Raw genomic sequence first — 57,671 nt, forward strand, 5'->3', positions numbered from 1 at the left:
TTTTGTCGATTTTCATGCTACCTCCTCTGATTTTCACTTTAAGCCCATGGACCAGAGGTTCGTCTTCATCTCTTATCCCGTTACCGTTTACATCCAAGAACGGCAAAATGGTCATTGCGGCTTTTCCAACATTCACCTGATTGTTAAATTCGAAATGATGGGTATTGTGATCAAAAAGTATGCTTCCCCGCAACAGTTGGCTTAAGACGAGGTCTTTACTGCTTGCTCTCGTGGTTGTGTTGCCGTTGGCGAATCCCAGGTCATATCTGAACCCGATTCCAAATATGTTGTTTTTGGACATGGCATTATGCTGATAAAACGCATTTAAATGAAACTGCTTTGAAATGGGTTTTTCTATTCTGATTAATGCGTTACTTACCATGTTCTGGTTGTAGTTATATTGAACCTGAGGCATTAAACTTATCCGCTTGGGAAGCCTGTAGGTCTGGGAGAAGGTAGAATAGGTGAAGATATTTCCGTTAAAAATATTGGCGATAGCGGAAATGTTCGTAGGTATTCCCAATATCCTGCTGGATATCATCCACTGGGCGTTTGTGAAGGTACTGAATTCGAATACCGTTTGAGTGACTGACAGGCGGTTGAAAATGGAGGTTTTGCCATTATGAAAAGGGATTGAAAGCGAGGCTTTTCTCTCTTCCAGGTAATTAAAGATAATCGCCTGTTGATTTTTTTCCAGCTTGGTGTATTTCATATCCAAGCTCGCTCCGGATGGAACCCTGTAGTTCAGGGACCCTTTTGTTCTCACGCCCGGCATGAATTCACCGGAGACCAAAAATCCGTCCCACACTTTCAACGAACTGTTTACAAAAGGCATAAAAGGCTGCGAAGTGATGGCGGTAAAGTATTCCATGCCCCCACCGATGGTGGCAAAATTGGTCAGCCCGTAATTTACATCTATCCGACTAAAATAATTCCCAACACCATCATCCACATAACCACCACTGACATTATATATAAACTCTTTGGCTCTAACCAAATTAAAGGGGATATTGATCTGTTGGTCGGTGAAATGTTCTTCACCATGCAAACCATAAAACCTTAACTGGATGGTCGTATTTCCATAATTTAAGGGGACGTCAAAACTGTAAAACCCGGCTGCATCAGCCGTGGTGAAGTCTATCAATACATTGTTGACATACAGTTCCACCGTCCAGTCGGGTTCTGTATGGTTTTCAATTCTGTATGTTCCAAATGATTTTCGCAAAAGAGTAGAGGCGTTGGTAACCTGAACCCCTGATACAGGAGAAAAAATGGTGGATGCGGCATTGGGGATAAGTCTTCCCAAGGTGACCTGGCGCAGGCCTTTGTTGTCGTTGTTTACATGTCGCCATTGGTAATGCAAATTGACATGCCGGAGGGGTGTGCCCTGGAAATGCCGGATCTGTCCGGAAAACTCCCCACCGGCCAGTTCTCCTCCCAGACCGATAAAGGCCCTGTTTTGGTTAAATACATGTATTTGACCCGCCTGCTCACCCCTTCCATTGGTGTACTGGCGGTTGAGTGCCAGGTCATAATCCAGTGAGGTGAGTTTAAAGACCGACCTTTGGGGACTGATGATGGTGTCCGGGTCAATGACCTTGTTCAGCTTGTTGAGGTTTTTCCTGATCATCTCCTGCCGCATTACCTTGATGACGGGCAGGTCGATATCCGTCTCCAGCAGTACGGAAAGGTCTCTGAAATTAAAAGTACAATGAAGGCCAAATACCTCTCCGAAATAGGAGGAGTTAAGGTATATAAAACCATCTTCCTGAATCAATGCCTCTTGGGAAAGATCAATAAGCTGGTTTTTGTAAGAAAGTACCAGGTCAGAAAGATTTAAATGGTAGGTATCCTCTTCATTCCTGATGAATCCCTTAATGTTGTTGTCTTCCGCTATTTCATATTTGATCATTAAATAATCAAAAAGATCGGTAAAGGACAGATAAAGCTGGGTGTCTCTTATGGCTGCCGGAAGCTCTGTACCTCCAAATTTTGATAACTGAACGTAGATCAGGATTTCATCAAATTCCTCCGCCGGGTCATTTTTCGCTGAGGTGGGAAGGGAAATCAGGAATAAAACCAAAAAGGGATATGCATACAGAGCGGATTTGCTCCATATGTCAGATAGACGCATACTGTTTTCCCTTATGGTCCCCCACATCTTGTTTCATTATTCTTGAATAAATGTTACAGACACAGACCCCGCGTAATTACCGGGGGGGGTGATATTTCTTGAGTTGACCGATATTGTGGCCTCGATATAAACCAGGTTTCTGTCAGGTGGGGCCACCGTGCTGACAAAGGAGGTTCCTTTATCCGATGCGCCGAGGCTGACGGTAAGTTCCCCGCCGTTGTCGCCGTACATCTTCATGTCCGGCCCATTCTGTATATGGATCAGGGTCCCAATGGGTGCCTCTATGCCATAGACCAATGGGGAGAAATTCTCTGACTGGTTGATAAGGATGATATCTCCGGTTGCGGTTCTCTCGGCGGAGTACGAAACATGCACCGTACCGCCGGCATCCTTTACGATGAATGACCCGAAGGATAAGGGTTGTTCATTGTAAACCTGAATTTGCCCGGAGAGCCGAAAACTGCAAAAACAAAACATCAATATAAGGATTAGGAAGCCTTTATGGGATATTGTTTTGGCAATGGATAAATGTAAACAGATATTCATTAGGGTTTTGATATTGTTTTCCCTTTTACCGGAGCTTGATCACTTCTCTGGCCAAGACTTCCCGTTTTCCCTCTTGGGCCGTGTATTCAATGGTGATTTCACCATTATACCATTCTGTTTGTGGAAAATCTTTCAATTTCAGTGTGTATTTTCTTGAATCGAGCGGTGTATATACCGCGATGCCTTTCACAAAAGCCACCTCACGGGATACGCCCTCATCGGACAAATGGACCGCCTTGATATCCCCATACATGGATTTGTCGCCTTCCCTTGTCAGCGTTAAGTCAATGACCGGGGTACCGTCTTCCTTTTCATAGGGTAAAGTGGCTGAGACACTGGCTTTCCCCTGTAGATCTCCGGATTCTATGATTATCGGAATGGTGAGGGCAAAATGCATAACCAGTTTTGTGGAAATGCCATCTGAAGATGTTTTTGTTGTTTCTTCACCAAGGACAGCGGCGGGCTTGGCGGCTTTAAACATCATATGGCTTCTGTATTCGCCTTTTTCCAATCTTTGCGGGCGAATGAGCTGTACTTTGATCTTTTGCGCTTCATTTGGCGCGAGGCTGATTGACCGCGGAAAAAACCGGAGCTGGCTGCTAGCGAACAACATTCCCGGATCCGGTTCATCTATTTCTTCAAATTTGCCGGTTTCCGTCATGCGGTAATTGACCCAACTGATATTGTAATTGGCTGAATCGCTGCCTGTATTGACCAAGGTGATGTCCATGGTGCGTTGGCCCGGAGTAAATACCAGCCGTTTGGGGTAGATCATCAAATCGCCTTGCCCCAGGGCTTCCACAGAGATCAGCCAGAGAAGGCAGAGAGAGATGAATAGTGATATTCGCGTTTTCATGCGGGAAATATTGAAATCTCATGCGGGCGACCTGATCTTAGGGATAAGGACTTTTCCAGTTGAAGCCCCCCCGATTTAAATGATGTGTGACAATGCCAGGAGTTCCCGCTCCTGGTATTATCACACATCGCTCAGGTTACCATGTAATGATGTAAACTGATAAAGTGCTGTTATTGATAGTTTACACTTACGGTAAAGCCGGTAGCATTTGTATATTCCCCAGCAGCTTGGTCTGCACCCACACTGAGGGTGGCACCCACGGTGAATGAATCCGCTCCTGTTCCATCTAAAGTCCCTTCCTCATTAGTAAGACTTGAAGTAAACGTGTCCACTGTCATTTCAGCGGTCCCACCCACGGTTTCTGTAATGGTATGCGTGGTAGGCAGCGTCACGATGTAAGCGTAATCGCCAGCACCTGAAACATCAAAGGCGGCTGCCGTGACTGTCCCTGTAGTGGCGGGCAACTGCACTCCATTTGCCGTCCTTACTGCTCCGGGGGAAAGTTCCACTGTTCCTCCAGCCGCAGTAGCTGTAATGTTCCCGAAGTTCATGTCTCCGGTTTTTGTTAAGGTCAAAGGGGTGATGATTGTCGCCGTAGCGGTAGCCTCTGCCTCTACCGGATCACCAGTTTGCGCCTGCGCACTGAGCCCGCATCCCAATACCATCAGGAATGCGATTGAAAGTTTTGTTAAGTTTTTCATAATGTTTTTTTATTAATTAAAATAAGTAATTGGATACCAAATTGTTCATGGCTCACAGCGTGCCTTTTTCTGACATCCAACGTAAATTTAGGTCCTCCGGAAGATCAATTGCAAATTAAATTATAAATTTCTCGAAATAACAAGACTAATTCATTGTAAATAGATTAAAATATGATTATAATAATTTATAATTATAATTTACAAATATAGAAATTTAGATTAAATACGGATTTCTGTTTTTTGCCTCCTAAAAAAACACCAAACGGGATAAATTCCGTTCATGCGTATAAGTTGAGGTTTTAAGGGTTTGAATGTAGTCAAATCAGCAAAATTTGTATTTGAAATCGTTTATTGGTGCTTTTATCAAAAAGAAAAAAATTTCCAATCAATAACCTATCAAAAAAATCCCATTCATACCTGAAGCCGATCCTTTTATTAGCGAAAAATGCATTCATCTTCTAGGATATTGTCGTTTGTAGCCGGATTTATCGCCTAAAAAAAAGGAGGGACCACGGATCCACGGATTTAGCACAGATTTATTTTCGGAAAACTGAGCAGAAAGCCAGCGACAATTTAATCTGTAGGAATCTGGACGATCTGTGGTTTTAAAAAAAGGAGGGACCACTGATTCCACGGATTTAGCACAGATTTATTTTCGGAAAACTGAGCAGAAAGCCAGCGACAATTTAATCTGTGTGAATCTGGATGATCTGTGGTTTTAAAAAAAGGAGGGACCACGGATTCCACGGATTTAGCACAGATTTATTTTCGGAAAACTGAGCAGAAAGCCAGCGACAATTTAATCTGTAGGAATCTGGACGATCTGTGGTTTTAAAAAAAGGAGGGACCACTGATTCCACGGATTTAGCACAGATTTATTTATAGAAAATTGACCGGAAGCTCTCCGGCAATTAAGCAGTGTGGATCCGGGTAATCTGTGGTTAAAAAAAATGTGCTTTCCCATCTTTCCCCTGCTGTTTGACATCATGTAGGACAGGCAGTCTCGGGCTGACCATATTTTCTTTATTCTCTCTAGGTTTGGAAACCTTTAAATGATTGTCAATTTGTTTTTTTCCGCAGCGATATATTAGTTTTGTTATTCAAAAAAACATCTTCTATATTTGCCACTCAAAAATTAAAATGATGGCGAAGCAAAAAACTAGAAAGGGGAAAGCAGTACAGGATACCTCCAGTGAGCTTCTGGAAAGCCCGGAAGCAATAGCTGACCGCCTGGGAAGGGGCGAGGCATTTCTTAAACAGAATACAAGAGTGGTGGCGGGAGCCATTGTATTACTGATTCTGATCATTGCGGGGATTTTGTTTTTCCAGATACACAAAGCCAATCAAAATAAAAAAGCGCAGGAAGAAATGTTCCAGGCAGTTTATTATTTTGAACAGGACAGCGTGGAACTGGCGCTGAGTGGGGACGGGGTCCATCCGGGGTTTTTGAGCATCATCGATAATTATAGCGGTACCGACGCTTCCAATCTCGCCCATTTCTATGTGGGCTCTATTTATCTGTCCCAAGGTGAGTTCCAATCTGCTGCGGACCACTTAAGGAAATTTTCGTCCAGCGATTATTTTATGCAGGCCCATGCCTATTCGCTGGCGGGAGATGCTTACCTCGAATTGGGCAATACCAATGAAGCCATCAACTTTTACAGAAGGGCGGCTGAATATAAGCCCAACAAGTACTTTACACCCAAATACCTCAATAAATTGGCAATTGCCTATGAAGAAGCAGGTGATTTACGACGGGCAATAGAAACCTATGAAAAAATAGAAAACCAGTATGTGGATTCCTATGAATTTACTACCGCACGAAAGCACAAAGCCAGACTCGAAGGCCTGGCTTCTAATTAATATGAGTTTGACCTATTAATGAGAAGAGTAAGGCCTTGCGGTTTTACTCTTTTTTATTACCCCTTATTGGAACAAAGATATGGCCACTACCCTTAAAAACCTCAGCCAACATACCCAGTCCAACATCACCGATATCAGCCAGAAGAAATTTGCTATTGTGGTGTCAGAATGGAACGATGAAATTACCGAATCGCTCTACAATGGTGCCGTGGAGACGCTCTTAAAATACGGGGCAAAAAAAGAAAATATCTTCCGCAAAAACGTGCCGGGTTCTTTCGAACTGCCTTTGGGCGCGCAATGGCTGGCCAAGTTGGACGAGATCGATGCTGTCATCTGCCTGGGCTGCGTGATACAGGGCGAGACCCGCCATTTTGATTTCATCTGCGATGCCGTGGCCCACGGCATTACAGAAGTAGGCCTGAAATATGACAAGCCCGTTGTTTTTGGGGTGCTGACGCCCAATAACCAACAGCAGGCGCTGGATCGGGCAGGAGGCCAGCATGGCAACAAGGGGGATGAGGCCGCCATTACCGCCATCAAAATGCTCGGTTTCTGAACGGGCCCTCAATGTCAAATTTGCAAATCTATGGAAACATTTAATCCGGTTGTAGAATGAAAATCATGAAATTTGGCGGGACTTCTGTAGGAAAGCCCGAGAGAATGCATCAGGTAAAGGACCTCATCTTAAGAGATAGAGAAAAAAAGATTGTGGTGTTGTCAGCTTTGTCGGGAACTACCAATGCGCTTGTGAGCATCGGGGATGCACTTGCGGATGGCAAGAAAGATGAGGCCAAAGAAAAAATTGATGCGCTGCATGAGCATTATCAGAAATTTCATCTGGAGCTGCTGTCCTCAAAGGCAAGCAGGTCCAAGGCTGCCAATATCATCAAGGAACATTTTGAGTTTCTGAATATCATTCTTAAAATATCTTTTAATGAAGCCATTAATAAAGATATCCTGGCACAGGGGGAACTGCTTTCCACAAAGCTGTTCTACACCCTGCTGCAGGAACTGGATATACAGGCGGTGTTTTTACCCGCGCTGGAATTCATGAGCATTGATGAAAACAATGAACCGGAACTCAGGAAAATCAAGGAAAGACTTGAAGCCATATTGGCAAGGTATCCTGAGGATACCATTTTCATCACGCAGGGATATATTTGTAAAAACCACAGAAATGAAGTGGACAATTTGAAGCGGGGAGGAAGTGATTATACGGCTTCTTTGATAGGAGCAGCCTTGTCAGCTTCCGTGGTGGAAATATGGACGGATATTGATGGCATGCACAACAATGACCCCAGAATAGTGGACCAGACCAGGCCGATTGCCCATCTTTCTTTTGATGAGGCGGCGGAGCTGGCGTATTTCGGGGCAAAGATACTCCATCCGGCTTCGATATGGCCTGCACAGATGCACAATGTCCCCGTGAAATTGCTGAACACCATGGAGCCTGATGCTCCCGGCACCACCATCACCGGACAGCAGGAAGCCGTGGGGGTCAAAGCCATCGCTGCAAAGGATGGCATCACCGCCATTAAAATCAAGTCCAGCAGAATGCTTTTGGCTTACGGTTTTTTACGCAGGGTATTTGAGATATTTGAAAAATACAGGACTTCCATCGACATGATCACCACCTCTGAGGTGGCCATATCCCTGACCATCGACGATACCTCCCATCTGAAGGAAGTCACGGCTGAATTGCAGCGGCTGGGCAAAGTAGAGGTGGACCATAATCTTTCCATTATCTGTATCGTGGGCAATGGTATTGTAGAACAGAAAGGTGTGCTGAAAAAGACAATGGAAACTTTGGAAGATTTTCCGGTCCGGATGGTGTCCTATGGTGGCAGCCGGCACAATGTATCGGTATTGGTGGATGCAAAGCACAAAAACAATGCGCTTAAAAGCCTGAATTCCGGCTTGTTCCATTTCGGATAAGCCCTGCCAAATCAAAATGATGGAAGAAAACAAGGAAAACAATCAAAACTGGCTCAGGAAACTCCAGAACAAATGGCAATTAAAAAGCCTTTGGCAGGTAATTCTGGTATTGGTGGTTTTCGCCTGTACGGGATTCACAGTTTTGTTTATCAAACAGCCCATTTTTGATTTATTGGGTGTTGATATGGAAAGAGGAGGGTTTTGGAAAACCCTCCTCTATTTATTATTGGTATTGCCTCTTTACCAACTCTTCTTATTGGTTTACGGCTTTATATTTGGCCAGTTCGGCTTTTTCTGGAAAAAAGAAAAACAATTCGTTCAGCGTATAGGCATGGCTTTTACCAAGAGTGGTAAAGAGAGCAGAAAGCAAAAAATGAAAAAAAAATAAGTATTTATGGCTAAAATGAGAGGGATGCCTTTGGAGGAAGGAGAAAAAAGAAAACTTAACAAGAAAAACCTGGACAAGTTAGCGGGCATCTTTAGGTTTGCCTTTCCCTATAAGGGGCCTTTTGCTTTAGGGATGTTTTTCCTGCTGTTTTCCAGTCTGCTTCTGCTGACTTTCCCTTATGTTGCAGGCAAGCTCATTGACGCCGCCACGGGAGAAAGCTGGTGGATCAACGACATCAATATCATTGCTTTTATCCTGTTGGGAATACTGTTGGTACAGAGCGGATTTTCTTTTTTCCGGGTCTGGCTGTTTGCCCAGGTCAGTGAAAAATCCATGCGGGACATAAGAGTGGCACTTTATGAGAAACTGGTAAGGCTTCCCATGACCTTTTTCGATAACCGTAGAACAGGCGAACTGGTGAGCAGGATTACTTCCGATGTGACGCTGCTGCAGGATACCTTTTCCATAACACTGGCTGAGCTTTTAAGACAATTGATTACACTGGCCGCTGGGACCGTATTTTTGTTTTACACGACGCCGAGACTTACCCTGTTTATGCTGGCAACCATCCCGGTTTTGGTGGTGATTGCCATGGTCTTCGGCAGGTTTATCAGGAAGCTTTCCAAGCAAACCCAGGATGAACTGGCTGCAGCCAATGTGGTGGTGGAAGAGACATTACAGTCCATAGTCACCGTAAAATCCTTTACGGGGGAAGAATACGAATCTGAAAGATACAGAAGCCGCTTGAACCGCGTGGTACGCGTGGCCCTCAAGGCGGCAGGCTTTAGGGGAGCGTTTATATCATTTATCATTTTTGCATTATTCGGCGGGATCGTCGCCGTGATATGGTACGGGGCCACCTTGGTCAGTGCTGGCGAAATGAGCATTGGGGACCTGGTTTCATTCGTGTTGTATACCACTTTTATCGGAGGTTCCATTGCGGGTTTAGGAGATATCTATGGACAGGTCCAAAAGGCCATTGGCTCTTCAGAAAGGGTATTGGAAATCCTGGAAGAGGAGCCGGAAGCGGCTGAGTCTTCCGAAGCGGCTCCGAAAATCAACGGGAAGATCGTCTTTGATAAAGTTTCTTTTCGCTACCCCACAAGACCCGAGGTGGAAGTGTTGAAAGGCATTGATTTTAAGATCAATCCGGGAGAAAAAGTCGCGTTGGCGGGACACAGTGGAGCAGGTAAATCCACCATTATCCAGCTTCTCCTTAAATTCTATGAGGTGGGCAAAGGAGATATTCTCATTGATGATTTATCCGTCCGAAAGCGAGAAGCCAGGCAGTTGCGCTCCCAAATAGGCATCGTGCCACAGGAGGTATTGCTGTTTGGCGGGAGTATCCGCGAAAACATACTGTATGCCCGACCCGGCGCAAGTGAACAGGAAATCATTGAAGCCGCAAAAAAGGCCAACGCATGGCAATTTATAAATAATTTTCCTGAAGGTCTGGATACCATGGTGGGGGAGCGGGGCATAAAACTGTCCGGAGGGCAAAGACAGCGGATAGCCATAGCCAGGGCCATACTCAAAGACCCCGCTATCCTGGTGTTGGATGAAGCCACCTCTTCCTTGGATGCGGAGTCAGAATATTTGGTTCAGGAAGCCCTGGACGAACTGATGAAAGACCGGACCACGATTGTGATCGCCCACCGGCTGGCAACCATCAGAAAAGTGGACCGTATTTTTGTGATCAAGGAAGGGGAGATCATAGAAGAGGGGAATCATGAAACCCTGGCCCTGCAGAAAGACGGCTACTACGCCAACCTGGTCAGGCTTCAGTTTGCTGATGATGCTTTACGGCCTTTAAACTGATGTCCATGCTTTTGACGTGGTGGGTGAGCGCGCCCACAGAAATGTAATCCACGCCACATTCAGCGACGGTTTTGATCGAGGCCTCGGTGATCCCTCCGGAGGCCTCGGTTTTGTATTTTCCGGCGATTAACCGGACGGCGGCGCGCATGGTGGATTCATCCATGTTGTCCAACATGATGATGTCCACTCCGCCTACTTCCAGTACCTCTTTTACTTCTTCAAGGTTCCTGGTTTCCACTTCTATTTTGAGGTCCAGCCGGTTTTTTTTCAGGTATTCCCTGGTGGAATTGACCGCATTGGAAATGCCTCCCGCAAAATCGATGTGGTTGTCTTTGAGCATGACCATGTCATAAAGGGCAAAACGGTGGTTTTTTCCGCCCCCTATGGCTACAGCCCATTTTTCCATCACCCTGAAATTCGGCGTTGTTTTCCGGGTATCCAGCAGTTGGGCGGAAGTATGTTGTATGAGTTTGTTCAGCCGGTTGGTTTTGGTGGCAATGGCACTCATCCGTTGCAGACAGTTGAGAACCAACCTTTCCGTCGTGAGAATTGAAGCCGCTTTTCCGGAAACCGTGAGGCCGATATCCCCCTTTTTTACTTCTTGGCCGTCTTTTAATTTTAACATTACTTTCAGGTCCTTATCGAAATGATGAAAAATCATTTTGGCAAGTGCCAGCCCAGCAATGATCCCGTCCTCTTTAATGATAAGTTCAGCAGACCCTTCAAGTCCGGGAGGAACAGCAGCCAATGTGGAGTGGTCTCCATCCCCTACATCTTCTGAAAAAGCGGCTTGAATAAATTCCGTTAATTTCTCTTTTGTTACGTACTGATCCATAGCCTCCAAAAATACTAAATATATTCAAAAGCAGCAGGCGTATTTTAGGAGTTAACGTATGGGGGCGGTTCATTCTTTAATGAAATCCATCCTGTATACCATCAAATGGCCCTCATCATCGATTTTGCCCCGGATGAGTACCCGGAACTTGTCATCTTTGGCACAATAGATTCCGATGATATATAGGAGGTTCTCTGAAGTCCGGCCTTCCTGTACGGTCTCAAAGCCGGTGGCTGGATAGGTTTTGAAAAAATCCCGGAGAACCATTTCAGCCTGGCTTTTGGAAAAATCCTTTTTGTTATTGTTCAAGCTGATTTCCACCATCTCATCAAAATATTTTGCCAAAGCTTTGCTGGATCCCTCATTGAGCGCAACCGATACGCCACCCGCTTCATTGGGGAGCTGGGCGTGGGATACCTCTGACAGGCATAGGTTAACCAGACCGGTGGTAATGATCAGGATGAGCACACTTGGAATTTTCATATTTTTTCTTCATTCAAAATCCAAGCCAAAAATAAAATCTCCGACATATTAAAACAAATTGGCCGGTCTGCCCAATCGGGAACTGAAAAAATAGATAATTTGCCTTTATGAAGAGCCATTGTTTTTAAAGTCTTATATTTGCCTTTTATAAATCAAAAGTACCGGCAATTCCTGAAATGAACTTGGGACAAGGAAATACAGTTGTGTCATCTGACATGATTTGTTTTTTTTGACAATCGGAATAAAGAATTATAAATATGAACAAAAAAGTTTTATTGATGATATTGGATGGTTGGGGTCTGGCTCCCAATCCTGACGTCTCCGCAATTGACAAAGCCAAAACACCTTTTATTGACAGTTTATACGAAAAATACCCGCATTCCAAACTGGATGCATCCGGTCTTTCTGTAGGTTTGCCTGAGGGGCAAATGGGTAATTCTGAGGTGGGGCATATGAATATCGGTGCCGGCAGAGTGGTTTACCAGGACCTGGTGAAAATCAATAAAGCTGTGGAATCCGGCGACCTGAACCATAACCCCGTATTAAAAGAGGCTTTTGAGAAAGCAAAGAAGGCGGGAAAAAAAGTGCATTTTATAGGCTTGGTCTCGGATGGCGGCGTACATGCCCATATCAATCACCTAAAAGGTCTTTGTGACGCGGCAAAAGCCCATGACATGGAAAATGTATTTATCCACGCCTTTACGGACGGAAGGGATACCGATCCAAAAAGCGGGCTGCGTTTTCTGGATGAAGTCAACCGCCACTGTGCGGAAACCACCGGAAAAGTGGCTTCCATCATAGGCCGGTATTATGCCATGGACAGGGACAACAGGTGGGAAAGGGTGAAACTTGCCTACGACGCCATGGTCCATGGGGAAGGTGAAAAATCCAAAGACCTCTTGTCAGCGATCAGGAAATCTTATTCCAACGGGGTGACCGATGAGTTTATACGCCCCATTATCCAGGTAGATCAGGACGGGAAGCCTATTGGGCTTGTCGAAGAGGGGGATACGGTGGTTTGCTTTAATTTCCGGACGGACCGCGGAAGGGAAATCACAGAGGTGCTCACGCAAAAGGATTTTCCTGATTACAATATGAAGAAACTGCCGCTGAACTATATAACCTTTACCCAATATGATGAGACATTCCAAGGGGTTTCCGTGATTTTTGAGAAAGATAACCTCAGCAATACCCTGGGTGAGATTCTTGCCAAAAACGGGAAAAAACAGATCAGGATAGCGGAAACCGAAAAATATCCCCACGTTACCTTCTTTTTCTCCGGAGGCAGGGAGCGGGTGTTTGAAGGTGAGACCAGAATACTCTGCAATTCGCCTAAAGTGGCCACATACGATCTTCAGCCCGAAATGAGCGCTTTTGAGATCGCCAAAAAAATCAACCAGGAACTGCCCAAAAAAGAAGCGGATTTTATTTGTCTCAATTTTGCCAATGCGGACATGGTGGGGCATACCGGTGTCTTTGAGGCTGCTGTCAAAGCCTGCGAAGCCGTGGATAAATGTGCTGAATTGGTAATTGATACAGCGCTGGAAAATGATTATGCCATCATCGTGATCGCCGACCATGGCAACAGCGACTGTATGGTCAATGAGGACGGTACCCCCAATACTGCCCATACCACCAACCTGGTGCCATGCATCATGGTGGATAGACACGACCGATTGGAGGTAAAAGGCGGAAAACTGGGAGATCTTGCCCCCACCATTCTCACAATGATAGGTTTGGATATCCCGTCTGAAATGACCGGAGAGATATTGTTGAAATAATAATTGGGAACAGGCAAACTTATGTTCCGACTTGATGAACTGAAAGCCACATTGATGTGGTGCCTCATAGGGCTGTTGTTCTCCTGTAGCAGGGAAGAAGAGCAGCCCTTTGCCAATCCTACCCAGATCGATGAGTATTTTTCCATCATCGCTTTCCTGGAAGAAGAAATCCCCAAGTTGGAGGAGGCAGAGGTGACCAAGGTGATTGAAATCAACGGCAGGAATGAGCGGATGGTTTCGGATTTTACAGAAGAGGGCTGGTGGGAGGAACTGGATGTTTTTTATCAGGCCGATATCAATAAAGCCGCGCTTTCTGCCGCTTATACCACAGAAGATGATGGAGACAGGATTATCCACAGGTTAAAGGAAGGCGAAAAAGCCCCGGTAAGGGAGCTGGCCGTAGATAAGCGTGATGGAAAAGTATCCCGCGTCTATTTTTTGTCAAAAAAAGAAAACTTGTTTTATACTTCCGAGACTTCCGGAACCATTCAGATGGATCCAAATGCCAACCGGATAGCCGCTTACCATATCCGTGGAAAGCAGAAGGTCTGGTTTATTCCTTACAATGAAATGGAGGTTGCTGCCGAGGTTAGGCGGTAAAAGCCCGTTTTTTCAGTTTTATCCAATGTATGCTTCGTGAACCGGTCATGGGGATGGACGCCTTAGGGTTACCCGTACGGTATAGACAGGCCTTGGCCTTGCTCATCGGCTTCTGCCCAACATGCCCCTGCACAGTAAATAATAGAATTTTCGGGAAAGTGCTTTTGAGGGAACCTAAAAAGTAATATATGTGTATTACAAATTGAATAAAAAGAAATCTACCATGTTTACCATAAGGTTAGATCCGGAATTGAAGGCCAAGCTTTATGCCCTTAGCCGTGAAAAGGGGATATCACAGTCAGCGGTGGTGAAAGAGGCGTTGGCGATGTATTTTAAGCGGGAAACGGCTTCTGCTTCTCCCTATGAGCTGGGCGAAGACCTGTTTGGCCAGGTTTCCGGCGGTTCGGCAGATGGTTCCCGGACCTACAAAAAAGTCCTAAAAGACAGGCTGCATGGAAAGCATTCTCATTGATGCCGGGCCTTTAATTGCGCTTTTTAATAAAAGAGACCGTTTTCACCCCCAATCCATTGCATTTTTAAAGGGCTTTCAGGGCCGTTTATACACCACCTGGCCCGTGATCACCGAGGCTTTCCGCATGCTTGACTTCAATGTCAACGCCCAGATCAATCTGCTGCAATGGATACACCGGGGAGGACTTACGCTGTTTCCTCTTGGGGAAAGCCATATCCAACGCCTCATCGGGCTTTGTGAAAAATATGATGATGTGCCTATGGATCTGGCGGATGCTTCCCTGATTGTGGCAGCCGAAAATAAAGGCATCACAAAAATTGCCAGCATAGACAGCGACTTTTGTATCTACAGGGATGTCAGAAACCGGTATTTGACCAATGTTTTTTATGGAGAACATTAGCTTGGATGATAGCCGTCTTACCATCAATAAGTTTGTTATCTAAGCAGATATTCCGTATTATTAGACGAGTATGTTGATCATTCATCATTAAACCATATGAGAAAATTGTTACTTCATGTTTATGCCCTTTTTTTATTGGTTTTATTGACCTCTCTTTCCGATCCTGATGGCAATGTCATAGCAACGGGAAAGCAGCCACAGCTGAGTATAGACAGTAAAGGCGTGGTGAGAACTGTTTTTGGTAGAAACGACAGTATATTTTGTGCTACTTCAAAAGATGCCGGAACTACTTTTTCAAAACCTGTATGGGTGGGTGAGGTATCCCAAATGCATTTGGGGATGGGCAGAGGCCCGCAGCTTGCCAGCTCAGAGGATTTTTCCGTCATTACCGCCATGGATAAATCGGGGGATATCCATTATTTTCAATTAGACCACGCTAATGGCAAATGGAGCCGTAAAGGCCTTGTAAATGACATTCCTGCTTCTGCACCCGAAGGGCTGATGGGCATTGCAGCGGATAAACAAAATAATTTTTATGCGGTATGGCTGGACCTGCGGAATGACAGAAAAAATAAAATAGGCTTTTCTTCCTTATCTGCAAGGGAAGGCAAGTGGAAAAAAAATGTCATCGTTTATACTTCCCCGGATGAAACCGTCTGTGAATGTTGTAAGCCAAACATTGCAGTAGAGGGTTCCCGGGTCGTGGTCATGTTTAGAAACTGGCTCGACGGATCCAGGGATCTCTATTTTGTTCAGTCCGCAGATAGAGGTAAGACCTTTGGGGCAGCTCAAAAATTGGGGAATGGCACCTGGAAACTCAAGGGTTGTCCGATGGATGGAGGTGCTGTAACCTTAGACACCAACGCGGGGATCCATACGGTCTGGCAGCGGGAGGGAAAGGTCTTTTACGCACAACCCGGAAAGAGCGAGGTGCAGATTGGAAAAGGCCGCGCCTGCTATATCACGGGGAACAATCATCCAGTGATGACATGGCAGGAGGGCAAGCAACTGAATGTACAGGAACTGGGTTCTGCAAATCCCATTACAATCGGCGAGGGAAGTTTTTTAGTGGCCATCAGAACAGCGGACCACAAAATGGTTTACGCGTGGGAAAAGGAGGATACCATCGTTTTTAAAAAAAGCCAGGGAAATATTTGAGGCGGATGCTCGGTTCCCCGCAAAAAACCACGCCAAAATCCTGTAAAGTCCGCCCACAGGATCCGGGATTTTAGAATAATTCGCTATTGATTAAAATCTTCAACAATTAGATTCGGATCAAAGTCGGGATCAAGCTGAATTTATTTGGACGCTTTGAGATGAAACCTCCAAGGCCGGCACCCCAAAGGTTGTGGTATTCATATCCGTTTCCAAGCTTCGTTTTCCAATTGCTTGTTGTTGTGGAAACCGGAACTTACATATATTTTTTTAGCCGGACCTGAACGCTTTTTCTGATACCTTTTCTGTGGCCTTCCGGGAGAAATAGGGGGTTGAATCATAAGAGAATAAATTAAAAAAAATCAAAAACTAAATAAAAAGTTAGAATCGGAATATTATTTTGATAGTTTGAACTAATCTCATCTTAAATCACAGATTGAATATATATTTAGAAGGGTTTTTAAAATATAATATTGTTTTTTAACTTCATATAATTGCATAAAATATTACACAAGTACAAATTAATTGATGGTTTATTTGGATACATTCATTTTTTTTTTAGCTTTATTCAAAACTATTTTCAACTTAAAATCTTTTTGTTATGAAAAAGTTCTTTAAAAAATCAGTTTTTTCATTGGCTCATCGGCAGCGGTGGTGGAGCCGGGAGAACCGTTTTTAGACATCTCTTTTCTATATTTCACATAGACCATTAGGGAAGACGGCGTTATCGCGATCCAGTTACTTGCGAGGAGCGGGATTTCATGATACCAAGCGTAACAAAAACGGAGCAGAGCGGGATAATTATAACATGATTGGTTCTCCCGAAGCAAGTTCCCCGAAACAAGTTCGGGGCAGGCTGGGACAAGCTGTTTGGCCGCACCCGAATCATTGGGATAGAACGGACAAAATACAACATTGGGAATAAATTTCGTCTCAAAATTCTTTAAAACCTATTTCACTGTTTTACCGGATAACTTTTTTTATATGGAAAAATCTTATTACACACCAGTTAAACACTCTTTTCGGAGTGCGGCATCGTGGTCGAATAGATTGATTTGGGCTTTGCCTGTGATTACGGTCATCGTCTTCCTGCCCACTTTCTTTAATGGCTTCCAACTCGGATGGGATGATACTTGGCAGGTACTGAGGAATCCGTTGGTTCAGGATGCCTCTTGGGAGAATATCGTCTTTCACTTTACCCATTTTTGGGAGCGGCAGTACTCCCCGGTCAACTCCCTGTTTTATGCGGCTGTGGCCGATCCTTTCGGGTTCAACGCCACCGCTTTCCACACGGCCTGCCTCTTTGTCCATCTATGTAGTACATTTCTGGTATACGGTGTAATAAGGCAAGTACTGGATAAACTGCTTCCCCAAACGGAAATCTCCAAAAGCCATATTTATGCCTTATTTACGGCTTTGGTCTTTGCCATTCATCCGTTACAGGTAGAATCAGTGGCCTGGATCAGTGCCTCTAAAATCCTGCTATACGCATTTTTTACCCTGCTTGCCTTGTGGTGCTACATCCGGTATGTGCAATCCTCCCACTTGCTATGGCTCATTGCCACCGCATTCGCCTATGCGTTAGGCTTTGCGTCCAAAGAACAGGCCATTATCCTTCCCCTGAATTTACTGCTGGTCGATTATGCATTGGGACGTTTTTCCTTGTTGACATGGAAGAGAATTCTCTTATCAAGGGGCATACTGGAAAAAATCCCTTTCTTTCTGCTGGCTATTGCGTTTTGGTATTTTTCATGGGTCAATGACACCGGAAGCATAACGCAGGCCGGCGGGTATCCTTTTCACCAGCGGCTGTTCTTCACTATGTACAGCCTTACCGAGTATATCTTCCGCTTTCTGGCCCCCGTAAAACTTTACTTTTTCCATCCCTTTCCGGTCTCTCCTGGAGAGTCCCTCCCATTATATTATTGGGGATATATCCCTTTAGTGGGCATTATCGGCTATTACGTCTGGGACCATTACAGGAAGGGAAACCGGTTGGTGGTAGTTGGATTTTTGTTTTTCCTGGTCAACCTTCTGTTGGTGCTACACATTATTCCCCTGCCCCGAACGGTCATCACCGCAGACCGCTACATGTACCTGAGTACGGCTGGTCTGGCCCTGATACTGGTCTGGCAGATGGATCAATGGCTATCCCGGCAGCCCCGGTCCTATAAAGCATCCCTGATAATGGGAAGCATGATTTGGTTTCTCTTTTTGGGAACGCACACCTATGTAAGAACAATGGACTGGAAAGACAGTGAAACAGCCAAGGCCAGTGTGAACGACCTCATAGAAAAGAAACAAAAAGCACGGGAAATCGAATCCTCATTTAACCTGATTGAAAATGAATGACTTTTTAGTATCCATAGTAGTTCCCTGTTACAATGAAGCGGAAAATATACCTTCGCTCCTGAAACGTATAGGTGCTGCCCTCCAGGCGTACGGCTACGAAATCATCCTGGTCAACGATGGGAGCCAGGACCTTACCCAATCGGTGATTGAATTGGCAGCATCGGAAAATGAGAAGATCAAATTTCTTCATTTTTCAAGAAACTTTGGACATCAGGCCGCGCTGAAAGCCGGAATTGACCATGCAAAGGGAGACTGTGTCGTTACCATAGACGCGGATCTTCAAAAACCTCCGGAGGCTATCCCTGGAATGATTGTCCACTGGCAAGAGGGACATGATATCGTCACGGCCGTTTGCAAAAATGAAGGACAACCTTCGGTATTCAAAAGACTGACCTCGGCCGCCTACTACAGGTTGTTGTCCTGGCTAGCCGATCATAAAATGGTACGCAACGGGGCGGATTTCCGGCTTATCGACCGAAAAGTAGCCGATACCATCAGAGACATTCAAAGCCAAAACCTATACCTGAGAGGGATATTTTCCTGGATGGGTTATAAGCAGGCTATCGTTTACTACCGGGAAGAAAAAAGAAGGGCCGGCAAGACCAAATACAATCTTCCGAAAATGCTGAATCTGGCCAGCAATGGCATTACCTCTTTCAGCATCAAGCCCTTGCGGCTCGCTCTGGGCATGGGTATATTTTTTGCCATGCTGGCATTTGGCTATGGACTGTATGCGGTGACCATGGTCTGGCTGGGAAAGACAGTCACCGGGTGGGCAAGCTTGGTGGCCAGTGTAGTATTTCTGTCGGGGGTGCAGTTGATTGTCCTGGGAGTAATAGGAGAATATGTGGGGAAAATATACCAAGAGCTTTCCCAACGTCCCAATTATCTGATTTTCAAATCAAATATCTCCCCGCCTGTCCCTAGGCAGGGAAATAAAACCATTAAAGAAAGGAGGCCTGCCATTATTTGATCAATAGCTATTTTTTCAGCTCTCCTGGAAGGATGGCGAAAAAACGTCTGTGGTTACGAAAAGCCATTAAATCAAAAGACAATTTATTAAAAAAAATTGAAAAAAAATGAAACCAAATCTAAGTAAAATCGCAAAAAAAATGGCCTTAGGGATATTCTTTATGGCCTTATTCTTAAATGTGAAAGTTACATTGGAGGATCCCTTTGTTCATTTAAGTAATAAAGTAATTGCGCAGACTACTTCCTCGAGTAGTAGTTCTACTGATTATTGCTTTACTTGTATCGACTCGAATGAAACATGTTACACCGTAAATGGAAATCCAGGACCTAAAGGAACTATGAAGGCTCCTCCTAAACCCTGTGATTAACTCATTTTAATTTGGAGTAGGAACAATTCAATTCCTACTCCATTTTCCATTTTTGTCATTCACCTCCTTTTATCTATGAGATATACATATACTTGCTTTAGATTATCCGCCTGTTTGGTCATTTCTACTTATCTATTATCCGGCTGCCAAAAGGAAATAGAACAAGGTCCTCTTCTTACTGACTTTTTTGCAAAAAGCCCTTCTCTGTCTATCAAAGGAACTCCGATAGAAATAAGAGATAACGATGAGATTTATTTTACACAGATGTGGGAGATGATCTATGCGGAGGGAATGTTGATCATCCGTGATAAAGACCTGAATCATTATTTTAAGGTTTTCAATCTTAATTCAAGTGAGATAACGAAACTGGGGAAGATTGGGGACGGACCTAACGAGTTACAAACTGATTATACCCGAGCCTCCTTTGACGCTGCTAATCGACTCGTTTACCTTTCTAACTTTCCATTTTATTATGCATATAGTGTGGACAGTCTGAAAAACAACAGCAACACAAATCCTTTGTACCGCCTAAAGATCGACCCCCGGGAAGACATCCTAATCGAAAGTACCATATCCCGTGGTTTTGTGGTAGGAGCTATGTTCAGGAAACGTTTCGGCCTTTACCGACTAGAAGATGATTATTTCTCCAGTTTTGGTGAATATGAGCAGGGAACTTTTATGTCCAACCAAGGGCTTATTTTTCCCCATCCTCTCAAAAAGAAATCTGTTATGTTGGCGAGGCCGTCAGAAGCTTTTGCAATCTTGGACTACTCCGACGGCAATTTGTCCCTGATAGAGGACTTTAAAGGTTGGAGCAGTGAACAAATTGAAACTGAAGAATCCGGGGGAATAGTCAGGGCTATCTCCAGCGAGGATGCCAAATATTGCTTTGTCAGCGGCGCAACCTCCGAGAAGTACATCTATGCCCTGTATAGTGGGAACCTCAGATCTGCTACCGAATTTATAGATCCGGCACTTGCAAATATCGTATATGTTTTCGACTGGAAAGGTAATCCCGTCAAAAAACTCACTCTGGATTACCAAGTAAGGTCCATCGCCGTGGATGAGGAAAACCAAAAATTATATGCAGCTGCATTTATTGACAAAGAACTTGGTCTGATTAAGTTTGATTTGAGATAAAACAGGTTTAACTTGAGACCGATGGATGTTATTTTGAGCAGATAAAGGAATTCATTCATCCGATATTTAACTGCCGGCAGATCCATCTATTCTATTGTCAGAGTTAGTCGATACGGTAACCTAAAGTATATCTTAGTTCCAATTTTTTCGCTGTAAATCATGAAGTAGTACACGGAAATTACCTGGTCGAAATTGTCCTGCCTTGGCACACCAATGAGGGAAAGACAATTCAAATTCCCGGCGTAGGAGCGATCGAGCCTGAAGACAACCCTGTTATTTTAATGATGAAACTGAAAGAGGAATACCTTCGACAAATAGTACAACATCTGAAACCAAGCATGACGAAAACGACACACAGTGGGATGAAAATAAACATGCGAGGTTTCATCTGACCATTGAAAAACAAATTATAAACAGATGAATAGAATGGAATTCCAAGCTAAAAACAAGTAACTTCTGCAACACCCCACCCCTCTTTTCGACTACTGGGCTGCATGACAATTTGGACACTTACACTAATCAGTTGTGGTATCCCTTGTGGGGAGAAGGATCCGCATGCTTCCATTTATCTACGGACTGTATGCGGTGATCATGCATGGTCTGGCTGGGAAAGACAGTCCCAGGATGGGCAAGCTTGGTGGCCAGTATAGTATTTCTGTCAGGAGTGCAGTTGATTGTCCTGGGAGTAAAAGGAGAATTGAATTAGGCGGTTTGTAAATGGTAAAAATATAGCTATATTGCCTTTAACCTATATTTTATGGAAAAAAGGTATAAGAGTCTCTCCCTATTTGAATTTCAGAGGATGTTTCCCGACGACAGGGCATGTTATAAGTATTTGGCAGATATTAAATGGCAAGACGGTTATAAGTGAAAGAAGTGCGGTTATACAAAATATTGCAACGGGGATAAAAGAGTTTGACAGACAATGGAATAAGTGTGGTCGACTTGAATCCCCCACCGCCGGCACCCTCTTTCACCAGTGCAAATTTTCCCTTTTTAAAGACTTTTAAATCGTCTATTATGTTTCTACCAGCAAGAACGGGGTCAGCAGCTGCGAACTGAGCAGTAAGCTTGAGCTAAGGCAAAAGACCTGCTGGTTTTTCAAGAAACAGGTGATGAAAACGATGGAAAGCAGCCAAAACTTCCCCATGGTGGGGAAAGTAGAAGTGGACGAATCCTATGTTGGCGGCCAGAATGGCAAGGCCCTGGGAAGGAACGAGGGCAAAAAGAGAAAATCATGGTGGTAGGCATAGAATGGGGTTCAAAAGGTGTGTCTCGTTGGTATGGCAGGGTGGTGGAAACCGCGTCCAAGGCCAATCTGGGAGATTTTATGAATGATTACATCAACAGCGATGCCGAAGTCAAGACCGACTATTGGAGTGGGTATAAGGGCATAGAGACCCATTTTCCCAAACTGGTCCGTGAAAAATCGGGAAAGAACTGGGAGAATTTCAAACAGATGCACCGGGTGATCATGATGTTCAAAGCATGGCTAAGGGGTACCCCCTATTCGGTCATGAACCTACAGCCCTACATCAACGAGTACACCTACAGGTTTAACTGCCACAAAATGAAGGAATCTTTGAAAATCTGATGAGAAGGATGATTGCTAAGCCACCTTATCCGTACAAAGTCTTTATTTATTAAGTGCCTACTTCAAATCATTAATTAACAAATATAATTACAAACCATGAATAAGATCATATATACATCTTTTGTAACATTGATGTTGTCAACTTTATTTAGTTGTGATAACAATAAATTAGATCATCAAAAATACATGACTTTAGATTCTTTGGAATATGTATTGGAATTTCCTAATGAGTTTGTGATCCATAACAAAAAAGAAACAGGTATAGACCTTGTAGGAGTTTGGGATTTTGCTATTCAAGACAGTATTATGATTCTGTCTACCAGAAAAAAAAATGGGGTCTGGAAATTTCTATCTCTTCCTGAATATCACCATTTAGGTGACTTTTTACATGTTGGAGAGGGACCATTAGAACTTTCTTCATCACCCAGTGTATCGGATAAAGTAAAAATAACCAAGGAAAACAACCGATACCATGCATACATATATGATTTCGGATACGGAAAGTTACTAAAATTAGACATCAATCAATCCATTAAACATCAAGAATTATTCATATCCACTATTAACGATTCTCTGCCTCAATATTTATTCGATTTTTTAGTGATTGACACCGATACCTATTTTTGTAAAGAAATAGGAAATATGGAGACCCAGCAATTCCGATACCTACTATACTAAAGGGAATCAAACTGCGAATTCTACTATGGAAAAGCTCAATATGTCCTCTGTATTGGACGGCATGAATTTTAACATATTATCAACAATGACAAAATTGAATGATCGGCAAAAAAAAATCGTGGAAATGCATTTTGGATTAAATTATATTAACATATACTCACTTGATGATTCATTTAAGAAAACAATTTGTGTGGAAAAAAAAATTAGATGATCTCAGTTTAATAGAAAAGACGGACTGGGATGATAGAATATTAAAATTTTCTGATCTTCGTGTATATGACGATTTTTTTGGAGTAGTATATATCAATGAAAAGGAGAAAATATATGAAACATCAAGAAAAAATTTACCCTCCATTCTTTTATTTAATTGGAACGGGGATCCGATAGCCAAGTTAAAACTTCAAAATTATATTTCCTCTTTCGATATTGATTTTACTCAAAGTGAACTTTATACTTTTGATATCCAATCCGATGAATTTTTTAAATATGATATTTCGGATATTCTAGATGAATTAAATACTAAATAGTTTTGATAAGTTGAAATCCAATCGAAAAAAAGTATTTCTTATAAATAAATCAAAATTCCGCGCTTTGAACCACTAACTTATTCCAACCCTTCGGGCAAAACAATTAAAATTCCCGGGATCGGGGTGGTCGAGCCTGAAGACAACCCTGTTATTTTAATGATGAAACTGAAAGAAGAATACATTCGATAAACTAGGGCAAGGTCTGAATCGAATGGAATTCCAAACCCAAAACAAGTAACATATGTCACATTTCACCTCTTCCTATCGGCTACAGGGCTACCTGACACTTTGGACACTCACACTTATCAGTTGTAGGGAGGCGGATCCGCATGATCCCCATCTCTCCGATTATTTTGCGGAACTGCCTGTCGTTTCCCTATACGGAAACCCTGTAGAAATAGTGGAGACCGATGAGGTCTATTTTACCCAGATGTGGGAAATGACCTATGCGGAGGGGATGTTGATCATCCGTGATAAAGATCCCAACCATTATTTCAAGATTTTCCATCTGCATTCGGGTAAAATAGCGAAACTGGGGAAGATTGGTGACGGACCTAATGAGTTACAGACTGACCATACCCGAGTCGCCGTTGACGGCGCGAACCGCCTGGTTTACCTTTCTAACTACCCACATTACTATGCATATCGTGTGGACAGCCTGAAAAACAACAGCAACACGAATCCTTTGCATCGCATAAAGATCAATCCCCAGGAGGACAACCTCATCGAAAGCACCGTATCCGGTGGCTATGTGATCGGGGCGATGTTCACGAGACGCTTTGGCCTGCACCGGCTGAACGACGACCATTTCTCTAGCTTAGGCGAGTATGAACAGGGGACCTTCATGTCCAATCAGGCAGCGTTCTATGCCCATCCTTTCGATAAAAAGGCAGTAATGTTAGCTAGATCTTCAGAAGCATTCGCTATCTTGGACTGGACTATGCCGAAGGCCACCTTACCGTGATAAAAGATTATAAGGGCTGGACCAGTGAGCAGCGGGAGGCGGAGGAACCGGGAGGCATTGTCCGGACCGTACCTCAGGAGGATGCCAAATATTGCTTTGTCAGCGGCGCAACCTCTGAGAAGTACATCTACGCCCTGTATAGTGGGAACCTCAGATCTGCTACGGAATTTATAGACCCGGCTCTTGCGGACACCGTATATGTTTTCGACTGGAAGGGAAATCCCGTCAAAAAACTCACGCTGGATCATTCAGTAAGATCCATTGCTGTGGATGAGGAAAATCAAATACTATATGCAGCGGCATTTATGGATAAAGACCTTAGACTGGTCAGGTTTGATCTGAGGTGATACAGGGTTAACCTAGGTTTCGGTGAACGTTATAGCAGTGGGTAAATTTTTGCGGGTTAAGTTAGAGACTGTTGTACAGCTTGCTGTCCGGTAAGAAAAACACTCAGATGCACTCCTTAAGTATTATAAGTATCAACTGTATCACCCATGTCAACGATGCTCAGATGGGCGATTTTATTTAAAAGGCTCACCGGAGGCCAAAACCATATGAAACCTAAGGTAGCTATCAGGGAAACATGCGAGGTTCTATATGGCCGATAGAAAACAATTATAATCATATGAAATCGAGCATGACGAGATCGTCACAAAGTGGGATGCCCCGATAGCTATCGGGGAAAACATGCGAGATTCCATATGGCCACTGAAAAACAATTATAATCATATGAAACTACCATTAAATCTAGGTATAACTGTAATGTTACTTTTAGGTTGTACATCGGAAAGCCCCACCACTTTTCTGGGAAAAAATCCGGTGACAGTTAAATTTGAAAAATCATACAACCTCGACGGAGCCATCATTCCGCTGGAAATCCTAGGCACACAAAACATCTATATTCTAGACAGTTTACTGGCCATTACAACGCCTCAAAGAGACACCTTGTATCACCTGGTATCTCTGCCGGGCTTTAAACAAAAAAAAAGCTTTATTAGAAAAGGAGGCGGTCCCAATGAATTTGAAAGTGCCTTAAGACCTCTGGCTGTAGAAAAAAAGGGTGATGACCTGCTTATTTCTTTTTATCATCGGGCAAGGCAGGGGATTTTCCACTTTAACCTCACGCAATCTTGGCTTCATGACATTGATATATTTCAAGACACCATCAAATTGGAAAAATTGAATGAAATATACAGAGCCTATAATATTGATAATGAATCGATTTTTGTGGACAACCTGGATTTTCTCAATTTGAACCAACTATACGCCGTATATCAATGGAAAAACCAATATATTACCCGGCTTGATACTGCCGTTGTATCAGGACTTTCGGATCAAAAAGACAGCTATTTGATGGCTTCCACCACGATTTTCGACAAGTCAAAGCGGAAGTACGCTGGCGGAATGATGTTTATGGATCAACTGAATATATATGACATCGAAAATCCAGAAAAGTCAATTGCAATTACGTCCAGTAGCAGTCCGGAATCGCTAAGTGACGCTTCGAGAACAATTATGCCCCTAAAAAAGGAATACTACGTAGATCTAAGGGCCGGAAACGGATTCCTTTTCGGGTTATATGCCAATCAAAATAGAAAAGCCTGGGCTATGGGAGATACTCCCGCTGAAATACACGTACTCGATTGGGATGGAAATGCACTTTGCAAACTAACTACAAAGGAAAAACTCATACACATCTGTATTGATCCGGTCAACCACACGCTGTATGGTCTAGCTGAGAAAGACGAGATATACTCCTATAACCTGAACATTGTTCCTGAATTGGCAAATTAACGCAGAGACGTCATCAAAACCTCAAGTATAGGCACACGGACGGCGGGTTGGTTTGACGAATACTGTTTTGATGGAAAATAGCAATTCCGCTTCCTCCCCTTCTCGGCGTAGTGCATTTCCTCTCAGAATGGAAGTTCAGTGAATGAAACCGTCAAGGCCAATTGAGACCTCACAGTGGTGGTCATCAATACCCCCCTCCAACGCCTCATTTTCGAATTACCCGCTGTAGCTTACATGAATTTTTATGCCGGCCTAAAGTGCCTCCCTTAACCCGAAAACGCAAAAAACACCAGCCAGGTAATCAACAGGATCGGCAACAGCAGCGGAATGGAAAAGCGGATGATGTACCCAAAGAAGGATGGCATCCTGATGCCGCTCTGCTCGGCGATGGACTTGACCATAAAATTGGGGCCGTTTCCGATATAGGTCATGGCGCCAAAGAACACCGAAGCGATGGAAATGGCCATCAGTTCAAAGGCAGAGTGGTCATACAGGTCCATGGCAAAATGCCGCACTTGTTCAATGTTATTGATGTCCGCATCCTGTGAAGCCATGGCCGCAGCAAGGAAATTCAGGTAAGTAGGGGCATTGTCCAAAAATCCAGACAATATGCCGGTTCCCCAATAAAGGGTGTTATAGGTAATCAGTGCCGCCCCATCGGGTGACTTGGCGAAGTCGCCCACCAGTTCAAGCGCTGGCATCATGGTGCCAAAAATACCTATAAATATAAACGCCACTTCCCGGATGGGCTCAAAGTTGAACTCATTGCCCTGAAGTGCTACCCGGTTTGCAAATCTATAAGAGAGAAAAGCCACCGACAACATGATGATTTCCCGCAAAAAGGAAAACTTCATTCCGTCATAATGGATGGCGGGCACCCAATCCAGCACGTTGGGGTCCAGGAATACGGACAAAATGACGACCAGCAGCCACAGAAAATTTTTGGTGCCTGAGAGGGAGATCTTATTGGTAAAAGTGGCTGGTTCTTCCAATTCAATGCCATTGCCGTTCCCATATTTCCTGTCTACCAGATAAAAGAGAGCAGAAAGTATGATCAGGGCCAACAGCCAGGCAGGCCAGTTATGTTCCAGCGTCCAGAAGAAGGGCACGCCTTTGAGGAAACCCAGAAACAACGGGGGATCGCCTATCGGCGTAAGGGAGCCGCCCACATTGCTGACCATAAAAATGAAAAAGATGATATGGTAAGGCTGTATATTGTTTTTATTGAGCCGGATAAAGGGCCGGATCAGAAGCATGGAAGCCCCGGTGGTACCGATCAGGTTAGAAATCAAGGCCCCGATCACCAGCAGGCTGACATTGGCCAGGGGAGTGGATTTTTTATCCACCTCAATCAATATCCCCCCGGAAGCAATGTATAATGACGCCAGAAGGGAAATGAACTGAATGTATTCCGCCATGGCATGCACCGGATGATGGACATTATGCAGTACAAACAGGTAATAAAAGACCACGACCACCGCTAATCCGACCGCTATCTTGGGGTAATTGTGGTGCCAGAAATGTTCGTAGAATAAAGGCCCGGTGGCAATCATCAACAGCAAAACCACAAAAGGGATCACCAGCCAAACAGGCGCATGGCCATGTTCTTCCACGTGTTCAGGCTCCAATATGGAATCGGGGGTTTGGTCAGTATCAGCTTCGTCGGCACGTTTTATTTCCAGCTGTTTACCGGATTCTTGGTCATTGTCTTGGGCAAGGGTATCATAAGGGAAGGCGAACGTTAAAAATCCCAAAATGAATACACATGAAGCTATAAAATTCCTCATTCAATTAATTTTATATTTTTGGCAAGTTAAATTAGGATTGTTAGGGGATTCAAAAAAACCGAATGATTCCATGGTTTTAATTTCCCTAAACTACCTAATTTGTGCTATATGAACCAATAGTTTGGTGGTAGAGGGTCGAAATTTATTTTAAAAAGCCATACAGCGTACCTCCGCAGTTATCGGAGGCAGCACCCGTTACCGATGCCAGGCAATTGTTCTCCCCTCTGGTTCTTAGCACGCCCAAAAAGGCGAAAACCATGGCTTCTTTGAAATCGATGATTTTCTTTTCGGGCAGAACTACCCGGGTTTTCCCCGCCAGCTTTTCAGATAACTTTTCGATGAAATGTTGATTGTATGCGCCTCCCCCGGTGACCAGAAGCTGACCTGGCCGGCCGGTTTCGGAGTGGGTTTTGAGTACGGTTTCGGCGATGCGGTTGGCAAAATGATCCGACAAAGTGGCAAGAATGTTTTTTACAGGAAAACCGGTTTTCTCCAGAAGCGGCAAAAACGTTTCTTCAATGTCTTCCCTGCCCAGGGACTTGGCTCCCCGGTGCCGGTAATAGGCCAGTTTTTCAAGATGCTCAAGCAATTCCGGCAGGATTTCCCCCTCTGCGGCCAGAAGACCATCCTCATCATAAGCCAGTCCCAGCCTGGAAGCATAATGGTTCAACAGCAAATTAAACGGACAAACATCATAGGCTATCCGGCTCTGGCCTTCAGAATGGGAGATATTGGCAATTCCGCCAAGGTTCAGGCAATAATCGTACGATCCGAAAAGAAGCTTATCACCGATGGGGACAAGTGGGGCACCCTGTCCTCCAAGGACCACATCCAGGCTGCGGAAATCATTGATTACAGGCACACCGGCAGCTTGCCATAGGGCATAACCGTTGCCGATTTGCTTGGTGAGTTTTTTCTCGGGGCGGTGAAATACTGTATGACCGTGCGAAGCAATGAACAAGGGGGCCAACTTGTGGGCCTTACAGAAAGCCTTTACCTGATTTCCCATCCATTCACCGAAGGAAACATCCAGTAAGGCCAAATCTTCGGAGGAAAGTTGATGGGATTTTCTCAGGGCATCCCCTAGATCCAATGGAAAAGGAACCGTTTGGGCCTGGGTGATATCAAAAGTCCAGTCTTTCTTCTTTTCAAACACGCAATATGCCATGTCCAGCCCGTCTCCCGAGGTACCGGACATCAGCCCGATGACCGGATAGGTCTTATCTTCAGCCATAAGGGTTAAAGTTTGTTAAAATAATAAACGTAAAGTTAAAATTAATTTACACAATCAAAACGGGCTTTGTAAAATGACTAATTTTACCGGATGTTGAATATGGAATCAGCCGGTTAAAGAGCCGCTACGATCATTATCCGCTAGCGGTTTCCGCATGGAAAAAGGCCGTCAAATGATCTTACGGATGCTTTGGGATGGGGTTCCGAATATTCATGATCGATTGGTGTTGGATCCTGAAAATTTATTTCGGAACACAAATGGAATGTATACCCTAATCATAAGCTATGTTAAGGAAATTGGTAATAGATATAGGCAACACCAGGATAAAAACAGGCCTTTTTGTGGGAGAAGAGCTTTGCATGGTCGTATCCTTTCAGGGTATGAAAGAATGTATCGATCACTGCGCTACGTTGGAATTTTCACACACGATAGTAAGTTCGGTAAAATGGGACAAGCATGAGCTTGAATCCATCATCCCGTTCCCCTTTCTGTTTTTTGACCATGGAATCAGGCTTCCTATCCACAATAAATACAACACCCCCCATACTCTGGGTCTTGACCGGCTGGCTGCGGTAATGGGAGCGAGGGCTTGGGGAAACCATGGGCCGGCACTCGCCATTGACCTGGGTACCTGCATTACCTATGATGTCATCAATGCCGCCGACGAATACCTGGGCGGAGCCATTTCTCCGGGCGTCAGCATGCGTTTTGAGGCGATGCACAGGCAGACGGCCAGATTGCCTCTCGCCACCTTAACCACCTTTCCTCCGCCATTTATAGGGAAGGATACCGTATCCTGTTTGCAGAGCGGTGTTTTTTTTGGTATCAGGGAAGAACTGAAAGGCATGATAAAATCGTATGCACATATTTATCCGGATCTCAAAGTCTTTATTTGTGGCGGGGATGCGGAATACTTTGAAAGCTTAACAAAAGACCACATATTTGTAATCCCCAATTTGGTCCTTTATGGATTGGAAAGAATTTTAACATACAATGTTGATAAATAAAAGGCTTTATATAATAGGTTTGGTTTTCACCTGTTTTACGATACATCAAAACTTTGCACAGTCCACGTCTTCCACGTACAGTTCATTGGGCATAGGGAAGTTCAACAATTCGGGACTGACCCAAAACCAGGCTATGGGAGGTATGGGCATCAGTTTTGGAAACAGTTTCAGTATCAACCATGTCAATCCCGCGGTTTCTGTAAAAAATACGGCTTTCAGCTTTCAGGCAGCATTAAATTACAACCGCCTGGACGCGTCCACAGAGGCAGGGTCTGAAGCCATTGATGGGGGAGGACTGAGCTACGTGGCCATGTCTTTCCCGCTGGTCTCCAGAAAATGGACCATGGGACTGGGATTGAACCAACTGACCGGGGTCAATTATAACCTGACCGTCAATTCTGAAGTCGTTAATTCTGACCTGATATCCCAAAATACAATTCAGGGCAGAGGCGGTTTGAGCGAAGTTTATCTGCAGACCGGATTTGAGTTGTTCAGAAACCTTAACCTGGGTATACACGGCTCATACACCTTTGGTTCTACCATACGTACCAACCAACTTGAATTGCTCACCGCAGAACTGAACCCTGTAGGGATATCCTCGGAATATTTTGAGAGAATGACTTTCAGCGATCTTACGGTAAAAGGGGGACTGTACTACCTGGCACGTCTCGGAAACCAAAAATACCTGAACTTCGGAGCCATTTATCATGTATTTGGCGACATTAGTGGAAAAGAGTTTGCAAAAATGGCAGAATTAGGACAAGCTAGTATGCCCAACGCGCCCGGTGATATACTTTCTGACAACGTTGAGGGAACTATTTTCATACCTAATAGGTTAGGTTATGGTGTAACTTATGAAAAAATTAATAAATTTGCTATAGGGCTAGAAGCACAGCATCAGGACTTTAGCCAATATAGGGGATTTGGAGGTGCAGAAAGTACCTTGGGCAACTCCTTTAAAATTGGACTTGGAGGTCAGTACACCCCTGATGCATTCTCACTGGAAAGTATGTTCCAGCGCTCCACTTTCAGGGCAGGAGTCGAATACGAGAGATTGCCCTATGTGTTGAACCAGACTCAAATAGATGATGTTGGCATTAATTTTGGGGCCTCGATACCTGTGCATGCTTTATCGCTATTAAATTTTGCGGTTAAAGTAGGTACAAGAGGAACTGTAGATAATGGATTAGTAAGAGAGAATTATTTCAAAGTATCTTTGGGAGTCTCGATAAATGATAATAGTTGGTTTTATAAAAAAGTATTTGAATAATGTTGACAAACATGAAAATTAAAATTTCGATTATCGGATGTTTGTCCTTCCTCATGGTAGGACTGGCTCAGGCGCAGGGAAATTGGAATTGGCCATCTGACCCGCAGATGGAACACAAGGCAAGAGAATCCAATGCAGCCTATAACGATTATAAAAAGTCCAATGAGTTTTTAAAAGCAAAAGGTCCATTGCATTGGTTATTGACCAATGTCCCGGATCTCAACGAGGCCCTCTACATCAATGGTGTGGATGTGTATGCCGGCGCCGCCAAAATGGTATCCGATGAAAAGGAAGCCAGGGTTTATCAGGATTCTGTCCTCACCATCTATGATTTGAGAAAAGATCTGTATGATAACGAGGATAAGTGGATAGCCAATAAGGCTTATTATGCTTATCAGTTCTATAAAGGAGATAAAGACAAGATAGGACTTGTTACCGAATTGTTCGAAAGGACACTGGAATTAAACGGATCGCTTCACCATCAACTTATAGCCGCTTATTTTGATGCCATATACAGAAACTTTGCTTTCAATCAAGCTTATACACCCGATGAAGTAATTGAAAAATATGAGGATCTAATGGGCAGGTTGGAAGAGGCTGAGGAAGAAGGAGCCAATGTTGCCACACCCAAAGCCACTTTGGAACAGCTGCTTACTGCCATGGAGATCATAGACTGTAATTTCATAGAAAGAAACATGGGACCAAAGTTGGCAAAGGATCCCACCAACATGAAGCTTGCCCAGCAGATTTTCCAGTATTCTGTGCAGCATAAGTGTACCAATAGCCCTACATTCCTAAGTGCGCTGGAAGTAATTGACAATAATGACCCCACATTCTCGACTTCTCAAGTGAGAGGGTTGAGGTACATGCAGAATTCGGAGTATGACAAGGCCGGTGAGCTTTTTGAAAAAGCCCTGACCCTGGCGACTACCGATGAGCAGCGCGCTGAGATTCACTGGGATATGGCTAAAGTTCATGCCAACCTTGGCAGAAAAAACCAGGCAAGATCCTCAGCCCTGAAATCAGCCGAATTGGACAATACCCGGGAAAAAGATGCCTACTCATTTATAGGAGGCCTGATCATGGGCTCCAGCAGCGAGTGTAAAGGAGGTCAAAGCAGGGTGAAGGATTACTCTATCTTTATTGCCGCCTATGATGCTTATGCCAAAGCCGGTGACACCAAAGGGATGTCCAACGCGAAATCCAGATTCCCCTCTAAAGAAGAACTCTTTACAGAAGGGTTTCAGGTAGGTGAGACCATCAATACAGGATGCTGGGTTGGTCAGACCGTGACTTTGGCCACCAGGGACTGATCCCGTTTATTGATCCCAATTATAACCAATAAGACCAATTATTATCAATAGCAAAAGGCGGTAGCAATACCGCCTTTTTTTTGGTAGCGGATTCATCTGTATATTTGTCTGAAATTTCAGGGTATTAAAACTGTGGCTATGATAAGAAATGTTTTGCTTCTGATCCTCGTTTGGGTGTTCATTGGGGTTTCCTGCAGGGAGGATATTGACAAAAGCCAGTTGGAGTTTTACGAAGGCCCGATTAGGATAAGCCATGACATCGAATTGCTCCACAGTGACTCGGCCATAGTCAGAACCAAATTGATGGCTGACAAGCAGCTGGAATTCCAAAACGGCAACACTGAATTTCCGGAGGGGATAGTGATTCATTTCTTTGAAAAAGATGGAGAACTGAGCACCACGATCAGGGCGGACAGGGGATATCATGAAAGAAAAACCGACCTTTACCGGGGAGAAGGGGATGTCCAGGTACATAACCTGCTTAAAGATCAGAGACTCTCTTCGGAAGAATTGTTCTGGGATCCGCGCACAAAGAAAATTTATACAGAAAAATTTGTGACCGTGGAAGAACCTACCAGGATCATCAAAGGCACCGGGATGGAGGCCGATGAAGGGTTCAACGATTATAAATTCACCAAGGTGACGGGAATCATTGAAGATATTTTGTAAATTAAGAAATGAAATTAGCTGATACCATCCTACTATCCTTGTCTGCGGCATTGGTAATTATCGGTACCCATTTGACGATGAAAGTTGGAATTGATGCCTCTTATCCGGTATTCATGTTTGCCGTGGCTTTGCTGTTCTGGTATATGTACAGGAAGAAAGACAATGAAGAGGAAGGGTCTTCCGCGCAGGATATGCCCAAAAAGAAGAAGAAACGCTAATGGATCAGCAGCATTTGATTTTTGTTTTGATCGCTCTTTTTTTTTCAGCCCTCTTTTCGGGGCTGGAGATCGCATTTGTTTCTGCGAACAGGCTGCACATAGAACTTCAAAGCAAGCAAGGCAAGATGACCGGCAGGATATTATCCAATTTTGTTCAAAACCCCAGCCAGTTCATCGGGACCACTTTGCTTGGAAATACCATTTCATTGGTGTTATATGGTATATTCATGGCTTATTTGTTGGGGCCGGTCATCGCTTATATGCTTCCGGATTTTATCGAAAACCAAGCCGGTGTAATGATATTACAAACCATAGTTTCCACTATTATCGTCTTGGTGACAGCGGAGTTCATTCCCAAAAGCATATTCATTCTCAATCCCAACAGTATGCTTTCATTTTTTTCTTATCCTTTTGCGGTTATCTATTACCTGATGTATCCCATCGTGTGGATTGTGGTGAAGCTCTCCAAATTTGTCATCATTTATGTTTTAAAGCTGGAATATAACGAAGACAAGCCGGTATTTAAAATTACGGATCTGAACAGTTTTATTCAGAATTATCTGGACACCAAGGGAGAAGAGGTGGAAATCGATACCAAGATATTCGACAATGCAGTGGATTTCAAAAAAGTGAAAGTCAGGGAATGTATGGTCCCCAGAACTGACATTGTGGCAGTGGAGGTGGAGGATGACATTGCAGAACTCAAAAAAATATTTATCGAAAGCGGGCATTCCAAGATCATTGTCTACAAAGAAACCATTGATGACGTCATCGGCTATTGCCATCACCTTGAGTTGTTTAAAAAACCCAAATCCGTTCAGGATATTCTTACCCCCATCATTATTGTACCTGAATCCGCGCTGGCCAATGAATTGCTGGTGCAGTTCATCAAAGAAAGGAAAAGTCTGGCGCTTGTGGTGGATGAATTTGGAGGAACAAGCGGGATCGTAAGCATGGAGGATATAATTGAGGAAATATTCGGGGAAATAGAAGATGAATACGACAGCGATGACCTCGTGGAGCAGAAAGTATCCGAAACGGAGTATCTACTGAGTGCAAGGCACGAAATTGATTATCTCAATGAGAAATACAATTGGAATCTGCCTTCCGGGGACTTCGAAACCTTATCTGGATTTATATTGTCTTTGGCCGAGGATATTCCCCAGAGGGGGGAGTCAGTGGTATTTGGGCCATTTACCTTTACGGTGACAGCTAAGCAGGAACATCGGATAGATACGGTCAGATTGAAGATCAATCCGCCCAACTAACTGAAATACTTGATTTATTGCTCCCCGAATATTTTGAAATTACCGCTATATGTAATTATTTTGCGACACTTCAAAAAACAGAAGAATGGCATTAATAAAAAAAATCAGACAAAGAACAGGCCTGGCAATCGGAGTAATAGCTGTTGGGCTTATATTCTTTTTAGTGGGCGGCGATATTTTGGGACCCAATTCAATGATTTTGGGATCCAGCAGAACGACGGTGGGAGAAATCGCCGGGGAGAAAATTTCCTATGATGAATATGTTCAAAAGATAGAAGAGACCAAACTTACTTTTCAGCAAAACACGGGGAGAAACCCAACAGAAAACGAGCTTTTTAGCATCAGGGAACAGGCCTGGCAGGCGCTTATCGTAGAAAAGGTATTTGCCACCCAGTATGAGGAACTTGGCCTTATGGTATCCGATGCGGAATTGGTGGACATGGTTCAGGGCAAGAACATCGTAGCGGAACTGCGGAGAGAGCTGACCAATCCCGAAACGGGTGAATTTGATCGTCAGCAACTGGTGGCCTTTTTGCAATCTTTGGAAAATGCGGATCCACAACAACAGAGGTTTTGGACCCAGCAGGAAAAATTGTTTGCGGATTCCAGATTGAGGATCAAATATGACAACATGCTGGCCACCTCCGAATATGCCACAAAAGCAGAAGGCAGGTTACAGCACAAGATGGCGAATACCATTGCCGATGTATCCCATGTGCATATCCCGTATTATGCGGTGTCCGATTCATTGGTGAAAGTTTCTGAGTCCGACCTCAAAAGTTATATGGGCAGAAACAGGGAACGGTTCAAAGTCACTCAGAGCCGGGATCTGGAGTATATTCGTTTTACGCTGGCACCGAGTGCTGAGGATTCCGCAGCGGTGGAGAGAGAAATCAACAGCTTGACTGCCGAATTGAAAGAAACGGAATCGGATTCGGTTTTTGTAATCAGAAATTCCGAATCCCCCAGTCCTTTTAGGACCGTTTATCCCGGAGATCCCTTGCCGGAAAACCTCACAGCCAACGTGGAGGATCCACAAGTCGGTGAGGTCTATGGTCCCTATTTGACAAACAGGTCAAGCTATGTCAGCTATAAGATTACAGATAGGTTTGATGGGGAGCCCAGGATGCGGGCCAGTCATATATTGTTAGGCACTGAAGGGATGGATGAAGCGGCGAAGAGCCAGGTGAGGGCAAGGGCCCAGGAAGTTTTGGACGAAGTCAATAGCACCGGAAATTTCGAGGCCGCGGCTATGCAACATGGACAGGATGCCACAGCCCAACGGGGTGGCGATTTAGGGTGGTTTGCCAAAGACGACTTTATCGAGGAGTTTGCGGATGTTGTTTTTGCCACCCGTTCCGCCGGCGTGATCAACAAGTTGGTCGAAACAGAGTATGGTTACCATATCATAAAGGTAACCGAATTGCCAAAAAGCCTTACCTATAAACTGGCCGTATTGGAACTTGAGCTGGTGGCCAGTGATATTACCCGTAATGATGTGTTCAGAAATGCAGACTATTTTGCAGCTAACTCCAATAATGCAAAATCTTTCCGGGAGAATGCGGAAAGGGAAAATTACCAAGTATCAAGAGCCAATGGGGTGGGCCCATCTGCCCGTTCACTGAACAACATGAGTGGCGCCAGAGAAGTCATCCGTTGGGCATTCAATGATGCCTCTGTGGGAGATGTTTCCTCGGTATTTGAGTTGGATGATGCTTATGTAGTGGCCTTGTTGGTCGGCAGGACGGAGGAAGGTACCGCGGACCTTAATGATGCGAGTACCCGTGACCAAGTGCTTTCGGAGGTCAGAAATGAAAAGAAAGCAGCCTATATAATGGATAAGATCAAAGGCCTGGAGACGCTGGAAGCCATGAAGGAGGTTTTTCCCGAGGCATCGATAGGATCCACTCCTGACCTTAGACTCAATGCCAGCGTGATTCCGGGTGTGGGATTTGCCCCGAAAGCGGTTGGGGCCATTTTTGGAATGAAGGATACCGGACAATTGTCCAAACCCATTCAGGAAGACATAGGAGTGATCGTGGCGCAGCTGAACAGCCTTACCCCCGCTCCTGAAATTGCGGATTTCACCAGATACCAGAATGAAGTGACAGGGAATGCCTCTCAAAGGACATCTTATATGATTATGATGGCGATGGAAGATCTTGCAGAGGTGAAGGATTACCGATACCGGTTCTTCTGAGACAAAAAAAAGAAACTGAGGGTCCCATTCGGCAACGAATGGGATTTTTTTTGCGGTTTTAGGGATTTAATCAGCTTACTTATTCGTTTATTCGAATAAAGTACCTATGATAAAGAAATTTGATAAGGCTTCCTTTAAGGAAAAATTGGAATTGCAGACCAGTTTTCCATCTCTCTATATGTTTAAGTTCATTGTACCGAACGGAAGGGAGGGCGAAGTGGCTGCGCTGCTTCCCAATAATGAGATGAAGCTCAAAGTGTCCACCAAGGGGACATATGTGAGCGCTACCATCAGGGCCATGATGCCCAGCAGTGATGCCATTATTGAGATATACGAGCGGGCAGCGAAAATTGAAGGCGTTATTTCACTTTAATGAATAGAAAAATGTGGAAAGAAGAGAACAATAAGTTGACAAAGACTTTTAAATTCAAGGATTTTACGGAAGCTTTTGCTTTTATGACCCGGGTGGCCTTTATAGCGGAAGCCCATAATCACCACCCTGATTGGAGCAATTCTTATAACACGGTAACCATCGAACTCACCACCCACGATAAGGGAAATGTGGTCACACAGAAAGACAAGGACTTGGCCAAGGCCATAGATAACCTTCAAAATGAGGGAAACTGAAGGGGTCAATCTGTACCTGGTTCCCACTCCAATCGGCAATCTACAGGATATTACCTTGAGGGCTCTTGAAGTATTGAAGCAGGTTGACATCATTCTTGCGGAGGATACCCGCACTACTGGCAAGTTGTTAAAACACTACCAGATCAAAAAGGCATTGACAAGTTACCATATTTTCAATGAACACAAGAATATCCTCCAACTGATAGAAAAGATGAAATCCGGGAAGGTTCTGGCATTGGTGAGTGATGCGGGAACACCTGGTATTTCTGATCCCGGATTCCTGCTTGTGAGGGAAGCAAAGGAAGCCGGACTGGAAGTAAGCTGCCTGCCTGGTGCTACCGCATTTGTTCCCGCCCTTGTAAATTCCGGGCTTCCCAATGACAGATTTGTGTTTGAGGGTTTTTTACCACATAAAAAGGGAAGAAAAACGAGAATAGAAAACCTAACCTCCGAGGTGAGGACCATGGTTTTTTATGAATCCCCTCATCGGTTGATGAAAACACTGCAGCAATTCGCGGAAGCCTTTGGGGACAACAGAATGGCATGCGTGAGCCGGGAAATAAGCAAAATACACGAAGAAAATATTAGAGGTCCGTTGGGGGAAATCATTGAATATTATAATCAAAATCCCATCAAGGGAGAAATTGTCATCACAGTAGCAGGAAAAAACTGATATGGATATCAACCATCTTATCAAAAAAGTAGAGATTATCGCCAAAGAAGCCGGCGCTTTTATCCGCCGGGAACGGGAGAGCTTCGAGTTGGAGAAAGTAGAACAAAAAGGATTTAACGATTTGGTGTCTTATGTAGACAAAACCGCTGAAGAGATCATCGTAGAGGGGCTTTCCGGAGTTTTTCCTGAGGCTGGCTTTATCACAGAAGAAGGGACCAGGAAGGAGCAGCAAAAAGAATATACCTGGATTGTGGATCCCTTGGACGGCACCACCAATTTTGTTCATGGGGTGCCGGTCTTTTCTGTGTCCATTGCTTTGGCCGATCAAAAAGGGATTATCGCGGGTGTGGTCTATGAAGTCAACCTGGATGAGTGTTTTACCGCTGTTAGGGGATTGGGTGCCAAATGTAACGGCAAACCCATCAGGGTAAGCCCCGTGGATGATTTTTCAAGAAGTCTCATAGCTACAGGATTTCCTTATGACCACGGGGGAAAATTGGACAAATACCTTGATCTGCTAAAATACTTGCTCAAAAATACCCACGGATTGAGAAGGTTGGGGAGTGCAGCGGTGGATTTGTGCTACGTGGCCTGCGGCAGGGTGGAGGGCTATATGGAGTACAATCTTCAGCCCTATGACGTGGCCGCCGGAACCATCATTGTGCAGGAGGCGGGGGGGAAGGTCACGGATTTCAGTGGCGGTAATAATTTTGTCTTTGGAGCCGAAATAGTGGCGACCAATGGCCGGATACATGAAAAATTCAGAGAAGAAATTCAGGCGGCGTTCAGCTTTTGATGCGGGATTTGAAATCAGAATACACTTAAGGATTTCATTGATAGAGCATAAAAAAGATTAAGCAAAAATAGCGAGGTTACGTGGAAAATATGTTTTTATTCTCATGATAATTGATTAGATTTCACCTGTTTATACGCTATCACCGGGACTTCACATGAATTAACAGCAGGTTTTAATATAGACGCTTGAAATTATCTTTGAAGTTGAGGTGTCTTTTCCTGATTAAATACTGGATACAAATAACATGACTATAGGAATATTAGGAGGTACTAAATTAGCTACGGCTTTAGGAAACAGGTTTATTGCACGGGGCATGGATGTAGTTTTTGGAGTGAGGGAAGGTTTTAGTACCAGAAGTGTGGAATGGAAGATACTCAGGATGAGAAAGTATTATGTGCTTAGCTACAAAGAGGCCATTGCTGATTCTGATGTGGTCATGATCTGTTGTGAAAATGAGTTTCTGCCGTTGGTGTGCAAGTACTTAAAGGAAAACGGCTCGGAGGACAAGCTTTTGGTGGATTGTACCAATGGCCAATATGATCCTGAGTTGGGCTGTAATACAACTTATATCCGAAATGAAACCGGCCATCAGAAAATTTTCAAGGCCTTTAACAACCTCGGGCTTGACTACCCACAGTCTGACCCGCTGGATTTGATAAAGGAAACCTATTATTGTGGAGACGGGGGAGACGACAGATTATTCCTTAAAAGGTTAATAGAATGGATAGGTTTTAAGGCCATTGATGCCGGCCAGTTGAAAAATGCCTTTCTGCTGGAAGCGGTTTACCACCTGAGCAAGGAAATTTCCCACAGTAAAAACGGAGACTGTCATTTTAAATTAATGTCAGTCTGACTTTGTTTTAGCAGGGCTTATGGCCTAACCCGGATTGGGCTGTGTGTCGCGGTGCAATAACTGAAGGGGCCGTGTGTTTTGCGGTATTATTTTTGTTCAATTTTTAAGACGGGTTCCCCGAATGTCCGTTTATACCAATAGGTCCTTTGGGGCTTTTTCTTCTTTAATCTTTTATGTTATGAAAAAATTTGCCTTTACCATCTTCGTAATACTGGCTTTGCTGTTGGTGGCCATGGTGGCTGTTCCGTTTATATTTAAGGACAAAATCCTGGCAAAGATAGACCAGGAAATAGCTTCGACTGTCAACGCACAGGTTTATTATGACTATGATCAAATCAGTCTCAGTGTATTTAGAAGATTTCCCAATATCGCGGCAACGGTGAGGGAATTCGGTATCAGGGGAAACCCGCCGTTTCAAAATGATACTTTGGTCCATGTGGGCAGCCTGCAGGTGGATTTTAACCTTTGGTCGGTGATTTTTGACGATTATCCCACACTTACCGGAATCCATCTGAATGATGGCAGTATGTATATCAAAGTGTTGGAGGACGGCACAGCCAATTATGATATCATGTATGAATCCAATTCAGAAGAGGTTTCTACTGAGCCCTCAGAGTTCAGGATGGGCGTGGATGTGATTGAAGTGAACAGACTTTCTTTTATATACGATGACAGGGAGACGGACTTTTTTATGGCGCTGTCCGACATGGATTTAGCCGGCAGGGCGGACTTTACCTTGGATGTTTATGATTTGTTGGCGAAGGGCCGCGGAAACATCGTCATGATGTCGCATGAAGGCACGGAGTATTTAACCAACAAAGTGATCACACTGGATTCCAAAATCAATGTGGATTTGGAGAAAATGGTTTTTGGTTTTGAAAACGCCTCTTTGGCTTTGAATGACTTTGGGTTTGGCCTTGATGGACACGTGGCAATGCCAACAGAGGACATAGAAATGGATATCCGTTTTTATGGAGAGGACAATACTTTTAAAAGTGTTTTATCGCTGGTACCTGGAATTTATACCGATTCGTTTCAGGGATTAAGAACCTCGGGTGAAATGGATTTTTCCGGGTTCGTTAAAGGAATTTACAATGAAACGTCGTTTCCTGCATTTCAGCTGGGACTGACCATAAATGAGGGAATGTTTCAGTATCCCGACCTTCCCCGTCCTGTACAGCAGGTTAATATGGACCTGCTGATTAAGAATGAAACGGGTAATATTGATTATACTGAGATCAACCTTTCCCGGTTTTCTCTCCAGTTTGGCGATCAGCCATTTTCCGGCCGGTTTTATCTTAAAGACCTCGTACATTATGACATGGACGCGCAGCTTAAAGGGAACCTTGACCTCAAAGAACTTACCGCCATTTTTCCGCTGGAAGATTTGGAGCTTCGGGGTGGTTTGGCTTTGGATGCGGTGGCCAAGGGGCGGTACGATAGTGTCAACAATATCATACCTGCGCTTAACGCCACTATCAATCTGTCAAACGGTTATATCAAGAGCGTCGAGTACCCGGCTCCTATTGAAAACCTGAATGTGCAAGCCAGGGCTGTCAATACCTCAGGAAAAATGAGTGATATGCTGGTAGACATTTCCTCTTTTGGTTTTGAGCTTGAAGGAGAAACGATTAATGGAAATCTTCGAATTCAGGATCTGGACCGGTTTAGCTGGGACCTGGCTGTTCACGGAGGCCTGGATTTAGGCAAGTTGGCTGCCATTTTTCCGAGCGAGGATGTCATTATGGAAGGCGTGGTCAGGGCTGACATCGACTCTGAGGGAAGCTATGCCGATGTGGAGGCAAACCGATATGACCGTCTGAAGACATCCGGGGAAATTACGTTAAGGGATTTTTATTATGCCGATATGGATTATCCGCAGGGAATCCGGATAAGGGAAGCCCATACCGTGTTTTCACCGAACGCCATCAACTTGTCAAAATTCGATGCGCGGCTAGGGGAAAGCCCGGTTCAGGCCAGTGGGAATCTTTCCGACTATATGGCGTATTTGTTTTCAGAGAGCGGGGGTGTTTTGAAGGGACGGCTGGATATTACCTCTACCAAGTTCAATGTGAATGAATGGATGACCGGAGGAGAGCCTTCTTCAGATACCACCGCCTTGCAAGTGGTGGAACTGCCAAGAAATATTGATTTTACCATGAATGTTAAGGCCAATGAAATCTTATATGACAACCTGGTTTTGAGAGAAGCGCAGGGAAGCATGGTGCTGAGAGATGGTATATTGACTTTCAGGGACTTTAAGACCAAAACATTAGGAGGAACCTTGGCCTTTGGCGGCAACTACAATACCCAGGATGTACTTAATCCAACATTTGATATGAATTTGAACATTGGGGATTTTGGTGTCCAGGAGACATTTAAGTCTTTTATGACCGTGAGGGCATTTGCACCGATCGCCCAGCATGTGACCGGCAAGTTTTCCACCAATTTTTCCCTTTCCGGTGTACTGTCGCAGGATATGACGCCCGTTCTGTCTACCTTGGATGGGAAGGGCCTGATAAGAGTGGCTGAAGCTGCCGTGAAAGACAGCCCGCTTTTAAGAGGGATCACCAGCCTGTCCAATTTGAATGAAACCAGTACCATCAGCCTGCGGCCGTTAAGCATCAGTGCGGAAATCGAAGATGGGATGTTGAATGTCAGGCCTTTTGATATACGTTTATGGGATTATGAAGCCAAGGTACAGGGAAGTACCGGGTTTGATGGGAGCATCAATTACCTGGTGTCCATGCAAGTACCTGCAAGCAAATTTGGATCGCAGGTAAATAACCTGGTTTCCGGACTTGTGGGAACAGACCTTTCTTCCACCATGATCCCCTTGGCTTTTAACATTGGCGGGAGCTATAACAGACCCAATGTCCGTTTGGCTTCAGGCGACAACCTTGATTCCTACCTTACCAATGCCTTGAAATCAAGGGCATCCAATGTGAAACAAAAAGTGGAACAGGACATCGCTTCAGAATTCAAGGCGAGAGAGGACAGCCTGAAGAAAGAAGTCAAACAACGGGCGGAAGTGGCGAAAGACAGTGTCAGACAGGAAGCTGAAAAATTGGTAGATCAGACCAAAGAGAAGGCTGTAGATGAGGTAAAAAACATTTTGCGTGGGTTTACCAGAAACAAACCCAAAGAAACACCACAGGAATAGATCTTGTCATAGGGTAAACTTCAAGACATAATACCAAAACGCCAGCGTAAAAAGGGAAATGGGAATACCTAATCCGACCAACAACGAGGCCATTTTGGGTCTTAAGTTATAGCTCGAGGCAATGATGGATGAAGTAATCATGGGAGCCATGGCGGCTTCCATGACACTCACTTTATAGATCAGCTGCTCAGCAGGGTTGTTGCCAATGATCATCCCGTAAATCAGGTAAATCAGCAGAGGTGCCAAAAAAAGCTTGTGGGCGAGACCATACCACAGGTAATGGTCTTTGATGTCATTCGTTCTGATTTTCAACTGCATGCCCACCGCGATAAGCGCAATAGGGGTCAATGTCCCTGCTAAGCTTTGCAGAATGGATTCGGCCATGCCACTCACCGGCATATTGAGCAGATTCAAAATGATGGCGAAGAGAAAGAACAAAAAGGGAGGGAAAAGCAACATCTTTTTTGAAATGTCGCGCTTGCGCATTTTTTCTGCTCCGTATATGGAAGCCACAACAATAGCCAAACTGCTCACCACGATAAATGAACCTGGCTGGTCCACCAAAATGGCAATTTTCAGACCTTCTGCCCCAAATATGGCCTCGATGACAGGATAACCCACAAAACCGGTGTTTGACAGCCCGCCACATATGATGAGACAGCCTATCGTATTCCTTTTCCAATTAAATTTCTTACCCAGATAACCAAAAAATATCCAAGTAAACGTGAAAGTAATCCAAGCTACCGAAATGGGTAACAGCAAAGCCAATGTGATATCTATTTTGGAAATATGCAAAAGGGAAACAGCAGGCAAAACCACATAAATCAGGTAAGCATTGAGGGTTCTGGGCGCGTCAGCAGGAAAATCCTTCAATTTTTGAAGCAAAATGCCTATAAGAATAGAAACAGCAATCAGCGATATATTGGTCATGGCTTAAATTAAGCCGTAAAAGTAGATAAAATATCGCGGATAGAGGAAGGGGTAAGCATTTTAGCAAAAAAAATGGCAATTTATTATCAGATCTATAAAATCAGGGAATGGGGTTATCCTATAACCTGCCATCAGATAAAACCGAAATGCTTCCTTTTCTCATTAAAAAACAGTTCCAAATCTTTGTACAGCAAACTTTCAGCCTGAGGTATCCCCGTCAAGGCGGTATTTATGTGACCCAATTCAGTTGCGGCGTTCACTTCCAGCGATTCGATCATAACAATCAACTCCTGTAAGGTGATGGGAAGGTCTGAAGTTTCCGGAGTGATATGATAATCGTTTCCATAAAAATCCACCACATCATATAAAATCTTTCCGTCAAGAGAAGAGGCAAATATACAGATTTCCTCCCCCCATTGACTTTCAGGATAAGTCAGTTTGGCGATGAGCGTGGAAGGCCCCGTGCCATCAAAGTAAGTGTCTGGTGTGAATTCGAAATCCATGAATTCAAAGATAACGGATAAATAGGATTTTAAGAAAGCATTCCGGGCATGTAATTTAGGGTTGTCTAAATAAAAAATAAGACATATCTATAAAAAATATTGGATAGCTCGCATTATTTCTCTAATATTGTGCTGGGATCATAAAACCATAAGCGGATAAAGTGAAACTGATAAGAAAAATATTGCCGGCAGCAAGTCACGCCTTTTTGGGCCTGATGTTTCTGATGCTGGCCAATAGTATATTTTTCTATCACGAGCACGACCTTGATTCAGGGGAAACCATCCGGCATGCCCACCCGTTTCTTTCCGAAGAGGAGGAGCAAAAAAGGGACCACACCGAGAATGAGATCATTCTCCTGGATCTTGTTACCCATGCCCAGTATTTTTTACCGGAAAGAATAGGTTTTTGTTCGATGCTGCTGGTGGAATACCAGGAAGTCCGGTCTTTCATTTTATCGGAAGCGCCATCACTAGAGTGTATTGACACACTATCCTTACGGGGCCCCCCGTCATCCCTTTTATTTCTTTCGTAGTCCTTTGGCTTGGCAGCCACCCTGTCAAACAGGTATGAAAGGGAATACGCTAGATTACAAGCGATTTGCAGTTTTTTTAGGAAGTATGTCATTCAAAACCAGTTCTTTAAAATGAAAATTATTATTTTATGGGTGTTGGTGCTGGCAACCAGTGTAGCCATGGCCCAAAACGATAGTCAGTCCATTTCCGGAAAAGTTGTGGACAAAAATACAGGTGAACCCATGCCTGGCGTTTCTGTTTTTGTTCCCGAGCTGAACCGGGGAACCGTAACAAACAACCGGGGCGAATATATGATAGGATCTTTGCCCTCAAGGAGCATTTCCATTCAATTCACTTATATGGGCTTTGCTTCTTTTATTGCCAAAGTAAACCCCTCACAAAGCAGATTCCTGACTTTAGAAATGGAAGAGACCACCACATCTGTAGATGAGATTGTGGTTTCGGCAGCTTACGTCATGAGCAGGGAGAGCTCTCCCATATCCATTGAGAAAATAAATAGAAATGACATCCTTAAAAGTCCGGCGCCTTCATTGATGTCAGCCCTGGCTAAAACCCCTGGGGTAAGCGAGGTTTCATTGGGTCCGGGTATCAGCAAGCCCGTTATCAGAGGCCTCTCTTTCAGCCGGGTATTGTCGGTGTATCAGGGTGCCCGTTTTGAGAACCAACAGTGGGGGGCGGATCACGGTCTTGGCCTGACTGAAACGGGCCTCTCCGGCGTAGAAATAATAAAAGGACCCGCTTCAATCATTTATGGGTCGGGAGCCATGGCAGGAGTGGTTAACCTTTTGGAGGATAATGATGCATCTCTTGGACAGACAAGCGGTGACATCAATATGCGCGCCTATAGCAACTCGCTTGGAGGAAGGGTGGAGGCAGGAGTGAAGGGGGCGACCGATGGGGGGATAATCTGGTCATTGAGAGGCGCCTCGGAATCCCATGCAGATTACCTGGACGGTGACGGAAGCCCCGTGGGCAATACCAGGTTCAATACACAGAATATCAAGGCAGGTGTGGGCCTGCAGAAAAAATGGGGAGATACCCGTATACGGTATACTTATCTAAAACAGCGGTTGGGCATATTGGAAGAAGATGAACCGGAAGTATTAGTGACCACCCGCAATGACAGGGAAATGCAATTGCCGTTCCAGGATGTGTCTGATCACTTTCTCAATTCGGAAACCAATGTGTTTCTGGGTGACGACAAACTGAAAGTGACTATGGGTTATCACTGGAATTTCAGAGAGGAAATAGAAGAGGATGTCAACGAGGTCGATTTAGGACTGCGACAGCAGAACTTCATGTATGACCTTAAATATTACAAATCCATTTCCAATGATTTGGAAGCTATTTTTGGTATTCAGGGGTTCTATTTACAGAATATCAACTATGACCGTGCCCAGGAATTCCTTATTCCCGATGCCACTAAAGACGACCGCTCCATATACGGCCTTTTGAATTATTCGAAGGAGCATTGGGTGTTGCAGGGAGGGCTTCGGTATGATTACCGGAAAGTGGATGCGGATGCCAGTGCCCAGAAGTTTTTGGATTATGGTTTTGAACTTCCCGGAGATCCTGAATCCAGGAGACTTTCCAAATCTTTTGATGGCATCACAGCCAGCGGAGGCGCCACCTTCAGGCCCGATGACCGATGGAGGTTTCGGCTCAACGTAGCCTCCGGATTCAGAGCGCCTGATTTGGCGGAGCTGTATTCCAATGGCCCACACCCGGGCACTTCAAGATTCGAATCGGGCAATACGAGCTTTGAGAGAGAGCAAAACATACAATCGGACCTAGGGATAAGGTACAAAACGAATGACTTTTCACTGGCACTGGAGGGTTTTTACAATCACGTCAACAATTATATTTTCTTTGCACCCACGGACGAATTTGTGGGCGACCTGACGGTCTGGAGATTTGAGCAGGACAATGCCCGGTTATACGGGGGAGAGGCATTTTTGGATCTCCACCCTTCCAGGGCCAGATGGATATCAGGGTCCACATCCTACAGCATGGTAATAGGAAGGAGGCGGTCAGACAATACCTATCTTCCCTATATCCCCGCTTTCCGGTGGAATCAGGAAGTTTCTTTTAATTTCCGTGATTTTTCCGGATTCAGGACCCCCTATCTGAGCTTTCTTGGTTCCCTGGTATTTGATCAGAACAGACCGGCCCTGTTGGAAGCAGCCACCCCCGGTTATTATCTGCTGGGAGTGAATGTAGGCAGTAGTTTTAATATCGGCAATCAACTGATCGAAACCTATATTTCCGGAACCAATCTACTGAATGTGACCTATTTGGACCACATGTCTCTTTACAGACCTTTTGGCATCCATCAAATAGGAAGAAATGTGGCCCTGAATGTGAAAGTGAGCTTCTGAAACTTCCTTTGCTTGTACAGCCCTGTCCTCAAGCCGTCAAAATAAGACGGATAGGACAGGGCTAATCTTTTTCACTAAAAGACAATCATTTAATCTTACAATTGGATTATACATTGTTTCCAAGTAATTTTGGCTGACAAAATAAGGAGCCTGGTTTAAACTTAAGGTTTTACAGAGGCCTGAACCACTTATTACATATTTTCAATACCGAAGATAAACTTACAGCAAGATATTAAATGAAAAGAGATCAGGTAATATTTGACTTAATTGCCAAAGAGGAAGACCGTCAGAAAAGAGGTATAGAATTGATCGCCTCGGAAAATTTTACAAGTAAGCAGGTCATGGAAGCTGCGGGCAGCGTACTGACCAATAAATATGCCGAAGGATTACCCAATAAGCGGTATTATGGTGGTTGTGAAGTAGTAGATGAAATTGAGCAGATAGCCATAGACAGGGCGAAGGAGTTGTTTGGTGCCACTTGGGCCAACGTGCAGCCGCATTCCGGCGCCCAGGCCAATGCGGCGGTATTTTTAGCATGTCTCAAGGCTGGTGATGCCATTCTGGGTTTTGATCTTTCCCATGGAGGTCATTTAACCCACGGATCCCCGGTGAATTTTTCAGGAAAGCTGTATGTCCCCCATTTTTACGGTGTCGAAGAGGAAACCGGCATCATCGATTATGACAAGGTGGAGGCCAAGGCAAAAGAGGTGAAACCCAAGCTTCTTATTTGCGGGGCGTCTGCTTACAGCAGGGATTGGGACTACGAAAGGCTTCGAGCCATTGCAGATGAAGTGGGCGCGATCTTACTGGCGGATATAGCCCATCCTGCTGGACTTATCGCCAGAGGGCTTCTCAACGACCCCTTGGAACACTGCCATGTAGTGACCACCACCACCCATAAAACATTAAGAGGACCCAGAGGGGGATTGATTTTAATGAGAGAGGATTTTGACAATCCTTTTGGACTGAAAACGCCAAAAGGTGAGCTTAGAAAAATGTCCTCTCTTCTGGACTCAGGAGTGTTCCCAGGTACCCAAGGCGGGCCTTTGGAACATATCATTGCTGCAAAAGCCGTAGCTTTTCAGGAGGCCCTGTCCGATGACTATATGGACTATGTCCTTCAGGTAAAGAAGAACGCCGCTGTAATGGCAAATGCGTTTGTAGAGAAAGGTTACAAACTTATTTCCGGTGGCACAGACAATCATTTAATGCTTATTGATCTCAGAAACAAAGACCTGACAGGGAAACTTGCAGAGGAAACCTTGGGCAAGGTAGATATTACCATTAACAAAAATATGGTGCCATTTGATACCCGATCACCTTTTGTGACCTCGGGGATGCGCGTAGGAACAGCCGCTGTGACCACACGGGGATTAAAAGAAAATGATATGTTGAAAATTGTTGATTTGATAGACAGGTCTTTGACCCACCATGATGAAGAAGCAACGCTTGAGGATATCAAAAATGAAGTCAACAATTGGATGGTTCAATTTCCTTTATATTAATAACATCAAATTAAGTGGCACTGGATCAGTACAAAGAAGAAGAGGAAGAGGACGGTAACATGTCCTTTTTGGACCATTTAGAGCAGTTGCGTTGGCATCTGCTGCGGTCCATTTCGGCCATATTGGTGTTCATGGTTCTGGCTTTTTTATCGAAAAGCTTCGTGTTCGGGAAGGTGATTCTGGGACCGTCGAAAATTGACTTCATTACCTACAGGGTACTCTGTAATATCTCGGATGCTTTGTCCATACCTGCCCTGTGTATACAGGAACTCCCCTTCATCATTCAAAGCAGGCAGATGACAGGACAGTTTTCCATGCATATCACGTCCAGTCTGGTGGTAGGCTTGATCGCGGCGTTTCCCTATGTTTTTTGGGAAGTATGGAAATTTATCAGTCCGGGGTTATATGATCAGGAAAGAAATGCAGCGCGGGGAGCCGTGTTCTTCGTAAGCTTCCTGTTTTTCTTGGGGGCCAGTTTTGGATATTTTATATTGGCGCCGTTATCCATCAATTTTCTTTCCAATTACCAGTTGGATCCCACCATCGCCAATGAGTTTGATATTACCTCGTATGTGTCCACACTTTCTATGCTGGTGCTGGCCTCCGCGGTAATGTTCCAGCTACCCATCGTCATCTACTTTCTTACCAAAGCTGGCCTGGTTTCTTCTTTGATGCTAAAGACTTATAGGCGGCATGCCATCGTTGTAATATTAGTACTTTCGGCATTGATTACACCTCCGGATGTGATCAGCCAGATATTGATTGCCATGCCTATACTGGTTTTGTATGAAGCGGGGATTATCATCGCTAAAAGACTGGAAAAAAAGAGAAGGGAAGAGGAGTTAATGAATAACTAATAATATTAAAATTATGTCTAAGTTGATTGCCATTGGCGGTGACCATGCCGGATTCGAATACAAACAGCGGCTGATAACCCTATTAGAAAACAAAGGCTATGAGGTAAAGGATTTTGGTCCTGACACTTCTGATTCGGTAGACTACCCGGACTATGTCCATCCACTCTGTGAAGCGATAGAGAAAAGAGAGATGGACCTGGGAGTAATAATTTGCGGTAGCGGTAATGGAGTAGCCATTACCGCCAACAAACATCAGGGAATCAGAGCCGCAATATGCTGGAATGAAGAACTTGCCGCATTGGCAAGACAGCACAACGATGCCAATCTTATTGCTCTGCCTGCCAGGTTTATTCCCTATGCGTTAACGGAGAAATTGGTTGATATTTTCCTTAACACGGAGTTTGAAGGTGGAAGGCATGCCCGCAGGGTGGGTAAAATCCCTTGTTAATGACGACAAGCGTAAAAAATTCATCAAACGGTTCCATGGAATTGCATGGAGCCGTTTTTCATTTCAACCTATAGACCCCGGGTTTTTCTTCCAGGTACATGTTCTTAAGCTTGGGGAGTTGCTCCATCAAATTTTTAAAGACCCCTTCCTCATCTATGACGTATACGGGCCGTTCTTCTATAAAAGAAAGATACGTGTTCGTCAGTACTTCCAGATCATCCCTGTTTCTCCAATAGTTTCTCGCCAGGCCGAAATGCAGGTAAGGAGTGGCTAGGGAAGCATTGTGATAGTAGGATGGGTCATTTCCCAGAACCAATATGGGCAAGCCTGAAGTAAGCAAATGCTTTTCTTCCGGCAGGATGGCGTATTGAATAAAAGATGGGTCATTTTTCTTGTAAAATGCCCAGCTGTATCCCATAAAAGGAATGATGAGAAAAAACGAATAGAACAATATGGATTGGAGCATTGGTCTGGGATGACTGACAATCAGGTGGGTAACAAAGTAAGTAAAGACGGGAAGAAAACAAATGAACTGGTAAGGGGAAAGTCTGTTGATAAGAAAAACCGTACCTACCAGAAAAATCCCATACACTACAAACAACTGGTTTTGTTTTTGTTGGGTGAGGTTCATCCTGCCGATAAAATTGTTTCTGAGGTACCCGGCTAAAGATAGCAGACATGGAAGAAGGAACAGAAATAATAGATCAGCATATTGTACGTGGAAGATTTTATCCACCGTTCTGGACGTGAGGAAAAAATGCTGTACGAATTCATATAGTCCGTCCATCCAAAAGAAAAAAAGTGCACATATGGAGACCGGCAATAAATACCCGGTTACACTCAGGGCCAGTTGCTGGAAAGAAAAACCATTGATCATTATTCCACTCAATATCAGAAAAGGAAGAAACACCACCAAGGGGAAATGAAAGCAGAAACCAATTCCTGCATAAAGTCCCATAAGCAGGACGGATTCTGTTGGGTTTTGATTGAGGGAGGTTTGGCCCAGGAGCTGCCCAAAAGCCAGCAAAATAAAGGTCCCGCCTAGAAGGCCGGGGGATAGGGTGAGAAAATCAAATGAGATATGAAACAAAACGGCCATCACAAAGGCAGGTATGTAGCTGTTTTCATCAAATGTTTTAAACCGGATAAAAAGATGGTTGATATAATACACTTGGAACAGTATGACAAAAAAAGCCATAAACCGATAGGCACTTGCAGATTTTCCGAACAGGACATGGCTGGCCCAATAAACCAGGGAGGAAAAAGGACCCGTGTCATCCAAAATGCCGGTGTACATCAAATGGCCATCAGAAATTCTCTCTCCCATAAGCAACCAGATTATTTCCGGCTGAATGACGGGAAGGTTCATCATTAAATAGGGTACACGCAGCAGCATCAATAGGAACAGAATTCCTATCATCCGCCAGGGATCATTGATTTTGAAAAAAGACAGCAAGAAACGATTTGTTTATAATCTGAAACCACGAAATTAAAGGTTACTCATATATTTCACTAAATTTGCGTATAATAAATATTCATTATGGAAAGTAAAAGGCAGCAAAAATACGCAAAACTTATCCAAAAAGAGCTTGGCCAGATTTTTCAAAGAGAATCAAGGGCGCTGGTGGGAAATGCCATGGTTACGGTTACCCGTGTGCACATGAGCCCGGATCTCGGTGTAGCCAAGGTATACCTGAGTTTCTTACTTGCCAACAACCAGGAAATTTTTGAAAAAATAAATGAAAATAAAAAAAGCATCCGTAAAAACCTGGGTGTCAGGATCGGGAAAACGGTGAGACTGATTCCCGAATTGGTTTTTTATTTGGATGAATCCGCTGCTTATGCCCAGCATATGGATGATGTCATATCCAAGCTGGATATTCCCGAAGCGTCTGATGAGGAAGAGGAAGAAGATTAACCGAAACTGAGCATTGAACCTTTCATTTTTCATAGCGGCGAGATATTTCCGTAGCAAAAAGAAGCGGAATTTTATTACGGTACTTTCCAGGATATCCATGATCGGCGTAGCCGTCGGCACCATGGCTTTGGTGGTGGTGCTTTCGGTATTCAATGGACTGGAAGATCTTATTAAAAATCTATATGCCTCTTTTGATGCCGAACTCAAAGTAGAACCGGTTCTTGGAAAATCATTCGAAGTGGACACTGACTGGCTGAAAGGCATTGAAGCGATAGAAGGGGTAGAGGTACTCACGGAAGTAATAGAAGACAATGCACTTTTCAAATATGGCGAAAACCAGGTGGTGGCTACCATAAAAGGTGTGTCAGACAATTTTTTGAGACAGAACAGGTTTGAAAAGGGGTACTTTACGGGGGAAATGTCATTGGGACAGCCGGGCCAGCCCCACGCGATCATCGGACGCAACCTTTCTTATTTTCTTCAGGTCGGGCTTGATGATGAATTTGAGCTGATGCAGGTGTTTTATCCAAAAGCCCCAAGGGCAGGATCCATTGACCCCAGCAGCATGTATAATCGCGAAGTAATCAAACCGGTCGGGATTTTCAGTATAGAAAAGCAATTTGATGATGAATATGTCATAGCTCCTCTGGACTTTGCAGCCCGCCTTCTGAATTATGGCAATAGAAGGACCGCGCTGGAGATTAAGGTGATTCAGGGACATGACATCAAGAAAGTCAAAAACCGTATCCGTAATTATGTGGGCGAGAATTTTTCGGTTAAAGATACCGATGAACAGCATGCGGGTTTGCTGATGACCATCCGTCTGGAAAAACTGTTTGTTTTTCTTACCCTTACTTTTATACTGGCGGTAGCTTCCTTCAATATTTTCTTTTCATTGAGCATGTTGGCCATCGAGAAGAAAAAAGACATTGCTGTGTTGTTTTCAATGGGAGCAACGAAAAAACTGATAAAATCCATCTACATCAAGGAGGGGGCTATCATTGCTTTCACCGGTGCGGCAGTGGGAATTCTTGTCGGATTTATTCTTTGTTGGCTTCAGGATGCTTTTGGACTCGTGTCACTGGGAGTGACTTCATCCATCGTGGAAAGTTATCCTGTTAAGATGCAGGTATCGGACTTTTTGTTTACCAGCATCAGTGTGATATTGATTACTTTTCTGGCTTCTTACCGCCCAGCCCTGATAGCATCCCGGGTACAAACAACCTTGCATTTATAAAGCAATTATTACGGCAAGAATTAATTATTTTTTAAATAATTCTGTAATTTGCAAGCTGCCAAAAATGATAAATAGTGGGTCGTGAACCCATTTTGTTCAAAATGCTGTTTTAATGAAAGTAGCTTCAGATAAGCCGTTTAGAATAATTTATTCCCTGTTCAATCATGAGTTTTTGGGAATTCTTTTTGAGTCCTTTGCCATTCAGTTGGATGACAAAGGAAGGCTGTCCTATGCCTATCAAAATATTTCATTCAAAAACGCCAATGAATTTGCCACTGAGTTGGATGATACAGATTATGAACTGATCAAACTCATGGACAGCATGCAGCAGGAGGCCATTGTCAAGAAATTTAACAGTAAAAATATCAAGCCCAAGGACTTTCTAAGAAAAATCTATGATGGGCAGAATTCCAATTCTTCCAATAAAGAGGTCCAAAAGCTGATCGACCACCGGCTGGAAAATACCCGGTCCAAGATACTCAGCAGGATCAAAGGCAAACGTCTTTTTGAAATGGGAAATGATGGTAATCCCATTTGGAAGGAAATTGAAGTAATGCCGGAAAAGGCCTCTGTGTTGTTTCACTTTCGGCGTAATGAAGAGAATACCCATTACTTTCCTACCATAAAATATTTGGAAGAGAAGCTGGAATGGCAATATAGAGGAGCCTATCTGTTATGCTATGACCCTGCATGGCTAGTGGTTGACAACAGGCTCTATAATTTTGAAAAAGACGTAGATGGGAAAAAACTCCTGCCATTCTTAAATAAGAAGTTTATAGTTATACCAAGAAAGGTTGAGGAATCTTATTACCAGAAGTTTGTGACCCAATTGGTAGCTTCTTTTGACGTATATGCAAAGGGATTTGATATCAAGGTAGAGCGCTCCCAGCCCAAAGTACAGTTGTATTTGAGCGATCTCCCCGGCAACCCCAGTACAGATATGTTTGGAGGCAAAATGGAGGATGAAGAGGAGGAAAAGATGGTTTTTGACTTGAGGTTCCGGTATGGTGATTATACGTTCCGGGCTGACCAGGCTTCTCCCACCAATGTAGAGTTGGAAAAAGACGGTGACGAGTATGTTTTTTATAAAGTGGTCCGGGATCTTCAGAAAGAAGCGTTTTACGGAGATTTTCTAAAAAGCCGCGGTCTGGCGGTAAGGAACAGCAGGCAGGCAATGAGCAAGAGGATGGCCTATGATTGGATCATGAACTATAAGCCGGAACTGGATGATATAGGCATTAAAATCGTGCAGTCCAACAATGAAAAAGGGAAGAAATATTTTATCGGGCAGGCGAACATATCCATAAAAATCAATGAAAAAATCGACTGGTTTGATGTAGAAGCCATGGTTACCTTTGGGGATTACCAGATTCCTTTTGTGAAATTCCGGAAACTCCTGATGAAAGGTAAAACTGAAATAGAACTGCCAAACAAGGAGGTGGCGATCATTCCAAAGTCTTGGTTTGTAAACTACGCGGAGATTTTTTCCTTCATGGAACATCAGGAGGAAACCGACCATCCGCTCAGATTGAAGAAACATCATATCGCCCTGGCCCAGGAACTCGAAAAAGGGAACCTTCTAAAACTTTCCCTAAGCGATAGGCTCAGAAAATTAAGGGATTTTTCCAGCATCGAGGATTATGATCTCTCGAAATATTTTAAGGGGACCCTGAGACCTTACCAAAAGGCAGGGTATAACTGGATGAGGTTTCTCAACGAATACCATTTCGGAGGATGTCTGGCAGACGATATGGGGTTGGGAAAGACCGTACAGACTTTGGCCCTCCTTGCTTCCGAAAAAGAGCGGACGGAAGGGGCTACCTCTTTATTGGTCATGCCGACTTCATTGATTTATAACTGGGAGCTCGAAGCCAAAAAATTCACACCTAAATTAAAGATTCTGACCTATACAGGTTCCCAAAGAATCAAAGACTGCAGCAGTTTTGACCGCTATGATCTTGTATTGACGTCTTACGGGATTACCCGTATGGACGTGGACGTACTAAAGGGGTTTTATTTCAACTATATTATTCTGGATGAGTCACAAGCGATTAAAAATCCCGACAGCATCATTTCAAAAGCAGTCGTGCAGCTGAACAGCCAACACAAAATGATTCTTACGGGTACTCCTGTGGAGAACGGAACCATGGACCTCTGGTCCCAGATGAATTTTATCAACAGGGGACTATTGGGAAATCAACATGGTTTCAAAAAGCAGTTTTTACTTCCTATAGAAAAAAAGAACGACTCGGACAAGATATCCAAGTTGAATGCCATGATCAAGCCCTTTATTCTTAGAAGGCTTAAGTCCCAGGTAGCTACTGATCTGCCCGAGAAGGTGATCAACGTCAAGTATTCTACCATGACCGATGAGCAGCAAAAAGCTTATGAGGAAGTGAAAAACTATTACAGGGATAAGCTCATTGATGAGATGTCTGTCCCGGGAGTGCCTCAGAAATCCCTGACCCTGCTGAAAGGCCTGACACAACTCAGACAGATCGCCAACCACCCCAAAATGGCTGATGAAATGTATGAAGGTGATTCAGGAAAGATGGAAGATGTGGTACACATGATAAAGTCTACCGTAAGCGAGGGACATAAAGTGCTTATTTTTAGCCAATTTGTAAAACATCTTTCATTGGTGAGAAGGTTCTTGGATGAGGAGGAACTGCAATATTCTTACCTGGACGGCACAACTAAAAACCGGCAGGCGCAAGTGAATGCTTTTCAGGAAGATCCTGATATAAAGGTCTTTTTAATCTCACTCAAAGCAGGGGGGGTAGGGCTGAACCTTACCAAAGCGGAGTATGTATTTATGCTGGACCCTTGGTGGAACCCCGCCGTAGAATCTCAGGCAATAGACAGGGCACACAGAATCGGTCAACAGAATAAAGTGATCATCTATAAATTCATTACCAGGGAAACCGTAGAGGAAAAAATAATGACTTTACAGGAAAGAAAGATGGCCCTGGCAGGTGAGCTGATCAGTACGGAAGAGAGTTTTATCAAAAGTCTCAGCCAGGAGGATATTACGGCATTGCTGGCCTGATGACCATTATCCAGAGAAAAATCAGCGGAATCATCTAGAGGAACCAAATAACTTCTTTAAAATAAAGAAACCATGCAGACTGCAATTTTAATCGTTCAATGCAAAGACAACAAGGGGATAGTGGCTGCGGTATCGGATTTTCTGTACAGAAATAATGGAAATATTATCGAAGTAGACCAGTACATTGATGACGAAGTGGGTGATTTTTTTATGCGGGCGGAATGGGAACTGGATACATTCAATATAGTAAAAGATGAGATTTTAAGGGTTTTTGCCGAAGAGGTGGGGAACAGATTCAAAATGAAATGTTCGCTTTCCTTCAACTATCCGAAACCGCGTATGGCGCTGTTTGTGTCCAAATTATCCCATTGTCTTTTTGATATTTTAAGCAGGTACCACTCAGGCCAGTTTCAGGTGGAGATACCGTTGGTCATCTCCAACCATATGGACCTGAGACCCGTGGTAAAAGCCTTTGGCATTCCTTTTTACCATTTTCCTGTAAATAAAGAAAACAAGGCGGAACAGGAGCGGAAGCAGCTGGAATTGCTGAAAGGCAATCAGGTAGACTTTGTGGTATTGGCCCGGTATATGCAGATTTTGAGCCGGGATTTTGTAGGCGATTATCCCAACAGTATCATCAATATACACCATTCCTTTTTACCGGCCTTTGTAGGAGCCAAACCCTATCATGCGGCATATAAGAGAGGTGTAAAAATTATCGGTGCAACAGCCCACTACGTGACAGAAGAGTTGGATGCCGGCCCCATTATTGAACAGGATGTGGCCAGGGTACGGCACCATAATACCGTGGAGGACCTGGTTCAGATCGGGCAGGATGTAGAAAAAGTAGTGCTTTCCAAAGCCATCAAATATCATCT

At 44.1% G+C, this 57,671-nt stretch carries 53 protein-coding genes (2 of these 53 cut by a window edge); 42 read left to right on the top strand and 11 right to left on the bottom strand.

The window, feature by feature from the left end; all coding sequences use genetic code 11:
- From ACFPFU_RS05505 to ACFPFU_RS05520, 4 genes are all read right to left on the bottom strand, one after another.
- A protein-coding gene (locus ACFPFU_RS05505; protein ID WP_377062332.1) for a hypothetical protein crosses the window boundary here: on the bottom strand, positions 1-2,134 show its 5' portion. The gene continues 1,352 nt to the left of window position 1, outside the view; 2,134 of the gene's 3,486 nt are visible here — the first part of the coding sequence; the start codon lies at positions 2,132-2,134; its stop codon lies off the left edge, out of view.
- 36 nt (positions 2,135-2,170) lie between these two features.
- Positions 2,171-2,611 carry a DUF4402 domain-containing protein gene (locus ACFPFU_RS05510; protein ID WP_377062334.1) on the bottom strand — a complete coding sequence of 147 codons (441 nt, stop codon included), beginning with the start codon at positions 2,609-2,611 and terminating at the stop codon, positions 2,171-2,173.
- Positions 2,612-2,705: 94 nt separating this feature from the next.
- Positions 2,706-3,536 (bottom strand): hypothetical protein, encoded by an 831-nt coding sequence (locus ACFPFU_RS05515; protein ID WP_377062336.1) that lies wholly within the window; start codon positions 3,534-3,536, stop codon positions 2,706-2,708.
- Between the two features lie 170 nt (positions 3,537-3,706).
- Complete coding sequence (locus ACFPFU_RS05520) at positions 3,707-4,237, bottom strand: DUF4402 domain-containing protein (RefSeq protein ID WP_377062338.1); 531 nt, start codon at positions 4,235-4,237, stop codon at positions 3,707-3,709.
- Between the two features lie 1,143 nt (positions 4,238-5,380).
- Here ACFPFU_RS05520 and ACFPFU_RS05525 point away from each other — a divergent pair.
- The 5 genes from ACFPFU_RS05525 (at position 5,381) to ACFPFU_RS05545 (ending at position 10,241) form a co-directional block, all read left to right on the top strand.
- Positions 5,381-6,100 carry a tetratricopeptide repeat protein gene (locus ACFPFU_RS05525; RefSeq protein ID WP_377063204.1) on the top strand — a complete coding sequence of 240 codons (720 nt, stop codon included), beginning with the start codon at positions 5,381-5,383 and terminating at the stop codon, positions 6,098-6,100.
- Between the two features lie 79 nt (positions 6,101-6,179).
- The gene (ribH, locus tag ACFPFU_RS05530) at positions 6,180-6,656 is read left to right on the top strand and encodes a 6,7-dimethyl-8-ribityllumazine synthase (protein ID WP_377062340.1); all 477 of its coding nucleotides are present in this window, start codon (positions 6,180-6,182) and stop codon (positions 6,654-6,656) included.
- Between the two features lie 56 nt (positions 6,657-6,712).
- The gene (locus ACFPFU_RS05535; protein WP_377062342.1) at positions 6,713-8,035 is read left to right on the top strand and encodes an aspartate kinase; all 1,323 of its coding nucleotides are present in this window, start codon (positions 6,713-6,715) and stop codon (positions 8,033-8,035) included.
- Between the two features lie 19 nt (positions 8,036-8,054).
- Positions 8,055-8,423, top strand: coding sequence for a DUF6787 family protein (locus ACFPFU_RS05540; RefSeq protein WP_377063206.1), 369 nt, complete (start codon positions 8,055-8,057; stop codon positions 8,421-8,423).
- A gap of 6 nt (positions 8,424-8,429) precedes the next feature.
- The gene (locus ACFPFU_RS05545) at positions 8,430-10,241 is read left to right on the top strand and encodes an ABC transporter ATP-binding protein (protein ID WP_377062344.1); all 1,812 of its coding nucleotides are present in this window, start codon (positions 8,430-8,432) and stop codon (positions 10,239-10,241) included.
- On the opposite strand, the gene nadC is transcribed toward ACFPFU_RS05545, so the two are convergent.
- Positions 10,198-11,076, bottom strand: a complete 879-nt coding sequence (nadC, locus tag ACFPFU_RS05550) for a carboxylating nicotinate-nucleotide diphosphorylase (RefSeq protein ID WP_377062346.1) — start codon at positions 11,074-11,076, stop codon at positions 10,198-10,200. The genes ACFPFU_RS05545 and nadC overlap by 44 nt on opposite strands.
- 69 nt (positions 11,077-11,145) lie before the next feature.
- Positions 11,146-11,559, bottom strand: a complete 414-nt coding sequence (locus tag ACFPFU_RS05555; protein ID WP_377062348.1) for a DUF4783 domain-containing protein — start codon at positions 11,557-11,559, stop codon at positions 11,146-11,148.
- A 257-nt stretch (positions 11,560-11,816) separates the two neighbouring features.
- Between ACFPFU_RS05555 and gpmI the strand changes: the two genes are divergently transcribed.
- The 15 genes from gpmI to ACFPFU_RS05630 all read left to right on the top strand — a co-directional run bounded on the left by gpmI (position 11,817) and on the right by ACFPFU_RS05630 (position 26,356).
- Positions 11,817-13,340: a 2,3-bisphosphoglycerate-independent phosphoglycerate mutase gene (gene gpmI / locus ACFPFU_RS05560; protein WP_377062350.1), complete on the top strand. Its 1,524-nt coding sequence runs from the start codon at positions 11,817-11,819 to the stop codon at positions 13,338-13,340.
- 21 nt (positions 13,341-13,361) lie between these two features.
- Positions 13,362-13,940 (top strand): hypothetical protein, encoded by a 579-nt coding sequence (locus tag ACFPFU_RS05565; RefSeq protein WP_377062351.1) that lies wholly within the window; start codon positions 13,362-13,364, stop codon positions 13,938-13,940.
- A gap of 223 nt (positions 13,941-14,163) precedes the next feature.
- On the top strand, positions 14,164-14,412 hold the full coding sequence (locus ACFPFU_RS05570; RefSeq protein ID WP_377062353.1) for a CopG family ribbon-helix-helix protein: 249 nt from the start codon (positions 14,164-14,166) through the stop codon (positions 14,410-14,412).
- Positions 14,393-14,812: a type II toxin-antitoxin system VapC family toxin gene (locus ACFPFU_RS05575; protein ID WP_377062354.1), complete on the top strand. Its 420-nt coding sequence runs from the start codon at positions 14,393-14,395 to the stop codon at positions 14,810-14,812. Before ACFPFU_RS05570 ends, ACFPFU_RS05575 begins: the two co-directional genes overlap by 20 nt.
- A 96-nt stretch (positions 14,813-14,908) precedes the next feature.
- Positions 14,909-15,970, top strand: a complete 1,062-nt coding sequence (locus ACFPFU_RS05580) for a hypothetical protein (protein WP_377062356.1) — start codon at positions 14,909-14,911, stop codon at positions 15,968-15,970.
- A gap of 981 nt (positions 15,971-16,951) precedes the next feature.
- The gene (locus ACFPFU_RS05585) at positions 16,952-18,319 is read left to right on the top strand and encodes an ArnT family glycosyltransferase (RefSeq protein WP_377062358.1); all 1,368 of its coding nucleotides are present in this window, start codon (positions 16,952-16,954) and stop codon (positions 18,317-18,319) included.
- Positions 18,312-19,292: a glycosyltransferase family 2 protein gene (locus ACFPFU_RS05590; protein ID WP_377062360.1), complete on the top strand. Its 981-nt coding sequence runs from the start codon at positions 18,312-18,314 to the stop codon at positions 19,290-19,292. The genes ACFPFU_RS05585 and ACFPFU_RS05590 overlap by 8 nt, the downstream gene beginning before the upstream one ends.
- A gap of 442 nt (positions 19,293-19,734) precedes the next feature.
- Positions 19,735-20,799 (top strand): BF3164 family lipoprotein, encoded by a 1,065-nt coding sequence (locus ACFPFU_RS05595; protein ID WP_377062362.1) that lies wholly within the window; start codon positions 19,735-19,737, stop codon positions 20,797-20,799.
- Between the two features lie 1,115 nt (positions 20,800-21,914).
- Positions 21,915-22,046: a hypothetical protein gene (locus tag ACFPFU_RS05600; RefSeq protein WP_377062364.1), complete on the top strand. Its 132-nt coding sequence runs from the start codon at positions 21,915-21,917 to the stop codon at positions 22,044-22,046.
- Positions 22,037-22,393, top strand: a complete 357-nt coding sequence (locus ACFPFU_RS05605; protein ID WP_377062366.1) for a transposase — start codon at positions 22,037-22,039, stop codon at positions 22,391-22,393. The genes ACFPFU_RS05600 and ACFPFU_RS05605 overlap by 10 nt, the downstream gene beginning before the upstream one ends.
- A gap of 96 nt (positions 22,394-22,489) precedes the next feature.
- The gene (locus ACFPFU_RS05610; protein ID WP_377062368.1) at positions 22,490-23,071 is read left to right on the top strand and encodes a hypothetical protein; all 582 of its coding nucleotides are present in this window, start codon (positions 22,490-22,492) and stop codon (positions 23,069-23,071) included.
- 164 nt (positions 23,072-23,235) lie between these two features.
- Positions 23,236-23,598 carry a TolB-like 6-bladed beta-propeller domain-containing protein gene (locus ACFPFU_RS05615; protein WP_377062370.1) on the top strand — a complete coding sequence of 121 codons (363 nt, stop codon included), beginning with the start codon at positions 23,236-23,238 and terminating at the stop codon, positions 23,596-23,598.
- A 241-nt stretch (positions 23,599-23,839) separates the two neighbouring features.
- Positions 23,840-24,562, top strand: a complete 723-nt coding sequence (locus ACFPFU_RS05620; RefSeq protein WP_377062372.1) for a hypothetical protein — start codon at positions 23,840-23,842, stop codon at positions 24,560-24,562.
- Positions 24,559-24,909: a BF3164 family lipoprotein gene (locus tag ACFPFU_RS05625; protein WP_377062374.1), complete on the top strand. Its 351-nt coding sequence runs from the start codon at positions 24,559-24,561 to the stop codon at positions 24,907-24,909. Before ACFPFU_RS05620 ends, ACFPFU_RS05625 begins: the two co-directional genes overlap by 4 nt.
- Before the next feature lie 382 nt (positions 24,910-25,291).
- Positions 25,292-26,356, top strand: a complete 1,065-nt coding sequence (locus ACFPFU_RS05630) for a BF3164 family lipoprotein (RefSeq protein WP_377062376.1) — start codon at positions 25,292-25,294, stop codon at positions 26,354-26,356.
- Between the two features lie 266 nt (positions 26,357-26,622).
- On the opposite strand, the gene ACFPFU_RS05635 is transcribed toward ACFPFU_RS05630, so the two are convergent.
- Entirely contained in the window at positions 26,623-28,143 is a 1,521-nt protein-coding gene (locus tag ACFPFU_RS05635) for a sodium:proton antiporter (RefSeq protein WP_377062378.1), read from the bottom strand.
- A 142-nt stretch (positions 28,144-28,285) separates the two neighbouring features.
- Positions 28,286-29,377, bottom strand: coding sequence for an anhydro-N-acetylmuramic acid kinase (locus ACFPFU_RS05640; RefSeq protein WP_377062380.1), 1,092 nt, complete (start codon positions 29,375-29,377; stop codon positions 28,286-28,288).
- Between the two features lie 284 nt (positions 29,378-29,661).
- Here ACFPFU_RS05640 and ACFPFU_RS05645 point away from each other — a divergent pair, with 284 nt between their 5' ends.
- From ACFPFU_RS05645 to ACFPFU_RS05705, 13 genes are all read left to right on the top strand, one after another.
- Entirely contained in the window at positions 29,662-30,384 is a 723-nt protein-coding gene (locus ACFPFU_RS05645) for a type III pantothenate kinase (RefSeq protein WP_377062382.1), read from the top strand.
- Complete coding sequence (locus ACFPFU_RS05650) at positions 30,371-31,654, top strand: hypothetical protein (protein WP_377062384.1); 1,284 nt, start codon at positions 30,371-30,373, stop codon at positions 31,652-31,654. Before ACFPFU_RS05645 ends, ACFPFU_RS05650 begins: the two co-directional genes overlap by 14 nt.
- 11 nt (positions 31,655-31,665) lie before the next feature.
- A complete protein-coding gene (locus tag ACFPFU_RS05655) occupies positions 31,666-32,967 on the top strand; it encodes a tetratricopeptide repeat protein (protein WP_377062386.1) in 1,302 nt (433 codons plus the stop codon).
- 138 nt (positions 32,968-33,105) lie between these two features.
- Complete coding sequence (gene lptC / locus ACFPFU_RS05660) at positions 33,106-33,636, top strand: LPS export ABC transporter periplasmic protein LptC (RefSeq protein WP_377062388.1); 531 nt, start codon at positions 33,106-33,108, stop codon at positions 33,634-33,636.
- 8 nt (positions 33,637-33,644) lie between these two features.
- A complete protein-coding gene (locus ACFPFU_RS05665) occupies positions 33,645-33,854 on the top strand; it encodes a hypothetical protein (protein WP_377062390.1) in 210 nt (69 codons plus the stop codon).
- Complete coding sequence (locus tag ACFPFU_RS05670; protein ID WP_377062392.1) at positions 33,854-35,122, top strand: hemolysin family protein; 1,269 nt, start codon at positions 33,854-33,856, stop codon at positions 35,120-35,122. Before ACFPFU_RS05665 ends, ACFPFU_RS05670 begins: the two co-directional genes overlap by 1 nt.
- Before the next feature lie 85 nt (positions 35,123-35,207).
- On the top strand, positions 35,208-37,322 hold the full coding sequence (locus tag ACFPFU_RS05675; RefSeq protein ID WP_377062393.1) for a SurA N-terminal domain-containing protein: 2,115 nt from the start codon (positions 35,208-35,210) through the stop codon (positions 37,320-37,322).
- Positions 37,323-37,428: 106 nt separating this feature from the next.
- On the top strand, positions 37,429-37,695 hold the full coding sequence (locus tag ACFPFU_RS05680; protein ID WP_377062395.1) for a DUF493 family protein: 267 nt from the start codon (positions 37,429-37,431) through the stop codon (positions 37,693-37,695).
- 11 nt (positions 37,696-37,706) lie between these two features.
- A complete protein-coding gene (locus tag ACFPFU_RS05685) occupies positions 37,707-37,949 on the top strand; it encodes a 4a-hydroxytetrahydrobiopterin dehydratase (protein ID WP_377062397.1) in 243 nt (80 codons plus the stop codon).
- Positions 37,936-38,622, top strand: a complete 687-nt coding sequence (gene rsmI / locus ACFPFU_RS05690) for a 16S rRNA (cytidine(1402)-2'-O)-methyltransferase (protein WP_377062399.1) — start codon at positions 37,936-37,938, stop codon at positions 38,620-38,622. The genes ACFPFU_RS05685 and rsmI overlap by 14 nt, the downstream gene beginning before the upstream one ends.
- Before the next feature lies 1 nt (position 38,623).
- The gene (locus ACFPFU_RS05695) at positions 38,624-39,418 is read left to right on the top strand and encodes an inositol monophosphatase family protein (protein WP_377062401.1); all 795 of its coding nucleotides are present in this window, start codon (positions 38,624-38,626) and stop codon (positions 39,416-39,418) included.
- Positions 39,419-39,662: 244 nt separating this feature from the next.
- Positions 39,663-40,271 (top strand): NADPH-dependent F420 reductase, encoded by a 609-nt coding sequence (locus ACFPFU_RS05700; protein ID WP_377062403.1) that lies wholly within the window; start codon positions 39,663-39,665, stop codon positions 40,269-40,271.
- Positions 40,272-40,449: 178 nt separating this feature from the next.
- Positions 40,450-43,434, top strand: a complete 2,985-nt coding sequence (locus ACFPFU_RS05705) for an AsmA-like C-terminal region-containing protein (RefSeq protein ID WP_377062405.1) — start codon at positions 40,450-40,452, stop codon at positions 43,432-43,434.
- A 6-nt stretch (positions 43,435-43,440) separates the two neighbouring features.
- Here the strand turns inward: ACFPFU_RS05705 and ACFPFU_RS05710 are convergent, their stop codons facing one another.
- Together ACFPFU_RS05710 and ACFPFU_RS05715 are read right to left on the bottom strand one after the other, a co-directional pair.
- Positions 43,441-44,364, bottom strand: a complete 924-nt coding sequence (locus ACFPFU_RS05710) for an AEC family transporter (protein WP_377062407.1) — start codon at positions 44,362-44,364, stop codon at positions 43,441-43,443.
- Between the two features lie 131 nt (positions 44,365-44,495).
- On the bottom strand, positions 44,496-44,867 hold the full coding sequence (locus tag ACFPFU_RS05715) for a UDP-glucuronosyltransferase (protein ID WP_377062409.1): 372 nt from the start codon (positions 44,865-44,867) through the stop codon (positions 44,496-44,498).
- 161 nt (positions 44,868-45,028) lie between these two features.
- Here ACFPFU_RS05715 and ACFPFU_RS05720 point away from each other — a divergent pair, with 161 nt between their 5' ends.
- The 5 genes from ACFPFU_RS05720 (at position 45,029) to rpiB (ending at position 50,589) form a co-directional block, all read left to right on the top strand.
- Positions 45,029-45,400, top strand: coding sequence for a hypothetical protein (locus ACFPFU_RS05720; protein WP_377062411.1), 372 nt, complete (start codon positions 45,029-45,031; stop codon positions 45,398-45,400).
- A gap of 111 nt (positions 45,401-45,511) precedes the next feature.
- The gene (locus tag ACFPFU_RS05725) at positions 45,512-47,779 is read left to right on the top strand and encodes a TonB-dependent receptor (protein ID WP_377062413.1); all 2,268 of its coding nucleotides are present in this window, start codon (positions 45,512-45,514) and stop codon (positions 47,777-47,779) included.
- 236 nt (positions 47,780-48,015) lie between these two features.
- The gene (gene glyA / locus ACFPFU_RS05730; RefSeq protein ID WP_377062414.1) at positions 48,016-49,284 is read left to right on the top strand and encodes a serine hydroxymethyltransferase; all 1,269 of its coding nucleotides are present in this window, start codon (positions 48,016-48,018) and stop codon (positions 49,282-49,284) included.
- Positions 49,285-49,298: 14 nt separating this feature from the next.
- The gene (tatC, locus tag ACFPFU_RS05735; protein ID WP_377062416.1) at positions 49,299-50,141 is read left to right on the top strand and encodes a twin-arginine translocase subunit TatC; all 843 of its coding nucleotides are present in this window, start codon (positions 49,299-49,301) and stop codon (positions 50,139-50,141) included.
- 13 nt (positions 50,142-50,154) lie between these two features.
- Positions 50,155-50,589, top strand: coding sequence for a ribose 5-phosphate isomerase B (rpiB, locus tag ACFPFU_RS05740; protein WP_377062418.1), 435 nt, complete (start codon positions 50,155-50,157; stop codon positions 50,587-50,589).
- A gap of 58 nt (positions 50,590-50,647) precedes the next feature.
- Here the strand turns inward: rpiB and ACFPFU_RS05745 are convergent, their stop codons facing one another.
- On the bottom strand, positions 50,648-52,045 hold the full coding sequence (locus ACFPFU_RS05745; protein WP_377062420.1) for a hypothetical protein: 1,398 nt from the start codon (positions 52,043-52,045) through the stop codon (positions 50,648-50,650).
- A gap of 84 nt (positions 52,046-52,129) precedes the next feature.
- Here ACFPFU_RS05745 and rbfA point away from each other — a divergent pair, with 84 nt between their 5' ends.
- The 4 genes from rbfA to purU form a co-directional block, all read left to right on the top strand.
- Positions 52,130-52,507 (top strand): 30S ribosome-binding factor RbfA, encoded by a 378-nt coding sequence (gene rbfA, locus ACFPFU_RS05750; RefSeq protein ID WP_377062422.1) that lies wholly within the window; start codon positions 52,130-52,132, stop codon positions 52,505-52,507.
- A 13-nt stretch (positions 52,508-52,520) separates the two neighbouring features.
- Positions 52,521-53,744, top strand: coding sequence for an FtsX-like permease family protein (locus ACFPFU_RS05755; RefSeq protein ID WP_377062424.1), 1,224 nt, complete (start codon positions 52,521-52,523; stop codon positions 53,742-53,744).
- 112 nt (positions 53,745-53,856) lie between these two features.
- Positions 53,857-56,793 (top strand): DEAD/DEAH box helicase, encoded by a 2,937-nt coding sequence (locus tag ACFPFU_RS05760; protein WP_377062426.1) that lies wholly within the window; start codon positions 53,857-53,859, stop codon positions 56,791-56,793.
- A gap of 72 nt (positions 56,794-56,865) precedes the next feature.
- Positions 56,866-57,671, top strand: partial view of a formyltetrahydrofolate deformylase gene (gene purU, locus ACFPFU_RS05765; RefSeq protein ID WP_377062428.1) — the 5' portion only. Its footprint extends 49 nt past the window's final position; 806 of the gene's 855 nt are visible here — the first part of the coding sequence; the start codon lies at positions 56,866-56,868; the stop codon falls past the right edge of the window.

The sequence above is a fragment of the Negadavirga shengliensis genome (assembly GCF_042652345.1).
Lineage (GTDB): Bacteria > Bacteroidota > Bacteroidia > Cytophagales > Cyclobacteriaceae > Negadavirga > Negadavirga shengliensis.

What these genes read in the sequence shown, in the direction of transcription:
- ACFPFU_RS05510 (WP_377062334.1), bottom strand. Translation starts at nt 2,611, where the DNA reads ATGTTTTGTTTTTGCAGTTTTCGGCTCTCCGGGCAAATTCAGGTTTAC.
- ACFPFU_RS05515 (WP_377062336.1), bottom strand. Translation starts at nt 3,536, where the DNA reads ATGAAAACGCGAATATCACTATTCATCTCTCTCTGCCTTCTCTGGCTG.
- ACFPFU_RS05520 (WP_377062338.1), bottom strand. Translation starts at nt 4,237, where the DNA reads ATGAAAAACTTAACAAAACTTTCAATCGCATTCCTGATGGTATTGGGA.
- ACFPFU_RS05525 (WP_377063204.1), top strand. Translation starts at nt 5,381, where the DNA reads ATGGCGAAGCAAAAAACTAGAAAGGGGAAAGCAGTACAGGATACCTCC.
- ribH (WP_377062340.1), top strand. Translation starts at nt 6,180, where the DNA reads ATGGCCACTACCCTTAAAAACCTCAGCCAACATACCCAGTCCAACATC.
- ACFPFU_RS05535 (WP_377062342.1), top strand. Translation starts at nt 6,713, where the DNA reads ATGAAAATCATGAAATTTGGCGGGACTTCTGTAGGAAAGCCCGAGAGA.
- ACFPFU_RS05540 (WP_377063206.1), top strand. Translation starts at nt 8,055, where the DNA reads ATGGAAGAAAACAAGGAAAACAATCAAAACTGGCTCAGGAAACTCCAG.
- ACFPFU_RS05545 (WP_377062344.1), top strand. Translation starts at nt 8,430, where the DNA reads ATGGCTAAAATGAGAGGGATGCCTTTGGAGGAAGGAGAAAAAAGAAAA.
- nadC (WP_377062346.1), bottom strand. Translation starts at nt 11,076, where the DNA reads ATGGATCAGTACGTAACAAAAGAGAAATTAACGGAATTTATTCAAGCC.
- ACFPFU_RS05555 (WP_377062348.1), bottom strand. Translation starts at nt 11,559, where the DNA reads ATGAAAATTCCAAGTGTGCTCATCCTGATCATTACCACCGGTCTGGTT.
- gpmI (WP_377062350.1), top strand. Translation starts at nt 11,817, where the DNA reads ATGAACAAAAAAGTTTTATTGATGATATTGGATGGTTGGGGTCTGGCT.
- ACFPFU_RS05565 (WP_377062351.1), top strand. Translation starts at nt 13,362, where the DNA reads ATGTTCCGACTTGATGAACTGAAAGCCACATTGATGTGGTGCCTCATA.
- ACFPFU_RS05570 (WP_377062353.1), top strand. Translation starts at nt 14,164, where the DNA reads ATGTTTACCATAAGGTTAGATCCGGAATTGAAGGCCAAGCTTTATGCC.
- ACFPFU_RS05575 (WP_377062354.1), top strand. Translation starts at nt 14,393, where the DNA reads ATGGAAAGCATTCTCATTGATGCCGGGCCTTTAATTGCGCTTTTTAAT.
- ACFPFU_RS05580 (WP_377062356.1), top strand. Translation starts at nt 14,909, where the DNA reads ATGAGAAAATTGTTACTTCATGTTTATGCCCTTTTTTTATTGGTTTTA.
- ACFPFU_RS05585 (WP_377062358.1), top strand. Translation starts at nt 16,952, where the DNA reads ATGGAAAAATCTTATTACACACCAGTTAAACACTCTTTTCGGAGTGCG.
- ACFPFU_RS05590 (WP_377062360.1), top strand. Translation starts at nt 18,312, where the DNA reads ATGAATGACTTTTTAGTATCCATAGTAGTTCCCTGTTACAATGAAGCG.
- ACFPFU_RS05595 (WP_377062362.1), top strand. Translation starts at nt 19,735, where the DNA reads ATGAGATATACATATACTTGCTTTAGATTATCCGCCTGTTTGGTCATT.
- ACFPFU_RS05600 (WP_377062364.1), top strand. Translation starts at nt 21,915, where the DNA reads ATGAAAACGATGGAAAGCAGCCAAAACTTCCCCATGGTGGGGAAAGTA.
- ACFPFU_RS05605 (WP_377062366.1), top strand. Translation starts at nt 22,037, where the DNA reads ATGGTGGTAGGCATAGAATGGGGTTCAAAAGGTGTGTCTCGTTGGTAT.
- ACFPFU_RS05610 (WP_377062368.1), top strand. Translation starts at nt 22,490, where the DNA reads ATGAATAAGATCATATATACATCTTTTGTAACATTGATGTTGTCAACT.
- ACFPFU_RS05615 (WP_377062370.1), top strand. Translation starts at nt 23,236, where the DNA reads ATGATTCATTTAAGAAAACAATTTGTGTGGAAAAAAAAATTAGATGAT.
- ACFPFU_RS05620 (WP_377062372.1), top strand. Translation starts at nt 23,840, where the DNA reads ATGTCACATTTCACCTCTTCCTATCGGCTACAGGGCTACCTGACACTT.
- ACFPFU_RS05630 (WP_377062376.1), top strand. Translation starts at nt 25,292, where the DNA reads ATGAAACTACCATTAAATCTAGGTATAACTGTAATGTTACTTTTAGGT.
- ACFPFU_RS05635 (WP_377062378.1), bottom strand. Translation starts at nt 28,143, where the DNA reads ATGAGGAATTTTATAGCTTCATGTGTATTCATTTTGGGATTTTTAACG.
- ACFPFU_RS05640 (WP_377062380.1), bottom strand. Translation starts at nt 29,377, where the DNA reads ATGGCTGAAGATAAGACCTATCCGGTCATCGGGCTGATGTCCGGTACC.
- ACFPFU_RS05645 (WP_377062382.1), top strand. Translation starts at nt 29,662, where the DNA reads ATGTTAAGGAAATTGGTAATAGATATAGGCAACACCAGGATAAAAACA.
- ACFPFU_RS05650 (WP_377062384.1), top strand. Translation starts at nt 30,371, where the DNA reads ATGTTGATAAATAAAAGGCTTTATATAATAGGTTTGGTTTTCACCTGT.
- ACFPFU_RS05655 (WP_377062386.1), top strand. Translation starts at nt 31,666, where the DNA reads ATGAAAATTAAAATTTCGATTATCGGATGTTTGTCCTTCCTCATGGTA.
- lptC (WP_377062388.1), top strand. Translation starts at nt 33,106, where the DNA reads ATGATAAGAAATGTTTTGCTTCTGATCCTCGTTTGGGTGTTCATTGGG.
- ACFPFU_RS05665 (WP_377062390.1), top strand. Translation starts at nt 33,645, where the DNA reads ATGAAATTAGCTGATACCATCCTACTATCCTTGTCTGCGGCATTGGTA.
- ACFPFU_RS05670 (WP_377062392.1), top strand. Translation starts at nt 33,854, where the DNA reads ATGGATCAGCAGCATTTGATTTTTGTTTTGATCGCTCTTTTTTTTTCA.
- ACFPFU_RS05675 (WP_377062393.1), top strand. Translation starts at nt 35,208, where the DNA reads ATGGCATTAATAAAAAAAATCAGACAAAGAACAGGCCTGGCAATCGGA.
- ACFPFU_RS05680 (WP_377062395.1), top strand. Translation starts at nt 37,429, where the DNA reads ATGATAAAGAAATTTGATAAGGCTTCCTTTAAGGAAAAATTGGAATTG.
- ACFPFU_RS05685 (WP_377062397.1), top strand. Translation starts at nt 37,707, where the DNA reads ATGTGGAAAGAAGAGAACAATAAGTTGACAAAGACTTTTAAATTCAAG.
- rsmI (WP_377062399.1), top strand. Translation starts at nt 37,936, where the DNA reads ATGAGGGAAACTGAAGGGGTCAATCTGTACCTGGTTCCCACTCCAATC.
- ACFPFU_RS05695 (WP_377062401.1), top strand. Translation starts at nt 38,624, where the DNA reads ATGGATATCAACCATCTTATCAAAAAAGTAGAGATTATCGCCAAAGAA.
- ACFPFU_RS05700 (WP_377062403.1), top strand. Translation starts at nt 39,663, where the DNA reads ATGACTATAGGAATATTAGGAGGTACTAAATTAGCTACGGCTTTAGGA.
- ACFPFU_RS05705 (WP_377062405.1), top strand. Translation starts at nt 40,450, where the DNA reads ATGAAAAAATTTGCCTTTACCATCTTCGTAATACTGGCTTTGCTGTTG.
- ACFPFU_RS05710 (WP_377062407.1), bottom strand. Translation starts at nt 44,364, where the DNA reads ATGACCAATATATCGCTGATTGCTGTTTCTATTCTTATAGGCATTTTG.
- ACFPFU_RS05715 (WP_377062409.1), bottom strand. Translation starts at nt 44,867, where the DNA reads ATGGATTTCGAATTCACACCAGACACTTACTTTGATGGCACGGGGCCT.
- ACFPFU_RS05725 (WP_377062413.1), top strand. Translation starts at nt 45,512, where the DNA reads ATGAAAATTATTATTTTATGGGTGTTGGTGCTGGCAACCAGTGTAGCC.
- glyA (WP_377062414.1), top strand. Translation starts at nt 48,016, where the DNA reads ATGAAAAGAGATCAGGTAATATTTGACTTAATTGCCAAAGAGGAAGAC.
- rpiB (WP_377062418.1), top strand. Translation starts at nt 50,155, where the DNA reads ATGTCTAAGTTGATTGCCATTGGCGGTGACCATGCCGGATTCGAATAC.
- rbfA (WP_377062422.1), top strand. Translation starts at nt 52,130, where the DNA reads ATGGAAAGTAAAAGGCAGCAAAAATACGCAAAACTTATCCAAAAAGAG.
- ACFPFU_RS05760 (WP_377062426.1), top strand. Translation starts at nt 53,857, where the DNA reads ATGAAAGTAGCTTCAGATAAGCCGTTTAGAATAATTTATTCCCTGTTC.